The 57,671-nt window shown below is 70.9% G+C and carries 47 protein-coding genes and 4 pseudogenes (1 of these 51 running past the window's edge); 30 read left to right on the forward strand and 21 right to left on the reverse strand.

What is annotated here, in order from left to right:
* From OIB37_RS31870 to OIB37_RS31895, 6 genes are all read left to right on the forward strand, one after another.
* Window positions 1-237, forward strand: partial view of a barstar family protein gene (locus tag OIB37_RS31870; RefSeq protein WP_330461068.1) — the end only. The gene continues 945 nt to the left of window position 1, outside the view; 237 of the gene's 1,182 nt are visible here — the last part of the coding sequence; its start codon lies off the left edge, out of view; its stop codon occupies window positions 235-237.
* A gap of 356 nt (window positions 238-593) precedes the next feature.
* Window positions 594-836 (forward strand): DUF5302 domain-containing protein, encoded by a 243-nt coding sequence (locus OIB37_RS31875; protein WP_330461069.1) that lies wholly within the window; start codon window positions 594-596, stop codon window positions 834-836.
* Window positions 837-2,095: 1,259 nt separating this feature from the next.
* Window positions 2,096-2,851 carry a transposase family protein gene (locus OIB37_RS31880; protein ID WP_330461070.1) on the forward strand — a complete coding sequence of 252 codons (756 nt, stop codon included), beginning with the start codon at window positions 2,096-2,098 and terminating at the stop codon, window positions 2,849-2,851.
* A complete protein-coding gene (locus OIB37_RS31885; RefSeq protein WP_330461071.1) occupies window positions 2,848-3,801 on the forward strand; it encodes an FAD-dependent monooxygenase in 954 nt (317 codons plus the stop codon). Before OIB37_RS31880 ends, OIB37_RS31885 begins: the two co-directional genes overlap by 4 nt.
* Before the next feature lie 192 nt (window positions 3,802-3,993).
* Window positions 3,994-4,401 carry a hypothetical protein gene (locus tag OIB37_RS31890; protein ID WP_330461072.1) on the forward strand — a complete coding sequence of 136 codons (408 nt, stop codon included), beginning with the start codon at window positions 3,994-3,996 and terminating at the stop codon, window positions 4,399-4,401.
* A 100-nt stretch (window positions 4,402-4,501) separates the two neighbouring features.
* Window positions 4,502-6,670 (forward strand): MMPL family transporter, encoded by a 2,169-nt coding sequence (locus OIB37_RS31895; RefSeq protein ID WP_330461073.1) that lies wholly within the window; start codon window positions 4,502-4,504, stop codon window positions 6,668-6,670.
* Between the two features lie 474 nt (window positions 6,671-7,144).
* On the opposite strand, the gene OIB37_RS31900 is transcribed toward OIB37_RS31895, so the two are convergent.
* From OIB37_RS31900 to OIB37_RS31920, 5 genes and pseudogenes are all read right to left on the reverse strand, one after another.
* On the reverse strand, window positions 7,145-7,807 hold the full coding sequence (locus OIB37_RS31900) for a response regulator transcription factor (RefSeq protein WP_330461074.1): 663 nt from the start codon (window positions 7,805-7,807) through the stop codon (window positions 7,145-7,147).
* Window positions 7,792-9,120 (reverse strand): sensor histidine kinase, encoded by a 1,329-nt coding sequence (locus tag OIB37_RS31905; protein ID WP_330461075.1) that lies wholly within the window; start codon window positions 9,118-9,120, stop codon window positions 7,792-7,794. Before OIB37_RS31905 ends, OIB37_RS31900 begins: the two co-directional genes overlap by 16 nt.
* A 721-nt stretch (window positions 9,121-9,841) precedes the next feature.
* Window positions 9,842-9,979: pseudogene (locus OIB37_RS31910) on the reverse strand (PBSX family phage terminase large subunit); the annotation flags it as partial.
* A 567-nt stretch (window positions 9,980-10,546) separates the two neighbouring features.
* On the reverse strand, window positions 10,547-10,855 hold the full coding sequence (locus OIB37_RS31915) for a transposase (protein WP_330461076.1): 309 nt from the start codon (window positions 10,853-10,855) through the stop codon (window positions 10,547-10,549).
* A complete protein-coding gene (locus tag OIB37_RS31920; protein ID WP_330461077.1) occupies window positions 10,852-11,613 on the reverse strand; it encodes an IS110 family transposase in 762 nt (253 codons plus the stop codon). Before OIB37_RS31920 ends, OIB37_RS31915 begins: the two co-directional genes overlap by 4 nt.
* On the opposite strand from OIB37_RS31920, the gene OIB37_RS31925 reads away from it, so the two are divergent.
* On the forward strand, window positions 11,561-13,132 hold the full coding sequence (locus OIB37_RS31925) for an SIMPL domain-containing protein (protein WP_330461078.1): 1,572 nt from the start codon (window positions 11,561-11,563) through the stop codon (window positions 13,130-13,132). The two genes, OIB37_RS31920 and OIB37_RS31925, sit on opposite strands and share 53 nt — an antisense overlap.
* Before the next feature lie 54 nt (window positions 13,133-13,186).
* On the opposite strand, the gene OIB37_RS31930 is transcribed toward OIB37_RS31925, so the two are convergent.
* The 8 genes from OIB37_RS31930 to OIB37_RS31965 all read right to left on the reverse strand — a co-directional run bounded on the left by OIB37_RS31930 (window position 13,187) and on the right by OIB37_RS31965 (window position 20,689).
* Entirely contained in the window at window positions 13,187-13,975 is a 789-nt protein-coding gene (locus OIB37_RS31930; protein WP_330461079.1) for a DUF5655 domain-containing protein, read from the reverse strand.
* Window positions 13,976-14,317: 342 nt separating this feature from the next.
* The gene (locus OIB37_RS31935) at window positions 14,318-14,635 is read right to left on the reverse strand and encodes an EthD family reductase (protein WP_330461080.1); all 318 of its coding nucleotides are present in this window, start codon (window positions 14,633-14,635) and stop codon (window positions 14,318-14,320) included.
* Window positions 14,632-15,201 carry a dihydrofolate reductase family protein gene (locus tag OIB37_RS31940; protein WP_330461081.1) on the reverse strand — a complete coding sequence of 190 codons (570 nt, stop codon included), beginning with the start codon at window positions 15,199-15,201 and terminating at the stop codon, window positions 14,632-14,634. The genes OIB37_RS31935 and OIB37_RS31940 overlap by 4 nt, the downstream gene beginning before the upstream one ends.
* 55 nt (window positions 15,202-15,256) lie before the next feature.
* Window positions 15,257-16,258, reverse strand: coding sequence for a sigma-70 family RNA polymerase sigma factor (locus OIB37_RS31945; RefSeq protein WP_330462048.1), 1,002 nt, complete (start codon window positions 16,256-16,258; stop codon window positions 15,257-15,259).
* A gap of 383 nt (window positions 16,259-16,641) precedes the next feature.
* A complete protein-coding gene (locus OIB37_RS31950) occupies window positions 16,642-17,895 on the reverse strand; it encodes a hypothetical protein (RefSeq protein WP_330461082.1) in 1,254 nt (417 codons plus the stop codon).
* A gap of 260 nt (window positions 17,896-18,155) precedes the next feature.
* Window positions 18,156-18,494 carry a helix-turn-helix domain-containing protein gene (locus tag OIB37_RS31955; protein WP_330461083.1) on the reverse strand — a complete coding sequence of 113 codons (339 nt, stop codon included), beginning with the start codon at window positions 18,492-18,494 and terminating at the stop codon, window positions 18,156-18,158.
* Entirely contained in the window at window positions 18,491-19,558 is a 1,068-nt protein-coding gene (locus OIB37_RS31960; RefSeq protein WP_330461084.1) for a tyrosine-type recombinase/integrase, read from the reverse strand. Before OIB37_RS31960 ends, OIB37_RS31955 begins: the two co-directional genes overlap by 4 nt.
* 873 nt (window positions 19,559-20,431) lie before the next feature.
* On the reverse strand, window positions 20,432-20,689 hold the full coding sequence (locus tag OIB37_RS31965; protein ID WP_330461085.1) for a helix-turn-helix domain-containing protein: 258 nt from the start codon (window positions 20,687-20,689) through the stop codon (window positions 20,432-20,434).
* A 507-nt stretch (window positions 20,690-21,196) separates the two neighbouring features.
* On the opposite strand from OIB37_RS31965, the gene panD reads away from it, so the two are divergent.
* The 3 genes from panD to OIB37_RS31980 all read left to right on the forward strand — a co-directional run bounded on the left by panD (window position 21,197) and on the right by OIB37_RS31980 (window position 22,854).
* A complete protein-coding gene (panD, locus tag OIB37_RS31970; protein WP_330461086.1) occupies window positions 21,197-21,616 on the forward strand; it encodes an aspartate 1-decarboxylase in 420 nt (139 codons plus the stop codon).
* A gap of 33 nt (window positions 21,617-21,649) precedes the next feature.
* Window positions 21,650-22,003, forward strand: a complete 354-nt coding sequence (locus tag OIB37_RS31975) for a GNAT family N-acetyltransferase (RefSeq protein ID WP_330461087.1) — start codon at window positions 21,650-21,652, stop codon at window positions 22,001-22,003.
* Between the two features lie 74 nt (window positions 22,004-22,077).
* A complete protein-coding gene (locus OIB37_RS31980; RefSeq protein WP_443058230.1) occupies window positions 22,078-22,854 on the forward strand; it encodes an aspartate/glutamate racemase family protein in 777 nt (258 codons plus the stop codon).
* A 736-nt stretch (window positions 22,855-23,590) separates the two neighbouring features.
* On the opposite strand, the gene gndA is transcribed toward OIB37_RS31980, so the two are convergent.
* Complete coding sequence (gene gndA, locus OIB37_RS31985) at window positions 23,591-25,030, reverse strand: NADP-dependent phosphogluconate dehydrogenase (RefSeq protein WP_330461088.1); 1,440 nt, start codon at window positions 25,028-25,030, stop codon at window positions 23,591-23,593.
* 307 nt (window positions 25,031-25,337) lie between these two features.
* On the opposite strand from gndA, the gene OIB37_RS31990 reads away from it, so the two are divergent.
* Window positions 25,338-26,630, forward strand: coding sequence for a transglycosylase family protein (locus OIB37_RS31990; RefSeq protein ID WP_330461089.1), 1,293 nt, complete (start codon window positions 25,338-25,340; stop codon window positions 26,628-26,630).
* Here the strand turns inward: OIB37_RS31990 and OIB37_RS31995 are convergent.
* Window positions 26,620-28,101: a DMT family transporter gene (locus OIB37_RS31995; RefSeq protein WP_330461090.1), complete on the reverse strand. Its 1,482-nt coding sequence runs from the start codon at window positions 28,099-28,101 to the stop codon at window positions 26,620-26,622. The two genes, OIB37_RS31990 and OIB37_RS31995, sit on opposite strands and share 11 nt — an antisense overlap.
* Before the next feature lie 229 nt (window positions 28,102-28,330).
* Here OIB37_RS31995 and OIB37_RS32000 point away from each other — a divergent pair, with 229 nt between their 5' ends.
* The 6 genes from OIB37_RS32000 (at window position 28,331) to OIB37_RS32025 (ending at window position 37,513) form a co-directional block, all read left to right on the forward strand.
* Window positions 28,331-29,110, forward strand: coding sequence for a (2Fe-2S)-binding protein (locus OIB37_RS32000; RefSeq protein WP_330462049.1), 780 nt, complete (start codon window positions 28,331-28,333; stop codon window positions 29,108-29,110).
* Between the two features lie 39 nt (window positions 29,111-29,149).
* The gene (gene glgA / locus OIB37_RS32005; protein WP_330461091.1) at window positions 29,150-30,310 is read left to right on the forward strand and encodes a glycogen synthase; all 1,161 of its coding nucleotides are present in this window, start codon (window positions 29,150-29,152) and stop codon (window positions 30,308-30,310) included.
* A 50-nt stretch (window positions 30,311-30,360) separates the two neighbouring features.
* Window positions 30,361-31,581 (forward strand): glucose-1-phosphate adenylyltransferase, encoded by a 1,221-nt coding sequence (glgC, locus tag OIB37_RS32010; protein WP_330461092.1) that lies wholly within the window; start codon window positions 30,361-30,363, stop codon window positions 31,579-31,581.
* A 308-nt stretch (window positions 31,582-31,889) separates the two neighbouring features.
* Window positions 31,890-34,211 (forward strand): GH92 family glycosyl hydrolase, encoded by a 2,322-nt coding sequence (locus OIB37_RS32015; RefSeq protein WP_330461093.1) that lies wholly within the window; start codon window positions 31,890-31,892, stop codon window positions 34,209-34,211.
* 144 nt (window positions 34,212-34,355) lie between these two features.
* Window positions 34,356-35,687, forward strand: a complete 1,332-nt coding sequence (locus OIB37_RS32020) for a wax ester/triacylglycerol synthase family O-acyltransferase (protein WP_330461094.1) — start codon at window positions 34,356-34,358, stop codon at window positions 35,685-35,687.
* A gap of 317 nt (window positions 35,688-36,004) precedes the next feature.
* Complete coding sequence (locus OIB37_RS32025) at window positions 36,005-37,513, forward strand: SDR family NAD(P)-dependent oxidoreductase (protein ID WP_443058294.1); 1,509 nt, start codon at window positions 36,005-36,007, stop codon at window positions 37,511-37,513.
* Window positions 37,514-37,770: 257 nt separating this feature from the next.
* Here the strand turns inward: OIB37_RS32025 and OIB37_RS32030 are convergent, their stop codons facing one another.
* Both OIB37_RS32030 and OIB37_RS32035 read right to left on the reverse strand, forming a co-directional pair.
* Window positions 37,771-38,610: a maleylpyruvate isomerase family mycothiol-dependent enzyme gene (locus tag OIB37_RS32030; RefSeq protein ID WP_330461095.1), complete on the reverse strand. Its 840-nt coding sequence runs from the start codon at window positions 38,608-38,610 to the stop codon at window positions 37,771-37,773.
* A gap of 221 nt (window positions 38,611-38,831) precedes the next feature.
* Complete coding sequence (locus OIB37_RS32035) at window positions 38,832-39,227, reverse strand: hypothetical protein (protein ID WP_330461096.1); 396 nt, start codon at window positions 39,225-39,227, stop codon at window positions 38,832-38,834.
* A gap of 494 nt (window positions 39,228-39,721) precedes the next feature.
* Here OIB37_RS32035 and OIB37_RS32040 point away from each other — a divergent pair, with 494 nt between their 5' ends.
* The gene (locus OIB37_RS32040; RefSeq protein ID WP_330461097.1) at window positions 39,722-39,895 is read left to right on the forward strand and encodes a hypothetical protein; all 174 of its coding nucleotides are present in this window, start codon (window positions 39,722-39,724) and stop codon (window positions 39,893-39,895) included.
* Between the two features lie 122 nt (window positions 39,896-40,017).
* Entirely contained in the window at window positions 40,018-40,503 is a 486-nt protein-coding gene (locus tag OIB37_RS32045) for a GNAT family N-acetyltransferase (RefSeq protein WP_330461098.1), read from the forward strand.
* A gap of 50 nt (window positions 40,504-40,553) precedes the next feature.
* Here OIB37_RS32045 and OIB37_RS32050 read toward each other — a convergent pair whose 3' ends face one another.
* Complete coding sequence (locus tag OIB37_RS32050) at window positions 40,554-41,942, reverse strand: amidase (protein WP_330461099.1); 1,389 nt, start codon at window positions 41,940-41,942, stop codon at window positions 40,554-40,556.
* 327 nt (window positions 41,943-42,269) lie between these two features.
* On the opposite strand from OIB37_RS32050, the gene OIB37_RS32055 reads away from it, so the two are divergent.
* The 3 genes from OIB37_RS32055 to OIB37_RS32065 all read left to right on the forward strand — a co-directional run bounded on the left by OIB37_RS32055 (window position 42,270) and on the right by OIB37_RS32065 (window position 46,948).
* On the forward strand, window positions 42,270-42,641 hold the full coding sequence (locus OIB37_RS32055) for a peptidase inhibitor family I36 protein (protein WP_330461100.1): 372 nt from the start codon (window positions 42,270-42,272) through the stop codon (window positions 42,639-42,641).
* Window positions 42,642-42,766: 125 nt separating this feature from the next.
* Entirely contained in the window at window positions 42,767-43,651 is an 885-nt protein-coding gene (locus OIB37_RS32060) for a hypothetical protein (protein ID WP_330461101.1), read from the forward strand.
* A 282-nt stretch (window positions 43,652-43,933) separates the two neighbouring features.
* Complete coding sequence (locus OIB37_RS32065; RefSeq protein WP_330461102.1) at window positions 43,934-46,948, forward strand: alpha-mannosidase; 3,015 nt, start codon at window positions 43,934-43,936, stop codon at window positions 46,946-46,948.
* A gap of 223 nt (window positions 46,949-47,171) precedes the next feature.
* Here the strand turns inward: OIB37_RS32065 and OIB37_RS32070 are convergent.
* Window positions 47,172-47,372: pseudogene (locus OIB37_RS32070) on the reverse strand (GNAT family N-acetyltransferase); the annotation flags it as partial.
* Between OIB37_RS32070 and OIB37_RS32075 the strand changes: the two are divergent.
* The 6 genes and pseudogenes from OIB37_RS32075 to OIB37_RS32100 form a co-directional block, all read left to right on the forward strand.
* Window positions 47,360-48,358: pseudogene (locus OIB37_RS32075) on the forward strand (ATP-binding cassette domain-containing protein); the annotation flags it as partial. The pseudogenes OIB37_RS32070 and OIB37_RS32075 sit on opposite strands and share 13 nt — an antisense overlap.
* Window positions 48,351-49,049 (forward strand): annotated as a pseudogene (locus OIB37_RS32080) (ABC transporter permease); the annotation flags it as partial. The pseudogenes OIB37_RS32075 and OIB37_RS32080, both read left to right, overlap by 8 nt.
* The gene (locus tag OIB37_RS32085) at window positions 49,049-49,780 is read left to right on the forward strand and encodes an SDR family NAD(P)-dependent oxidoreductase (RefSeq protein ID WP_330462051.1); all 732 of its coding nucleotides are present in this window, start codon (window positions 49,049-49,051) and stop codon (window positions 49,778-49,780) included. The pseudogene OIB37_RS32080 and the gene OIB37_RS32085, both read left to right, overlap by 1 nt.
* On the forward strand, window positions 49,777-50,742 hold the full coding sequence (locus tag OIB37_RS32090) for an aldo/keto reductase (RefSeq protein WP_330461103.1): 966 nt from the start codon (window positions 49,777-49,779) through the stop codon (window positions 50,740-50,742). The genes OIB37_RS32085 and OIB37_RS32090 overlap by 4 nt, the downstream gene beginning before the upstream one ends.
* Window positions 50,739-51,071 (forward strand): L-rhamnose mutarotase, encoded by a 333-nt coding sequence (locus tag OIB37_RS32095; protein WP_330461104.1) that lies wholly within the window; start codon window positions 50,739-50,741, stop codon window positions 51,069-51,071. Before OIB37_RS32090 ends, OIB37_RS32095 begins: the two co-directional genes overlap by 4 nt.
* Complete coding sequence (locus OIB37_RS32100; RefSeq protein WP_330461105.1) at window positions 51,068-51,907, forward strand: amidohydrolase family protein; 840 nt, start codon at window positions 51,068-51,070, stop codon at window positions 51,905-51,907. The genes OIB37_RS32095 and OIB37_RS32100 overlap by 4 nt, the downstream gene beginning before the upstream one ends.
* 111 nt (window positions 51,908-52,018) lie before the next feature.
* Here the strand turns inward: OIB37_RS32100 and OIB37_RS32105 are convergent, their stop codons facing one another.
* Window positions 52,019-53,440 carry a lipase maturation factor family protein gene (locus OIB37_RS32105; RefSeq protein ID WP_330461106.1) on the reverse strand — a complete coding sequence of 474 codons (1,422 nt, stop codon included), beginning with the start codon at window positions 53,438-53,440 and terminating at the stop codon, window positions 52,019-52,021.
* 165 nt (window positions 53,441-53,605) lie between these two features.
* Here OIB37_RS32105 and OIB37_RS32110 point away from each other — a divergent pair, with 165 nt between their 5' ends.
* Window positions 53,606-55,720, forward strand: a complete 2,115-nt coding sequence (locus OIB37_RS32110) for a SpoIIE family protein phosphatase (protein ID WP_330461107.1) — start codon at window positions 53,606-53,608, stop codon at window positions 55,718-55,720.
* A 70-nt stretch (window positions 55,721-55,790) separates the two neighbouring features.
* Window positions 55,791-56,654, forward strand: a complete 864-nt coding sequence (locus tag OIB37_RS32115; protein ID WP_330461108.1) for an Fpg/Nei family DNA glycosylase — start codon at window positions 55,791-55,793, stop codon at window positions 56,652-56,654.
* Window positions 56,655-56,709: 55 nt separating this feature from the next.
* Here the strand turns inward: OIB37_RS32115 and OIB37_RS32120 are convergent, their stop codons facing one another.
* Window positions 56,710-57,363, reverse strand: coding sequence for a zf-HC2 domain-containing protein (locus OIB37_RS32120; protein ID WP_330461109.1), 654 nt, complete (start codon window positions 57,361-57,363; stop codon window positions 56,710-56,712).
* Between the last annotated feature and the right edge of the window lie 308 nt (window positions 57,364-57,671).

The raw sequence follows: 57,671 nt of genomic DNA on the forward strand, positions 1-57,671 counted from the left end.
GCGCTGGGCGAAGCACTCATCGGTCCCGGCCGCTGGTTCGGCCGAGGGCTCGACGATCTCCAGGACTGCCTGGGCGGCCAACGCGGCGTCATTGGGCCCTTCACCTTGATCTGGCACGACGCCGACATCGCTCGCAACGCATTGAACTTCACCCTCGACCACGGTGGAAAGCTCACCTACTTCGAGGAAGCCGTGCAACTCCTCGAGAGCCGCGGCGTCACCGTCGTTCTCCGGTGAATCCACCGACCACCTGGTGAAGCCTCGACACCCGCGTGTTACCAGGAGGCCCTTCTTTCATGCACGCGCAGCAGCCAACTCGCCCAATCCAGAACCCTGTTCGACCAAGAACGACCGCGTGACCGGGAAAGAGCACGCTTCTGAGAGCCGGTGCCCTGTCAGCGAATCTCCTGGCCACGGGATCGACAACCCTCGGCCCGGCTGGAAGCCTGTCCTGTGCCCCCGACTACGAAGCGAACACCCTCGGCCGCGAGTGGGATACCCGCCGAAACGGAGCAGCATGATGTTGTCGGCGCCTCGCACTGCGCCCGGCATGACAAGCTGTGCTGGCCCACCCCCGAACCCAGGAGGTCACCATGACCGCAGAGCCCGTAACTACGGAAGGTTCGGAGCCGACTGCCCCTGAGGCGTCCCCTCTGGCGCCGGACAGCGACGGCAACTACGACCTCAAGCGCAAGTTCCGCGAAGCCCTGGCGCGCAAGCGCGGTGCGCAGGCGAACGCGGCCGATGTTGCCGCCAACCCGGATGCGTCGAAGGTGCGTGCGGCGCACGGCCCGGCGGCGAGCCAGCGGTCGTTCAGGCGTAAGAGCGGCGGCTGAGTCGATCAGTCCCGCGGTCCGGCCGCTTCACCGGCACTCTGCACGCTGTCCACTCGCGCGCCCGGTGCCGTGGCCCGCAACGCGCGCATGTCCGTGTGCGCGTGGCGGGCGAGGCGTAGCCGGCGGTCTCGCCGGTGGGAGGGCCCAACTGCGGCTGGCGCGGGTCGGTGGCGCCGCCGCACTGGCATTCCCGGCCAGGACTTCCGGCCGCCGACGTTGCACGGTGGCCAGGACGTAGCTGACCGCCCGGTGCGACGTCGGCGCGTCTGGCCATCCCAGCCGGCGTCACCACCGGAGCTGTCCGAATCACTGATCATTCCGGGCTGAGGGCACTGCCCCGTCTGGTCAGCGGCCGGAACGTATGCGTGCGCGGGACGCAGTGAGCTCGACTCGGCGTGCCCTTGCCGTCTGTCCGTGTCTGCGCGGGCGTGGGCCAGGAGCGGGGCTGCCCTTCTTGGTCTTCGCAGCTCAGGTGGAACCGATCGCCAAGTGCGATGCGCAGTCCGCTGCTGCGCTGTCGACCAAGCCGTTTGCTGGGCGGGATCATCCGCCGAGCGTGGTTGGGCCGAGGCCGGACGGCAGTTGGCGTACTGCCACGGCCTCCTGCGCTGTGGCGAATTGGCCAAGGTCCTGGCTGATGAGGCCCCTCCTGGCGCGTGCCCTGCCATTCGGATTCCGTCAAGCGTGCGGGATCGTTGTCGGGCACCTCGAACCGGCCGGTCAGGTGCACGGAGGGTGCCGCCTGTCGGATGTCCCCCATGCTCGCCCGTCGTGCCACGCTCGGGCGGCCCTGGCGACCTCCGCCAGGTCGTCCGCCCTGCCCTCGATGAGGGGCATGTTGGAGCATCAGTCCGAGACGGCTTTCCGTAGATGCGCCTGGTCGGCCGCTTCACAGTGGCTCGATTCGCGCAGGCCTGCACGTGATGGCGCACGATGTTCTTGAAGCTCTTCGAGTCGAAGGTGTGCCGTTGTACAGTGAAGAAAGCCCCTGACCTGCAGAAAGCCGGCGGGGAGCCGTCTTCCAGGAGTCCAAGATGCTGCGCACCATGTTCAAGTCCAAGATCTAGCATCCGGGCGTTTGTGCAGGTCAGAGGCATGGTGGTGCCTGCCCAGGTCAGCAAGAGGTCAGCATGCGTCGCAGCAGTGAGCCTCTTCCAACCTGACTTTGTTGACTGCGAGTTGGACGGCTCTGCGCAACGACGAAGCTCCTGGTAGACGGGTTCTCGACCAAGATCAACCGTGTCCGCCAGGAGCTTCGCGTGCTTGTCTACCCGTCGTCGATTGATCTGTCCAGCCGTACCTTGCGGTTCCTGACCAGCCAACTCATAGCCATGCGGCAGGAGATCGGGACACGCTGGCGGCGCCTTCCCGCCGCGCGACAGGCTCTGCTCGCCCTGGCTCATCTGCGATGCGGCGACACCTACGCCCAGCTCGCGGCCGGGTTCGGCATCGGGATCGCGACCGTCTCCCGCTACATACGCGAGGCCGTCGACATCCTGTCCGCCCTCGCTCCATCCCTGGCCAAGGCGATGGAGACGATCCGCGAGAAGGCGTTCGTCATTCTCGACGGCACCCTGCTGCCCATCGACCGCATCGCCGCCGACACCCCGTACTACTCCGGGAAACACAAACGCCACGGCATGAACGTCCAGGTACTCACCGATCCGTTCGGACGGCTGCTCTGGGCCTCGCCGGCGCTGCCCGGCTCGACCCACGATCTGACCGCTGCCAGGCAGCACGGCATCATCGACGCCCTCACCGACGCGGGACTCGGATGCTGGGCCGACAAGGCGTATCAAGGAGCTGGCGGACCCGTCCGGGTCCCGTTTCGAGGCCGCCGCCTCAAGAAGTGGAAGCGTCGCCACAACACCACCCACGCCAAGATCCGCTGCCTCGGCGAGCAGGCCATGGCCACGCTGAAAGGCTGGCGGCTCCTGCGGAAGCTCCGCTGCAGCACCAACCGCATCACCGACGTGGTGAAGGCCGTTCTCGTTCTTCACCACGCATCAGCGTGAGGTTGGAAAAGGCTCAGTGGCTCTACGTCGGCGACGTCGAGGTCGACGGGCTGCCCGACGACGCCTGGCACCAGTGGTACGACCTGGAGCGCGGCCTGCTCCTGATGTGCCCGCTGCCGGGCTCCCGCTCCTGGCAGGTCCAGGGCTCGGCACCGGCCGCCCCCGACGGCACGATCCCGCCCCCCACGCTCGAAGCGCTCCAGGACGCGGTCGACCGCATCAGCGGAATGCCCATCAAACTGAGCAACCCGACCTGGCTGTCCGTCAACAAGAAGAACGTCCGGATGGTCGACACGCTGCGCTCCGGCCGGGTCCTCCTCGCCGGCGACGCGGCCCACATCCACCCCGTGTCGGGCGCGCTCGGAGCCAACACCGGTGTGCAGGACGCCTACAACCTCGGCTGGAAACTGGCCGGGGTCGTCAAGGGCGCAGGCCAGAGCCTCCTGGACACCTACCAGGAAGAGCGCCTGCCCATCGCCGAGTGGACCCTGCGCACGTCCCTCTCCTCGGGCGACCGCATCGCCGAAGCCGTCGTCGGCGGCACGGGCGGCGCCGAAGCGGGCCTCACCGAGGAGACGATGCAACTCGGCCTGAACTACCGCGACAGCTCCCTCAGCTGGCACCTCACCGCACCCGGCGAGGGCGTCCAGGCGGGCGACCGCGCCCCGGACTCACCGTGCCCGGACGGCACCCACCTGTTCGACGCCTTCCGAGGCCCCCACTCGACACTGCTGGGCCTGGGCGCCACCTCCCGCGAAGCGCTCGACCGAGTCCGCTCCGCCGGCCTCCCCGACCTCCGCACCCTGCACCTCCCCGAATGCCCCCCGGCCTACGGATACACCGAGGACACCCTGGTCCTGGTCCGCCCGGACGGCCACGTCGGCCTGGTCACCACGGCCGACGGCACCGCCGACGTCCTCCGGTACCTGGACTTCCTCCAGGCCCGCTGACCTCGCAAAACCCTTGCGTTGACGAGCCGTCCGGCGATCCGCCGGACGGCTCACGGCGTCGCGGGACAGTCGCGGGACAAAGGGGTGGGTCTGGCCCCACCCACCCGTACGCCCAGACCCATACCGGGCCCCGCCCGTGATCCGTAGCGTCTACATCACAACGAGAACTCACAACGAGAAGGCGAGAAAGACATGACGAACCACACCGGCACCACGGAAGAGGCTTTCGAGACGGTCAAGAAGTGCGTGAACCTCTTCGGCGCGGTCTCCGGCATCGTCCTCGCGACGACGGCCGTCGTGGCGGCCCTCGGCCACGACGTGACCGCGTTCATGTGGATCCGCGGCGGCGTCCTGCTCGCCATGGCCCCCGTGATCCTGCGGCTGGTCGCCGCCGCGGCCCAGGGTTCGCGGTCGAGCTTCAAGCGCGTCCGCATCCTCACCACCGTCCTGCCGGTCGCGATCATCGTCGTCGACCTGATCCCCGGCCTCTGCCCCGGCTGGTACGCCGCCATGCAGGCCATCGGCGCCCTGGGCCTGCTCGGAGCCGCCGTCATCACCCGCCGGGCCCCGCTGAGCGGCGCCTTCACCAAGAGCGCCTGAGACCGACCGGACTTCGGCGCGCCCCCCACCGCGCCTTCGCTCAGGCCGAGTTCACTCCGACAAGACGCGTGCTTTCCAGACAGTCACCAGGAGGACCCCCATGTTCCAACGCGTCGGGAAAGCCGTCGTGCGGCACCCCGTCTGGACGATCGTGGCATGGCTGATCGCGGCGGTGGCCATCGTGGCCACCGCGCCCAGCCTCCCCTCGAACAGCGACGAGAGCAGCTTCCTGCCCAAGAGCTACGAGTCCATCAGGGCATCGGACATCCAGCACAAGGCGTTCCCCAGCGCCTTCACCCCGTCGGCGATCGCCCTCTACCAGCGTGCCGACGGCGGCAAGCTGACCGCCGACGACGAGCGGGACGTCGCCCGCATCACCACCGAGCTGGGCCAGAAGCACATCGACCAGGTGCAGAAGGTCGTACCCGGTCCGCCGTCCAAGGACGGCAAATACACCATGACCCTGGTCCAGATGGACAAGAAGACCGCAGGCCAGCCGGTGCAGGCCGACGCGGCCAAGGTGCTGCGCGACGACGTCGGCCAACTGACCAAGGGCACGCACCTCCAGGTCAAGCTGGGCGGCCCCGCCGCGCAGGCCCTCGACGCGCAGGACGCGTCCAAGGCCGGTAACGCCCTGATCGGGCTCGGCACCTTCGCGATCATCCTGGTGAGCCTGCTGGTCATCTTCCGGGCGCCGATCCTCGCCGTACTGCCCCTCATCCTGATCGCCCTGGTGTCCGCCGTCGCCAAGGGCCTGATCGCCTACGCCACCAAGCTGTTCGGCCTCCAGGCCAACGACTCGGTCTCCTCGATCCTGATCGTCGTCCTCTTCGGCGTCGGCACCGACTACTTCCTGTTCCTGATGTTCCGCTACCGCGAACGCCTGCGCGCCGGTGACGAACCCAAGCAGGCCGTGATCAACGCGGTCGCCCGGGTCGGCGAGGCCGTCGCCTCGGCCGCCGGAGCGGTCGGCGTCGCCTTCCTCGCGCTGAGCCTGTCCACGCTCGGCTCCCTCAAGCAGATGGGCCCGGCGCTGGCCATCGCGGTCACCGCCACCCTCGTCGCGGCGCTGACCCTGATCCCCGCCGTGGTCTCGCTCATCGGCCCGAAGGTCTTCTGGCCCTCCAAGTCCTGGCAGCACGAGCCGCGAGGCGCGAGCTTCGCGGCGCTCGGCCGAGGCGTACAACGCCGCCCGGCGCTGACCGCCGCCGCCTCCGGCCTGGTCCTGGTCGTGCTGGCGATCGGCGCGCTCGGCTTCAAGGCCAACTTCGACCTGGCGTCCGGCTCGATGCCGAAGACCAAGGAGTCCATGGTCGTCCAGGACGAGCTGAAGACGGCGTACTCGGCGGGCGCCGCCGCCCCCACCGACGTCTACCTCTCCAGCACCGACGGCAAGCCGCTCGACAAGTCCGCCTTCGCCGCGTACGCCGACAAGCTCGGCGCCGTCGACGGGGTCGCCAGCGCCCGCGTGTCCCAGCTGAACAAGGACGGCACCACCGCCGACTTCACCGTCACCCTCAAGTACGAGGCGGCGACCGACAAGGCCATCGCCGCCGTGGACCGGGTGCGGGACGTCGCGCACTCCGACGCACCCGCCGGCACGGAAGCCGTCGTCGGCGGTCTCTCCTCGATCTACAAGGACATCGACACCGCCGTCGACCACGACTACCGCACGGTCTTCCCCGTCGCCGCCGTCCTGATCATGATCATCCTGGGGCTCCTGCTGCGCAGTGTCGTCGCCCCCTGGTACCTGATCGCCTCGGTGGGCCTCGGCTTCGGCGCCACCCTCGGCGCCACCGTGTGGGTCTTCCAGGGGCTGCGCGGCCACTCGGGCCTGATGTTCCTGATCCCGGTGATCGTGTACCTCTTCGTCGTCGCCATCGGCACCGACTACAACATCCTCATGATCGCCCGGCTCCGCGAGGAGGCCCGCGAGGGCCGCACCCCGCGCGAGGCCGCAGGCGTCGCGCTGCGCCACACCGGCCCGACGGTGGCCGCAGCGGGCTTCATCCTCGCCGCGACCTTCGCCACGATGATGCTCGCGGGCAACGCCCTCCTCAAGGAAATGGGCTTCGCCGTCTCCTTCGGCATCGCGATCGCCGCCTTCGTCATGGCGATGTTCTTCACCCCCAGCCTGACGGCCCTCATCGGCCACGCGGCGTGGTGGCCGGGCCACGCGGACCGCGCGCTCCCCGAAGCCGGCTCCGAGGCCCCCGCCGACGAGACACCGGACGGACCTGTACGCACCCCGTCGAAACTCCACAACTGAGCCCCACCCACACCCACCAGGACCGCCACCTCTCCGGAGGTGGCGGTCCTCTGCGTGTGGGCTGCCTCGACCCAGGGTCCGTCGAACTCCGCTGCCACCGCGCCGAGTTCGACGCCGTCGCGGTGATCAGGACGGGCCCGAACACGGACGCCGACTCGTTCGCCGGCGCGAGCGTCCCGGCGTCCACCGGTGCGGTCGTGCTCTCACCGAGGTGCCCGAACCCCGTACCCCACGGAACCGGCCCGCCCGCGTGGTGTTCTGGGTGCGGTGTCGGCCCCGCTGCGCCCGCCGTCCTCACCGCAACCCCTCGGACACTCCTCGCCCGTGACGACACCGCCCCCACCACACCCCGAACCCCACCGTCGACACGCCGGAGACCCTCACCCGCAGAGCCACGATGCCACCGCCCGACAGCAAAGTGCCGCACCGGGCGCCATAGGTGTCCTACAGCGCCCGGTGCGGCATCTCCGGGTCTTACTCGGCCCCCCGCGCATTGGCACCGAGGTAGGCGAGCACCGCCCGCACCCGGCGATTGGTGTCGTCGTCGGTGGCCAGGTCCAGCTTGGCGAAGATGGTGGTGGTGTACTTGCTGATCGCGCCCTCACTGAGGAACAGCCGGCCGGCGATCGCGGAGTTGGACAGCCCTTCGGCCATCAGCGCGAGCACTGAGCGTTCCCGCTCGGTGAGGGTGGCGAGCGGATCGGCCCGCTCGGGCCGGCCCAGCAGTTTGGCGACGACCGTGGGGTCGAGGGCCGTCCCCCCGTCAGCGACGCGCTGAAGCGCGTCCATGAACTGCCCGGCGTCCAGAACCCGGTCCTTGAGCTGGTAGCCGATGCCGCCCTGCCCGTCAGCGAGAAGTTCACGCGCGTACAACTGCTCCACGTGCTGCGAGAGGATGAGGACGGGCAGCCCGGGCACGGCCCGGCGGGCGGCGAGCGCGGCTTGGAGCCCCTCGTCGGAGAATGTCGGCGGCAGCCGGACGTCCACGATCGCGACGTCCGGCCGATGCGCGAGCAGCGCCTCAAGCGTGCCGGGCCCTGACTCGGTGGCGGCGACGACGGTGTGCCCGAACGCCTCGACCAGACGCACCAGCCCGTCACGGAGCAGGAAAAGATCTTCGGCTACGACAATTCGCACGGTACCGCCACGGTGATATGAGTGGGTCCGCCGACGGGGCTGTCGATGTCCACGCGCCCGCCGAACGCTGCCATCCGGCGCTCGATGCCGCTCAGTCCGGAGCTTGCGGAGGCGCCGGCCCCGCCGACTCCGTCGTCGCTGACGGTAGCCGTCAACGTGCGTTCCGCGTAACCGAGTTCGACCGTCACCTGCTCGGCGCGGGAGTGCTTGGCCACGTTCGCCAGGAGTTCCGCGACGGCGAAATAGACGGCCGACTCGACGGGCCGCTCAGGCCGAGAGGGCACCTGGCTGCGCACCTCGACGTTCACGGAGGAGTCGAGCGCGAGGGCCCGGACGGCGTCCACCAGCCCGCGTTCGGCGAGCACCGGGGGGTTGATGCCACGGACGAGCGAGCGCAGTTCGGCGAGTGCGGTGGCCGAGGTGGCCCGGACTTGCGCGAGGAGCGCCTTCGCGGCGTCGGGGTTGGTGTCGATGAGTTGCTCGGCCGCGCCCATGGACATGCCCATGGCGACCAGCCTGGCCTGGGCCCCGTCGTGCAGACCCCGCTCGATGCGCTCCAGCTCCGCCGCCTGAGTGTGCGTCAGATCCGCGCGGATGGCCTCCAGTTCCGCCACCCGCCGGCCCAGCCGGGTGCTCGGCACCGGCCCGAGGAACCGCTCCGCCACGGGCCGCAGAATCCGCCACGCGAAGGGGGCGCCGGCCAGGCCCGCCACGATCACGGCGACGCCGTATCCGACGAGACCGGGCGTCAGCGCCATGCGGACGCCGTAAGCGAGCACGAGCGGCGGCAGGACCGCGACCGGCAGCACGGTGACCCCGGCGACCAGCGCCCACACCCCGTCCCAGTGCAGTTGCGGATCGTGGAACCGCGCCTCGACCTTGGCGCGACGGCGGGCCTCCCGCTCGGACCGGTGGTACTCGTGGCCGTCCCACCAGTACCCCGTGGCGACCCGGGTGACCTGCGGGACGGGACGGTAGGACACCTCGATGCGCTGACCGAGCCAGCTCGCCGCGCACCGGCGTGCGGCCTTGGCGAGCGTGCGGCTCATCAGCGAGTGGGTGATCCACAGAGCCAAGGAGATCCAGAGCATCACCACCAGGGTTTCCCCGACGGCCGCCAGCGCGCGCACGACCAGCGGTGCTCCCGCGATCCCCGTGGACCAGGAGTAGGCCACGTGGGAGCCGGCCACTCCGACCGGCACGGCGACGAGGGGGAACACGCAGGTGAGAACGGCCACTACCACAGACCGGTAGAGGCCGAGCCCGATCTCGGCGCACCAACGAAGGGGACCGCCTCCCGGAGGTATCGTCATGCGCCTCATCCTTTCACCACGGTGATCATCGTGTCAGCCGGAGACCGACCGGCCGATACCGGAGAAGGTACGCAGGCCGCCCCGCGCTCGGTATCCCGCTACGCCCCGTCGGGAGTGGGCCTAGCCACACCCCCGCTCGCCCGGCCGGCCGCGCCGCGCTCCGCGGGGGCACGCGAACGCGGGATGGCATCGGACGGTGGAGCATCGGCACCGGGGGAGCCGAGACCGACGGCGCCCGACCGAAGCGGCGGCTCGTAGCCGTCGCAGTGGGCCGGGCTTCGCCCGCCTGCCCTGCTCCCGGTGGGTCTAGGCCCACCCGTCCGTGGGTGTAGCGGGATACCGGGCACAGCTCGGCCTGCGTACCTTTTCAGTGTCAGCCGGGTGTCCCCCGCACCCGGCTGACCGGCGGGCCCCACCCCGGTGAAGACGGTCCTGGCGGCTGATTCGGGGCGAAGCGTTGTGAAGTGGCGGGTGCGGGTGAGGTGGGCGCCGGCGCGGGCGGGCAGGTCGCCGTCCGGCGGTCCCGGCCGACGGGGAACGCGTCGATGGGGTAGCTGTCCCCGGAGGCTCGGGCCCGGTTCGAGAGCGGCGTGGACAGCCGGGACCAGGTCTTCCGGGTTCGGGCTCTACTCGATCTGGAGGTCAGCGGTCCCGTTGCTGGCCGCCACCAGGTGAAGCCGATGGCCGCCGAACCTGAGGTCCAGATTCCTGCCCACCTTCACGCTGAAATGAACGCCAGTAGTGAGGCGATCGTCTTCCCAGACCGGACTGACCCGTGCCACAGGTTGATACGCGCCGTGGCCTGGCCGATGCTGCGGAGTTGCTTACGTGACAGGGGCAACCGGTCGAGGTCGAGCAACGCGGCTCAGCCCCCGGCGGCGCCCCCGTCGTCGTGGGCCTGGTCGTCGTTGACCGCCTGCGTCAGTGCCTCGCCGAGCGTGCCCAACATGCTGCGCACCTGCTCGGCCTTCTCCGCCCTCGTTCCGGCGCGAGGCGCAGCGAGATACCTACGGCGGTCTGTACCGACACGACGATCTTGCGTTGATCGACGAACCGCGGCTGTTCGAGGTCGACGTGTTGCCAGTGATTCCTGATATGTAGCAGGTTCTTGTCAAGGGGCATGGGTATGCGGCCCCTCCTCGCTGAGAGGGGTGTGGGGCTGGCGGGGGCGGACCAGGGTGTGCGTCGGGAACGGGCCGCTCATCTAATGCCGGGCGTGGCCAACAAGGAGCGGGCTGCTCATAGGAATTCCGCGGATCGTTCCTCGCGCTGCACGGTCCCCGGGCTGATGCCCCCGCGAGCGGTTTTCGCGGAGGAGTTGATGGGTGTCAGTCCTCCATGATTGCCAGACTCCAGCACCAGCCGGACAGTTCCCGGGCGACGGCCACGACGCTGATGGTGGAGCGTTTGCGGCAAGCGTCCAGGTTCACCCAGCGCTGGTGCAGGCGCCGGTTGCCCCGTTCGGCGCGTTGCCGGACAGGGGTGGCGACGTGGTCGAGGCGGGCCTGGAGACCGGCGCCGGGGCGTCGATAGGGACGGCGGTGGTGCCAGGCGGCCTCCACCAGGAGCCGTCGGGCATGGTGTTGCCCGTCTTGGTGATACTTCCCTGGCGGCGCTGGCAGCCGGAAGAGTCCTCGCTGGGGACAAGCCCCAGGTAGGAACCGATCGTCGAGCCGGTGAAGCGGTGCCAGTCACCGATCTCGACGGCGAGGCCGAACGCGGTGAAGGTGCTCACCCCGCGCATGCAGGCCAGCCGGCGGGGGCCGGGGCCCAGGCAGGTTGGGCGGCGAGTTCGGTAATGGCAGCATCCAGGCGGGTCCGGCGTGCTTCGAGGGCCAATACCGTCTCCAGGGCCTCGTCGTAGGCGACCCGCAGACCGAACTCGTCGAAGCGGTGGCCGGTCAGCCACTGGTGATGGGCAGCGGTCCAGGCCCTGCCGTCGATGTGGACGATGCCGCGGCGCAGCAGCAGCTTGGCCACGCGGTGGCGGGCGCGCATCAGGTCGGCGCGGACATCGTCGCGGGCCCGGGTGAGGTCCCGGGCAGCCTCCTGTTCCAGATCAGGCACCCGCACCGCGGGCAGCTCGTCCAGGCGCAGCAGTTTCGCGAGCCGCTGGGCATCGCGCTTGTCGGTTTTGATCCGGTCTCCGGTCGGCCGCTCCATTTTCGACGGCGCCGCCACCACGCAGCGGATCCCAGCCTGCTGCAGCGCGCGTGCCAGGACGAAGCCGGTCGGTCCGGCCTCGTAGGCAACCGCGGCCGGCTGCGGCAGACGGCGCACCCAGGCAACCACGTCCGCCGTGTTGACGACGAGCGGGTCGGTGAAGATTTCACCGGTCGTACCGTCCAGTGCCCAGGCCGTGGTGGAGCGGGCATGGACATCCAGGCCGACCGAAGTACGCCGCGGAACAAGGCGCGGGGTTCCATGCCTGCAGGCGCGTGTGATCGGAAAGCAACTCGAACTGACCGCCTCGTTCGGCGATAAGACCGGCATCCGATGGAACGTCGCAGATCCAAAGGTGCACATCCATCTTCAAGGGGACGAGCCCCCGGCTTCCCTGCTTCAGAAACGCCACGAACGCGCGATCCAGGAACGCTGCACCCCGCATTGGGTACCCGGCGAGACAGTCGCGCCGCTGCGCCGCCGCCCGCCTCTGTCCCGTGATGTGATTGCCCAGCATCGGGCGAGCGCGCAGTTGGCAAGCGCGCTACTACGGCGTCCCCGGATGTGGACAGCGCTTGTCGGGCACGACGGGCTCACCGTGAGCAACGCGGTCTCCGAGCACGGGCTGGACTGGACGCTCGAGCGAACTGTGGCAGGCGGGGCGGAACTTCACGATGAACGGCTCGCCGAGCTTCTTCAGGACGCAATCACAGGACCTGACCTGCAAATCCTCGATCACGTCTGCGAGTCGAAGATCTGCACCCTGCGCTTCGTCAGGAAGGGCGCACACGGCGAGGGCTGGAGAGGCATTCTCACCATCCGTACCGAGCACGGGAATTCGGCCACTGGTCGTCCAGGGCGGGCTCTGACCGCCCTGGGTGAGGCGCGAGCCCCCAGCCGCCCGGCACATCGAACCGGCGCCGTGAGCCGACCTGAGCCACAGCGATGTTTCGTTCTGACATCGGGCCCCTCGGCCACGGAAGCCAGGCAGGGGCTGACCGCTACCACCGCCGTTCGGCTGGTGAGTACATGGGCTGCTGAAGGTCACGTAGCCGCCGTGCTGACCATCAACGACGGCGACATAGACTTCAGTTCATACAGCACTTACGGCAGAGCCTGGCCGAAAGTCAATGTGCCGCAGCCTGAGGGCCACGTTATGCGCTGGAATCGCCTGCGCTTGACGCCGGGTAACGATCAAGCCTGGAGAGCGAGCCTGAATCCGGGCGGCGGCCTTTTCTCCGTCGTAGAAGAAGAAGCCATCGATGCCGCTCTCGACGCTGCACGCGAGCGCTGCAGTCGCATCCTCGTCTTGGATGAGCGACCGTCCGCCTGGGAAGGCGGACTCGCGAACAAGGGGATTGACGGCGTGATCTTTGCCTTCGGCGCCAGCGAGTATCCGAGGAGGACGACGACCCCGGCATGGCGCCGCGCGGTTGACGGAGACCGTGCCGTGGCTCTCGACCCGGAGGACTCCGCAGCCCTTTGGCGAGAACGTCACCTCGGCCAACATGACCTGTCACGACTGCCTCTGGCAGGGCTCGTGCTTCTCCACAATCGTAAGGAACAAACGCCTTCGGATGCCTTCACGGAGCAAGTGGAAGATCATCTCAGCCGCTACGGAACACCCGTGCTCGGATGGCTCCCTCCTGAGCCCGGAGAAGAGCGTCTTCTGCCCAGCGACGCGACGAAGACTGCCCTCGACCACATGAGCCTAGAGGACCGAGCACGCGAGATTGCGGCAGCTTCAGCTATCGGCAGCAAACTGTGGTGGACTCACATCGAACGCCGCTCTGAGCCGCCGGTGGGGTCAGGACACCCCCGTTACTGGCCACATTCAAGGGGCGTCTGAGCGGATGCCGGATGGCGTGGCAAGTCGCATTGACGCGCCACGCCCTCCGAGGGTTCAGGCCGCCTCGAACGCCCGCCGGATCAACGGTGCCGCCTTCTCCAGGTCGGCGGCCGAGGCGAGGCGTACCTCCAGGTCCCCGGTCCCGAGGTGCCCGATGCCGCGCATATCCCTGGTGAATCCCTCCTCCAGCACGACAGTGTCCGGGTCGAGTCTGAGGTAGACCAAGATCACCTCATGCTTCGGACGGAAGATCACCGACGCGACGTTCACCAGCCGTCGGTAAGCGATGTAGTGCCGCAGAGGCGCCACCTCGACCTCGCCCCACGCCGTGAGCGCGTCGTCCAGCTCCGCGAACAGGTCCCGCAGGCACTCCGGGACGAGACCAGCGCCCGCCGCCGCGGAAGCCCCCGGAGCCGCTGGCACGCTGGTGGCCGCGACATCCCGCTCCCTGGGCCGCCGAGACGAAGCAGCGATCCCCGAACCGGGCGAGGAGTCCACGAGCAGCAGGCTCAACAGGCCGCCCTCGAAGACGCGGTAGCGCACCAGATCGATCCGCTCGGGCAGCCGCTGCACAGCCACACGATCGTGGTGAGAGAAGCTGGCCGCGATGCAGACCATCCGCGGCCGACGCCAGTCGATGGACTCGGCAGCCTCCGCACCGAGCACCTTTCGAACGAGCGCCTCGACCTCGTGATGTGCGGAGTCCAGCCAGGACAGGTACGAGACAGCCTGCGACAGAACCCCGCTGTCGGACCCCTTCTTGTACTCGATCACCACCAGGCTGCCGTTCTCGTCCAGCCCCAGGGTGTCGATCCGGCCCCGATGCAATCCCCGCGAGTTCACGTTTTCTGAAGGTGTCGAAGTCTGAACTGTAGGTGCTGTTTGGGGATTCGGAGGCTCTCTGACCGTGGGTTACAGCGGGCCAGCTCTGCAATTCCCCATGGACGGCCGGTCGCCAGTTCACGCGGGGTAGTCGCGATGGTGCATGGAGCGGCTGCGGTCGATGGGCCACGCGCTGCGCATACGACTCTTCTGCGGCGGTCCGCTCCCCGCTGACGGTTTGCTGTCACTCGCCCGAGGTCGCCAGCCGCTTGTTTTGCGATGCTCGGGCGAGCAGACGTCTTCGAAGGCTCCAGCGGGAACGAACCAGTGAACCTCGTTCACCTTCGTCGCGCGGAGATGCGCCTACAGCAGGTTCTCGTCGGCCCTGTAGATCATGCTGCGGACCGGGGCGAGTTCTTGGAGGTGGGCCGCATCGGCTGCGGTGGCGTGCCCTTCGGGAGAGGCGAAGGCCGCGCGTAGTTCCTCCGGCGTGTCCCATTCCAATTCGGCGACCAGGTAGTACGGTTCGCCGCCGCGTACGGCGGCCACGTCGCGGCCGAGCGTATAGCGGCGCAGTCCTGGGAGCTGGCGTGCGAGCGGGATGTGGACGTCGTGGTAGTGCCGGTCGAATGCGGTGGGGTTGGCGGGCGTGTCGTACAGGGCCATGAAGCGGGCGGTCATCGGGCGGCCTTCCGGTGGCGGGTGAGGACGGCGGCGCCGACCTGTTCCGCGGACAGGCATTCCAACTCCGCGTGAGGGCCGGCGGCTGGGAAGAGCCGGCCGCCCGTGCCCAGGACGGTGGGGAAGGTCAGCAGGCGGTACTCGTCGATCAGGTCCTCGGCCATGAGCTGGTGCACGAGGCTGAGGCTGCCGGTGATGACCACGTCGCGTGGTTCGCTCTTGACGGCATCGACGACGTCATCTGTCAGGACCCGCGAGTTCGCCCACGCTGCGGTGTCGACGTCGGCGTCGGTGAGCATGCGGGAGGCGACCAGTTTCGGGACGGCGTTCATGCGTACGGCGAACGGGTCGTCGCGTCCGGGCCACAGCCGCGAGAAGAGCTGCCAGGTCGCGCGCCCGAGCAGCAGGACCCCGTCGTCCAGAGTGCGGCCGAGCCGGAACTTGTCTCCGGCGACGGCTTCACGGCCGTGCCGGAACGCCCAGCCGCCCAGCGGCGTGCCCGCAGAGCCGTCGGGGTCGGACACGATCCCGTCCAGGGTGATGAACTCGATGACGATGACGCTCACAGTGAATCCTTTCGGCCAGATGCTCACCGGTACATACCGGCGGCATCTGCTGGACTCATCGCTCCTGCGGGAAATCGTCGACGAAAATCTGCAGCGGCAACTTGAAGGCGTCGAAGACGCGCGGGTCGGCGAAGACGACGTTGTGCGTGACCTGGCCGCCGGTGATGGTGAGCACCTGGAGGGTGTGCAGCCGGTGCCCGCCGCCGGGCTCCGGCGCGTACGCTGCGAGCATCGGCTGCCCGTTCGCCGTGAGCTGCCGCATGACCCAGCCGGTTCCGCGCGTCCGGAAGACTCGGGCCAGGAACAGGCCGTAGTCGCTTCTGCGCCGGTACCACAGCGGGACCGGCGGCATCTCCAGGACCGCGTCGTCGGCCAGCAGCCGCACCAGTGCGGGCACGTCGGCTGCCTCGAACGCCCGCACGTACCGCTGGACCACCGCCCGCACCTCGGGATCGTCCGGTTCGCACACCGCATCGAGATCACCCACACCCGCGAGGGTGGCACGTGCGCGTTGCAGCGTGCTGTTGACCGCCGTGACCGTGGTTCCCAGCTGTTCGGCGACCTCGGCCGCGGTGAACTCCAGCACTTCCCGCAGCACCAGCACGGCGCGCTGCCGCGCCGGAACGGCCTGCACCGCCGCCACCCACGCCAGGCGCAGGTCGGCCCGCGCCTGCACGTCGAACCGCGCGTCGGGAAACGGCTCCATCCAGGGGACGTCGAGCGCCGGCGCCAGCGGCGCCTCCGGATCGTCGCTCGGCGCGCCCAGCCCGGAGGGCAGCGGGCGCCGACCGCGTCCTTCCAGCGCGGTCAGGCACGCGTTGGTTGCGATCCGATACAGCCACGTCCGCACCGACGCGCGCGCCGGGTCGTACCGCTCCCGGGCCTTCCAGGCACGCAGCAACGTCTCCTGAACCACGTCCTCGGCCTCGTGAAACGAACCCAGCATCCGGTAGCAGAACGCCAGCAGCTCACCCCGGTACGGCTCGAAATCCACGAGCTCATCATGCCGTACGCCGGTCTCGGCCTGCCCAAGAACACACTTCGGCGGAACTGACAGGCTGCGTACGGCCACTCAGCCACTCTCAACGTCCTCCTGGGCCGTTCCGGCTGTTCCCCGGAACTGGTAGAGCGGCGAGAGGCAGCCACGATCGGCCCCACGAGACAGGCCCCCGTGCTCTCGGCTCTCAAGAACAAGCCCAAACTCACGTTCCGCTTTGGAACACCGACTCGGCGACTTTATGCAGTCCCTCGCGGCCACTTGACTTCCCGTCAAGTGGCCGCGAGCGGGGAACTGGAACTGGCCACCGACACGTGGGTTCGCAGGCTACCCGGTTGTCGTTTCGATGCCTGCTGGGCTGGCCGCGCGGGTGTAACGCAAGCTGGCCTGGGCGCTGAGGTTGAACATGGTGGCGATGCGGAGGGGATCGGGTCCGGCGGCGATCACTTCTTCGAGGACCCGGTCCTGGCGGAGGCTGTCGGCCGTGGCGGGCAGCCCCTTGAAAGGCGCTTGAGCCAGAAGTCGCTTACTGGACTCTCCCTCTTGGCTGTCTGCTGGGTGAGGAGGAGATGAGGGTTTGCCGAGTCCGGCCAGCGGGCGTCACGGTAGCGCCCGTACTTGCGGATGGCTTCGGCGGCGAAGTCGTCAAGGGGCCGGCTGACCTCGCCCCGCCGGAGGCGCCCGGTGCTCAGCTCGATGTCGGAGTCGTGGAGCATTCTGATCTCGTGCGGGAAGAGGGCGTGGATGCCGGCAAGGGCGACGACGGCCAGGAGGGCCGGGCTCTCAGCCGCGGCTCTGGCCACTTGTTGGAGCTGGTCTTGCGCGACCGGTGTGGGCGGGTTGACGAGGGTGTTGCCGGGCCCGATGCGTCGGGCTGGGTCGGCGAAGATCAGCCGCTGTGACTTGAGCGTCTTGAACATGTCCCGGAGCGCGACGATTTCGCGCTGGACGTTGTTCCGTTTGGACAGCCAGTCAGTGATGTCCTCGGGGGTGACCTGCCTCAATGTCGAGTATCGGGGGGCACAGTACTGGGCGGTGAACGGGACGATCAGCCGCAGGTGGATGTCGACTGTGTGAGGTGACCTGGGGCGGCGGCGGAGGGCTCCGTTGCGGAGGATGTCGAAGTAGGCGGTCACCTCGACGCGTATCTGCTCGGGAAGCACTGCGAGGTGAGCTCTGACCAGTTGTTCGAGGGGGTCGGGTGCGTCGTCGAGCAGGATGTCGAGATCGTCGAGCATGTCGATGAGATGGACCGCGGGAACATCGATGTCCCGAGACAGTGCGTGCACCGTGGTGGCCTTGATCCTTTCGGAAGGCTGGTGCAGGGCCGAGAGGATCATCAAGCCGCACTTCACGCGCTTGATGGTGCAGTGGTTCCAGCCCCGTACCGCCGCGACGTGCCTGGCCCGATCGACGAGGAAGTCCGCATATCCGGGATCTGCCGGGGTGAATCCTGTCCAGGAGCGCCCCTTCGAGCCGTTCGGGTTCCGATAGCGCCGGAAGTCCCGGACCGGCTCGAAGAGCGTGAGTTGGATGCTCTCGGGCGGCTTCAGCAGCAGGGGGTGTCTGTCCGGCGTCTCGCTCGGCAACTCAGGCATCTCCGCTGTTCTTGCGGTGAGGTGGTGGCGCCGCTTCCATTTGATCAGGTCAGCGAGAAACGTCTGATGCCCGGTTACGGCCGCGACCGTGAGATCCAACCGAGCCCCGCGGCCGGCTGACGGGACCTTGATACGGCCGACGACGAATGCGGCCTGGTGACGGCAGGCCCGGCAGACTCCGTCACGCAGGGGGACGGTCGCGCTGCACGTGCCGCACGAGTCGGCAGGGTACTTGTACCACCATGCCCTGCACGCATAGCAGAGGATCTTCGAGCCGCCCCGGTTGGGGTGAAGGCCCCAGGCCATGCAGACCTCGCAACTCTCGGGCGCCCCAAGCCCCTTGGCCTTCGCTTCCTTCGTCACAGCGGCGGCATCAAGTTGCGGGAGGCCGGGCCTCCGCCGCTCCGACGACGGTTCTCGCCAACAGCGGGACGGATGGCCGCCGTGCTTTCAGCCTGCTCCGGTCGTTTCGCGCGGGCCTTCTCAGGCTCACGGACAAGCAGATCGCTGGGCTCACATTGCAGCACCTCGCAGATCACGTCGAGATCGTCCAGGCGGATGGTCACCGGCTGTCCGGCCCACAGGTTGGACATCTTGCCGGCGCTGATCACCAAGCCCGCGTCGGCCAGCATGCGCTGGAGTTCGGAGGACTTCCAGATGTCCCGCTTCGCCGCGGTCATCCGTAGGTTCCACTTCATGACGCTCCTCCGAATCGCGCCCGTCCACGCTCACCGGCACGGACCCACGCGTCTTCGACGTGGGTCTGGTTGACGTGTACGTAGATCATGGTGGTGTTGATCCACTTATGGCCAAGCAGCTCTTGGATCGCCACCACATCCATGCCCTGACGGTAGAGCTCCGAGGCAGCGAAGTGCCGAAGCGTATGCGGCGTCAGCTTGCCTGCCTGGGAAGGGAGGTGCTGGGCGACCATCCTCTTCAGATGCAGGCGGAGCGTATCTGTATCCACCCGCAGGCTCGAGCCGTCTGCGGCCCGCCGCTCCGAGGGGAACAACGGCGCCTGTGGCTCATCCACCCGATCGTCGTACTGCCAGCGGGGGCCGTCGACCCACCACTCCAACAGCGAACGGCTCCCGTTGATCAGCGGAACGAGCCGTTCCTTCTTCTTGCCGCGCCTCCCCTTGCCCCGCAGAAGGATCTTCCCGAACTGGCCGAGCTCCCAGTGGATATCGTCGACGTTCGCCAGGCACAGCTCCGAGACCCGGGGACCTATCAGACTCGCCAGCCTCATCGCGGTGTAACTCCGGACGATCGACAACGGTTTACGCGCCTGCGGCACCTCGTCACGCCAAGCCGAGAACAGATGGTCGACCTCCCTGAGCGGCGGCGGAATCCGCAACCGGGACAGGGCCGATCCACGGGGCCGGTTGATCTCATCCAACGGCGACTCGACGACATAGCCGGTTGCCCTGTGGATGGCGGGCTTGTGCCGTAGTTCAAGGAACTCGAAGTACACGCTGAGAGAGTGCGCCTTGTGAACCTTCGTGGCATGAGCCAGGCCCTGTTGATGTCGACCGAAGAACCGGTCCAGATCGCGAGGTTCCATCTCCCACAGCGGGCGCGTGAACCATGAACGTACTTCGACGATCACGCTGACATCGCCGGCGACCGTCCCGTCGCTGGTGCCGGCCGAAGCGCGGGCGAGCACGAACTCAGACAACAGATCCTGCTCGAAGGCCGCGACCTCCTCCGGCGTCGTCAAGCGCAGTTCCGGATGCATGTCTCGCACGATCGCCAGGGACACGGAACCTCCAGCTCGACCATTTGACCAACTGATCGGACTGAAGGATAACATCTCGGGAATCATGAGATTTCATCGGGGTGGACAACCTCCCGCGTGGGACGGATAGACCTCCAGGTCAGGCACACGCTGCGGCGAGACCACGCTCCGGTGCACTTGGGGAACCCTCAGGAGGAGAGTCACATGGCCCGGTTGGGTACTCCGACGCCAGGAAGCGGATGCCAAGCATCGCCTCCAAGCCGGCCTCTACCCGCCGCTGCAGCTCCACCTCCAGCGCCACCGTCGAACCGGACAGCTCGACGTCACGCCCGTCCGCATCTCGCCGGAACAACATCAACTCGGCCACCAGCGCCCCTCCCTGCTACCTGCAAGAGGACCAATCGACGGGAGGCTCCAGGTATTCCGCGTCCGGGCGACCGAGACGGCTGCATGCCCAGCTCTTTCGCCTGTCGCGCACGCGTGCCACCCCTGGGGGCAGGTGCGGGCTGCGGTCGCGGAGTTCCCGCAGCGTACACAGGCTGGCGGTCATCGGCCTACGCGTACCTCCCCATCAGAGGGGCCCTGCAACGGTGTCCGCGCCGTCGCGGACACCTCGTGCTGGGGCCGCCATCCGGGGACAGGCTGGGGACTTTCAAGTCTTTCCCGGGGACTTTCCGCCGCGTAAGCAGGGAAGGCCCTGACAGCACTGAAAGATACGCACGCGCTGGTCAGGGTCTGTTTCCCTAGCACTCGATGATGTTCACCGCGAGCCCGCCCCGCGCCGTCTCCTTGTGCTTGACGTACAAGTGACAGAATCGCTTGGGAGTAGCCAGGGTGCAAGCGTCTCGGCAGCGGGCATGGATGCATGCATCGGTAGGCAGTCACGAGAGATCGTGACTAATGGACCTTCTGCTGCTCCAGCCATTTGAAGACCTGACTCCTCCTGTAAAGAACCTTGGCATTTTTTCCACGGCCGAGTTTGTAGCCTTTCAGGCCCAACTTCGAGGCTTCCCTGTAGACCCAGCTCGTCGACATATTGAGCATCGTTGCCACTTCGGACGTGTCCATGAGGATGGGCTCACCCGTGTGGTGGCTCGGCGGTGATTTGAGGGCGGCGCAAGTTTTGGTGGCGGATATTTGCGGTTCCGCATCCATGGTTGCTCCATTAGATAGGGTCGGGTCTGGTGTCGTATGAGAATTGAACTCAGTTTGGCTGTATACCCAGGCTCAGGCAGCGCTCGCCAAGGGTTAGCGTCAAACTTTCCCGCGGGCACCAATGATGGTTGTGGGAAATCCCGGTTTTGCTAGGCCGGAAACTTCTGTTATGTGACCGGCGCGAACCGATCGGGGTTGGGGAGCTGGCGGGCCCGGATTGTTGAGTCGGTCTCCCCCAGTGCAGACGTGATCGACCACCTGCGTGACGCTGTCTGGCTGCGTACGCTGCTGTGTGCCGATCGCGGGGTGGGGGCGCAGGGGTGAGCAACAACCCTGGGTGCCTCCCGATAGTGAACTGACGGATCGTCAGGAAAGTCAGCAAGTGGTCAGCATGAGTCCTGACAAACCTAGGGACTACTACCCGAACATGCGACTCGCTGTAGAGTGGGAAAACAGCCCTTGACCTGCGAAAACGCAGGCAGGGAGCCTACTTGCAGGAGTGCACCCATGTTCCGTACTATGTTCAAGTCCAAGATCCACCGCGCCACCGTCACCCAGGCCGACCTGCACTACGTGGGGTCCGTCACCATCGACGCCGATCTGTTGGACGGCGCCGATCTGCTGCCCGGTGAGCTGGTGCACATCGTGGACATCACCAATGGGTCCCGCCTGGAGACGTACGTCATCGAGGGGGAGCGCGGGTCCGGAGTGATCGGGATCAACGGGGCGGCCGCCCATCTCGTACAGCCCGGGGACCTGGTGATCATCATCAGCTACGCTCAGGTCAGCGATGCCGAGGCGCGGGAGATGCGGCCGAAGGTCGTGCACGTCGACGGCGACAACAGGATCGTCGCCCTCGGTGCCGACCCGTCCGAGCCGGTGCCCGGTTCGGACCAGGAGCGCAGCCCGCAGGCCGTCTCGGCCTGAGCGGGGGACGACGGACCAGGAGCGTGCGTGCCGATGACCGGGAACGACATCGAGATCCGTGACGACCGGGCGGCAGGCCGCCTGGAGGCCGTCGGTGACGGCGGCGACGTCTTCGGGCACATCGAGTACTTCGTCCTCGAGTCACCCGCGCGCGCCCTGGTCCCCGTGCACACGATCGTGGAGCCGGCCCATGAGGGCCAGGGCATCGCCGGTGCCCTGGCGCGGGAGCTGTACGCCATCGCGGCACGCGAGGGTGTCCCCGTCGCCCCGCTCTGCCCGTACGTCGTCAAGTGGGCCGAGCGCCACCCCGAGGTGGCCCCGCCCGCCGACCCGGAACTGCTCGAAGCCGCGAAGGACTGGCTGCGGGCGCATCCCGGCCGGTTCTGAGCGGTCCGGCCGGAACAGGTACGACGCGCTGTTCGGCGCGCCGTTCGACATGCCTTCGGGAAGGGACGCCGAAGTTGCTTGCTCTCCTGCACACCTCACCCGTCCACGTCCCGGTCTTCGACGCACTGCGCCGAGCGGACCACCCGGGCCTGGAGCTACGGCACTTCGTCGACGAGGAGTTGCTGGCGCGCGCCCGGCGGGACGGCCCCGACGCGGTGACGGCCGACGTACGGGACGCGCTGCTGCGTGCCGCGGACGCCGGAGCCGCGGCCGTGCTCTGCACCTGCTCCACCATCGGCGCCGTCGCGGAGGCCCAGGCCGGCACGGCCGGTCTGCCGGTGCTGCGCGTCGACCGGCCCATGGCGGCCGCCGCCGTCGCGGCGGGCTCGCGCGTGGTCGTCCTCGCTACCGTCGAGAGCACGGTCGCCCCGACCGTCGCCCTGATCGAAGAGGAGGCGCGGGCCGTCGGGCGGGCCGTGTCCGTCCGTCCCCTCCTGGTCGAGGGGGCCTGGGAACGGTTCGCGGCCGGTGACACCGACGGGTGCGCACAGCGCGTCGCGGCCGTCGCCGACAGCGTCACCGAGGCCGACGCGATCGTCCTGGCCCAGGCCTCGATGACCCCGGCCCAGGACCTGACGACGACCACGATTCCCATACTCTCCAGCCCCCGTCCCGGACTGGCCGCGGCCGCCTCGGCGGCCACTAGGGGGTGTCGTTTGGATCAGCTCGGGTCCGCGGCGTCCGGCACGGCACCTCGCCGCGTTGTCGGGTCAGCCGAGTACGTCCGGTACGCGGCAGATCCTCCGCTTAGCGAGGCACCGCACCGGACGCCGCGGCCTGATCCGACCTGATCCAAACGACACCCCCTAACGCTCGCGAGGCCGCTGAGTACGTACGGGGGACCCATCGGCCGGCTCCGGCAGTCCTCCCGGGTCCGGTCAGCCCTACCGGGTCCGGCAGCTCCACCGGCTCCTACGGGCCCTGAGAGCAGCCCCGAGGAGCCCTGAGGGCAGCCCTGAGGAGTCCCGAGGGGCCCTGGGGGTCTTCCCCGACCTGGCTCATCGGGGTGCGTGGTCGTCCGGCCTCCGGGTAGTCGGGAAGTAGTCCCGCGGCGGCGGCGACGCCCAGTGACTGCCCGGAGGACCCTCATGACGAACCCCTTCCCCGACCCCGTATCCCCGGGACCGCCCCCGGATCCGGGACTCCCGGCCCCGGACCCCTACCCGACCCCGGTACCGCTCCCCGATCCGGGCCCGGAGCCCGCACCGCCTCCGCCGGGCCCCGACCCGACCCCGGCCCCGGCCCCGCCGGCCCCGGGGCCACCGATGCCGGAACCCTCACCGTCCCCGATCCCACCCGGCCCGGAACCCGTACCGAACCCCGAACCCGGCCCGCCCCTCACCTGACACCCAGGTGAGGGGCGGACGTCCCACAAAAGAGCGCGGGGGAGGCGCGGGGAAGGCGCGGGGGGCGTGAGGGGAACGCTGTGACCAGGGCCTCGCCCAGGACCGCGCTCGCGCGACGTCCCCGCCGCCCCGCATCACCCTCTGACGCGCGCGAGCACCGGCGGGCGTCTCGGGCAGGCGGTTAGGCCGAGACCTCCGTACGGTCTCCGCCCCACAGGGTGTGGAACGAGCCGTCCCGGTCCACCCGCCGGTACGTGTGGGCGCCGAAGAAGTCCCGCTGGCCCTGAGTGAGCGCCGCGGGCAACCGCTCCGCGCGCAGCGCGTCGTAGTACGCGAGCGCCGCCGAGAAGCCCGGCGTCGGCACGCCCTCGCGGGTGGCCGCGATCACCACGTCGCGCCAGTCGTCCTGCGCGCCCGCGATCTCCTGCGCGAACGTCTCGTCGGACAGCAGGCTCGGCAGGTCCGGACGGGCGTCGTAGGCGGCGCGGATGCGGTCCAGGAAGGCCGCGCGGATGATGCAGCCGCCGCGCCAGATGGAGGCGACCTCGCCGAGGTCGATGTCCCAGTCGTACTCCTCGCTGCCCGCGGCGATCTCGTGGAAGCCCTGGGTGTAGGAGACGATCTTGGAGGCGTACAGCGCCTGCTCCACCTTGTCGGCGAAGGCGGCCGCCTCCTCCTTGCTCATCGGGGTCGGCGTGGGGCCGGCCAGGCCGCGCGAGGCCTCGCGCAGGGCCGCGTGGCCGGAGAGGGAGCGGGCGAAGACGGCCTCGGCGATGCCGGACACCGGGACGCCCAGGTCGAGGGCGATCTGGACCGTCCAGCGGCCGGTGCCCTTCTGCTCGGCCTGGTCGACCACCACGTCCACGAACGGCTTGCCGGTCGCCTCGTCCACGTGGGACAGCACCTCGGCCGTGATCTCGATCAGGTAGGAGTCGAGGCGGCCGCGGTTCCAGGTGCGGAAGATGTCCGCGATCTCGGCGGGGGAGTACCCGGCGACGTCGCGCAGCAGCTGGTACGCCTCACCGATCAGCTGCATGTCGGCGTACTCGATGCCGTTGTGGACCATCTTCACGAAGTGACCCGCGCCGTCGGGGCCGACATGCGTCACGCAGGGCGCGCCGTCCGACGCCTTCGCGGAGATCTTCTCCAGCATCGGGCCGAGGGAGGCGTACGACTCCGTCGAGCCGCCCGGCATGATGCTCGGTCCGTGCAGCGCGCCCTCCTCGCCGCCGGAGATGCCCGTGCCGACGAAGTGGATGCCCTTCTCGCGCAGCTCCTTCTCCCGGCGCCGGGTGTCCGCGAAGTGCGCGTTGCCACCGTCGATGATCATGTCGCCGGGCTCCAGCAGCGGCGCGAACTCCTGGATCACCGCGTCCGTCGGCTCACCGGCCTTGACCATGATGACCAGACGGCGCGGGCGCTCCAGGGCCGCCACGAACTCCTTGGCGGTCTCCGCCGGGACGAAGTCGCCCTCGTCCCCGAACTCCTCCACCAGCGCGTGCGTCCGCGACGCCGTACGGTTGTGCAGGGCCACGGAGTAGCCGTTGCGCGCGAAGTTCCGGGCGAGATTTCGGCCCATGACCGCGAGGCCCGTGACGCCGATCTGCGCTGAAGTGCTCATACCGCCTGCTCCCTAGCTGCCTTGTGATGACGGTTCCGTCCGCATGGGCCCATGTCCCAGGTCCATCCTGACGTGCCGCCACGACGAGCGCACATGCGACTCGCCACGCTGGTTTACGGATGGAAGGTGCCGCTCGCCTCAGTGCGGAGCGTGATGCGGGCCGAGCGGCCGTGATGCGGGCCGAGCGGTCAACCACGGTGCGTTCCCGGCCACTTGTCCGCGGCATAGGCCGGTTTCCCATCTTGTCATGGCCTGTTCCCAGCCCTTACTTTTGCCCCTCCTGACGCATGTCGAGGGGATTTGGGTCATGGCCGCACGCGGCCGGCATCGCCGGTACCAGCCGAACAGGATCAACCGCGCCTCACTCACCGTCACGGCGGGCGGCGCCGGACTCGCGATCCCGCTGGTCGCCGCGGGCAGCGCCGACGCGGCCGACGTGTCCACCTGGAACAAGGTCGCCGCCTGCGAGTCCAGCGGCGACTGGAGCATCAACACCGGCAACGGCTACTACGGCGGCCTCCAGTTCACCCGGTCCACCTGGGAGGCCTACGGCGGCACCCGGTACGCGCCACGCGCCGACCTCGCCACCCCGGACCAGCAGATCGCCGTCGCCGAGAAGGTCCTGGACGGGCAGGGACCGGGCGCCTGGCCGCTGTGCTCGGTGCGGGCCGGCCTGACCCGGGGCGGCGCCAGCCCCGAGTTCCACACCGGCACCCCGCACCCGCACGCGCACCGCCCCGGAACCCGTACCGACACCGCCGCCACCCGGCCCGCGACGACCGCCTCGGTACGGGACGTAAAGCCGCAGACGACCCCGCAGTCCCGTGCGGGCAGAGCCGAGATGTACACCGTGGTGCACGGGGACACCCTCTCCGGAATCGCCGGCGACCAGCATGTCCACGGCGGCTGGCAGGAGCTGTACACGGCCAACCGGTCGACCATCGGGTCCGACCCCGACCTGATCCTGCCCGGCCAGCGGCTCAGCCTGCGGCCCGGCGTCGCCCCGGCGCCGCACACCGACACCCGCGCCACCCCCAAGTCCCCGGCGAAGAAGGACCCTTCACGGAAGAAGGCCTCGGCGCAGAAGAAGGCGCCCGCGGAGCGGAAGGCGCCCGCCGAGAAGAAGTCGCGTCCCGCGAAGAAGGCGCCCGCGGAGCACCGGACCTCCTCGCACCCCGCGTCCTCCACCCACGGCCACGCCCTCGTCGCCCCGGTGCACGCCGCGATCGGAACCGGCTACCACACGTCCGGCTCGCACTGGTCGAAGGGCTACCACACCGGAGTCGACTTCCTCGTGGGGACCGGCACCTCCGTCCATGCCGTGGCGCCCGGTCACGTGGTGACCGCCGGCTGGGGCGGTTCCTACGGCTACCAGGTGGTCATCCGGCACGCCGACGGCCGCTACACGCAGTACGGCCACCTGTCCGCCATCTCCGTGCGCGCAGGCCAGAGCGTGTCCGAGGGACAGCGCATCGGACGGTCGGGCGCGACGGGGAACGTCACCGGCCCGCACCTGCACTTCGAGGTGCGGACGGGGCCCGGTTTCGGCTCCGACATCGACCCGGTCGCCTACCTCCGGGCCGGCGGCGTCACGATCTGACCTGCGCCCGGTGCCGGTCCAGGAGGGCCAGCGGCACCGGGATGCTCGCGGACAGCGGCTTCTCGGGACCCGGAAGGGTGTCCGGGACGAGATCCGGGACAAAGTCCGGGTCGAGGTCCGGGTCGAGGTTCAGGTCGAGGTCCGGGTCGAGGTTCAGGGCGAGGTCCGGGATCAGGTCCGGCGCAGGATCAGGGGTCACGTCCGGGATCATGTCCGGGACCCCTTCCGGGATCACACCCAGCAGGGCACGCGCGTCGTCGGGGGCGACACCGTCGCCTTCCCCCGCACGCTCGCGACCGCCCTCCGGCGCGTACGCCACGAGCGCACCGTCCAGCGGCACCCGTACGCCGTCCGTGCCGCCCCCGTCCGCCAAGGGCCCCTCTCCCGGCACGGGCCCGTCCGGGTCCCGTTCGGCCTCTCCCACGGCTGCCGCCGCCGACTCCGTCGTCCCCCGTACCGGCTCGCCCTCCGGCGCGACCCGCTGCCGGGGCACGCCCGCGGCCCGTCCGTCCGCACGCGGTGCCGTTGCCGGGATCACTGCCGTACCGACCGTCGTACCCGTGGCCGTACCCAGGTCGGCACCCGCACCGGTATCCGCGCCCGTACCCAGGTCGGCATCCGCGCCCGCACCCGCCCCCGCAGCCCCCTCCAGCCGCTCCGTCGTCAGCAGGATCAGCCCCCCGCCGGCCACCACCCCGCACGCCAGCGCGAGCAACGTGCCCGTGCTGCCGTGGCGGAACGTCTCGCCGAACATCAGGATGCCGACCGCGGCGGCCAGCACCGGGTTGACGACGGTCAGCGTGGCCAGGGGCGAGGCGAGGCCGCCGCCCCGGTAGGAGGCCTGGGAGAGCATGACGCCGGCGACCGAGAACAGGGCGATCACCGCGAGGGAGGGCAGGTCGGAGAGGGCGACTCCGTCGGTCCAGTCCACGGCGACGGTCTTGGTGAACACCGACGACATGCCGAAGGCCGCGCCGGCGCCGGTGGCGAGCAGCGCGCTGCGCACCGCGGGGTGCCGGTGCGCGGCGCGGCCGGCGGCCATCAGCGCCACCACCACCGCGCCCGTGGCCACGGCGACGGCGATCCGCTGGGCGGTGTCGAGGGAGTGCGAGTCTCCGGAGCCGACCAGGGACAGCAGGCCCGCGAGGCCGGCCGTGGCCATGATGGCGCCGCGCCAGGCGGCGGCGCCGGCCCTGCGGCCGACGCACAGCGCCGCCATGGGCAGGGCGAAGACTATGGTCAGCGCGCCCAACGGCTGCACGAGGCTGAGCGGGCCGTAGGCGAGCGCCACGACATGGAGCACGCCGCCGAGCCCGTTCAGCGCCAGCGCCGCCCACCAGCCCGGCCGGCGCAGCGGCACGTACTGCCCGTCGGGGCAGGACAGCGCGACCTGCTCCTGCACGATCGCTCCACCGGCGTAGGCGACGGCGGACACGAACGACAGCAGCACGGACAGCGCGAGGGCGCTCATCGGCGTCTCCTCAGCGGGAGGCGGGCCCGCCGGGCCCGGCGCGGCGTACGGTCGGCTTCCATGGTCGACACTGTGCCCGCTCGAACCCCGTCAAGTCGTCGTACCTGAGCACGCAATGGGTCCTACTGCCGATGGAGTACAACAGCCACCCGATCATCCCCAAGAGGGGTGACTCGGGGTGGAGACCCCGAGTCCGGCCCTGCTGTCGGGCCTGGTAGTAGTGCTGTTCGTGGACCTCGACCCCGAACTCGCCGCCCTCCGCCCGCTCGGCGGCTTCTTCGTCCTGCGTACGACGGCGGCGACAACGGCGACGGGGCCGGCAACGGCAACCGGGGCGGGGGCCGCCCGCACGGGACTGGCCACCCTCGCGGAGGCATACGGGCCGCCGCGGCCGGACGTCCCCCGCGGCGCGCTCACTTCGCGCGTCGAACTGGTCGCGGACCGCCTGCGCGTCGCCGAACCGCGGGTTTCCGCCTCCATCGCGCACCAGGCGCTCGCCGCGCGCCTGTGGTCGGCCGCCCTGGCCTGTGCCGCTGTGTACGGCAGCGTGCCCGACCTGGATCCGCGCCTGCTGCGCTGGGACGCCCCGGCGGCCGCTCCGGACGACCTGTGGCTGACCGAGGTGCGTCCGCTGCCCGCGGACACGGCCACGCTCGTGGACACCGTGCTGCACGGTCATCTCCAGCCCCTGGGGGAAGCCCTGAGATCCCGGTACGGCGTGGCGGCCGGCCTGCTGTGGGGCAACGCCGGTTCCGCGCTGGCCGGCGCGGCCCGGGAGCTGGACCGCTGGGCGCGCGCGAACGGCCGTACCGACGTGGCGGACCGGGCCCGCGCTCTCACCGCCGGCCTCTTCGCCCATCCCCTGCTCAGCGCCACCGGCACCCGAAGCGGCACGGCGTTCCGCCGGCGCAGCTGCTGCCTGTACTACCGCGTCCCCGGCGGCGGTGTGTGCGGCGATTGCTGCTTCACCCGGCCACCGGACTCTTCCCCACGCGCCGTATCTGGGTGACCATGAGGGAACTGCCGTCGATCGCGGGGGAGTTGCCGGGTGCGAGTGGGACTGCTGACGCGGGAGTACCCCCCGGACGTGTACGGCGGGGCCGGCGTCCACGTCGAGTTCCTGGCCCGGGAGCTGGCCGATCTGGTCGACCTGGAGGTGCACACCTGGGGTGAGGGGCGCGGCGTCGGCGTCGTACGCCACCGTCCCTGGTCCGCCCTCGACGGCTCCAACGACGCGCTGCGCACCTTCTCCGTGGACCTCGCCATCGCCGCCGGCCTGAAAGGCCGCGAACTCGTCCACTCCCACACCTGGTACGCCAATCTCGCGGGCCACTTCGCCAAGCTCCTGTACGGCGTCCCGCACGTGATGACCGCCCATTCGCTGGAGCCGCTGCGCCCCTGGAAGGCCGAGCAGCTCGGCGGTGGGTACGCCCTGTCGGGCTGGGCCGAACGGACCGCGGTCGAGACGGCGGACGCCGTGATCGCCGTGTCGGGGGCCATGCGCGAGGACGTCCTCGCCTGCTACCCGGCGCTCGACCCGGCGCGGGTCCACGTCGTGCACAACGGCATCGACACCGCGCTCTACCGGCCCGACCGCGGCACCGACGCCCTCGAACGGCACGGCATCGACCCGGCGCGGCCGTACGTGCTCTTCGTCGGCCGGATCACCCGGCAGAAGGGCGTGCCCCATCTGCTGCGCGCCGTCCGGGAGATCGACCCGGACACCCAGGTCGTGCTGTGCGCGGGAGCGCCCGACACCCCTGAGATCGACGGGGAGTTCAGGGCGCTGTACCGCGAGCTGAGCCGGGGCCGGGCGGGCGTGTTCTGGATCCCGCAGATGCTGCCGCGCGCGGAGGTCATCCAACTCCTCACGCGGGCGGCCGTGTTCGTGTGCCCGTCGGTGTACGAACCCCTCGGGATCGTCAACCTGGAGGCCATGGCCTGCGGCACACCGGTCGTGGCCTCCCGGGTCGGCGGGATACCCGAGGTCGTCGACGACGGCCGGACGGGCCTCCTGGTCGACCTGGACGAGGACTCCGGGGTCTTCGAGGCGAACCTGGCGCGGGCACTGGACACCGTCCTCGCAGATCCGGCGGCGGCCCGGCGGATGGGGGAGGCCGGACGGGAGCGCGCGGTCGGCGAGTTCGGCTGGGACGCGGTCGCCCGGCGCACCGCGGGGCTGTACGAGGAGGTGCTCAAGCGGGCCTAGCACGGCCGGCTGAGGGAATCCGTGGGGCAACCAGGGTGGAGGGAGCGGCCATGAGTCGTGGGGGACCTTCGGTTCTCGGGATCGTACTGGCGGGCGGCGAGGGCAAGCGCCTGATGCCGCTGACCACGGACCGCGCCAAACCCGCGGTCACCTTCGGCGGCACCTACCGGCTCGTCGACTTCGTCCTGTCCAACCTCGTCAACGCCGACGTCCTGCGCATCTGCGTGCTGACCCAGTACAAGTCGCACTCGCTGGACCGGCACGTCACCACCACCTGGCGGATGTCCAGCCTGCTCGGCAACTACGTCACCCCGGTCCCGGCCCAGCAGCGCCTCGGCCCCCGCTGGTACCTGGGCAGCGCCGACGCGATCCTGCAGTCCCTGAACCTCGTGCACGACGAACAGCCCGAGTACGTCGCCGTGTTCGGAGCCGACCACGTCTACCGCATGGACCCGCGGCAGATGCTCCGGCAGCACGTCGAGAGCGGTGCCGGGGTCACCGTGGCCGCCATCCGCGCGCCGCGCGCGGAGTCGTCGTCGTTCGGGGTGATCACGCCCGGTCCGGACGGCCGTACCATACGGCGTTTCCTGGAGAAGCCGGCCGATCCGCCCGGGCTGCCCGACGATCCGGGCAGCGTGTTCGCCTCGATGGGCAACTACGTCTTCACCACCAAGGTCCTGGTCGAGGCGCTGCACCGGGACGCCGAGGACGACTCGTCCGCGCACGACATGGGCGGCTCGATCCTGCCCCAGCTGACCGGCCGCGGCGAGGCGCAGCTGTACGACTTCAGCGGCAACCACGTGCCCGGCGAGACCAGCCGCGACCGGGGCTACTGGCGCGACGTCGGCACCCTGGACGCCTACTACGACGCCCACATGGACCTGATCGCCGAGCGGCCCGCCTTCAACCTCTACAACCGCCAGTGGCCGATCTACACCCACTCGGGCCAGCTCTCCCCGGCCCGGTTCAACGCGGGCGGCATCGCGAGCGAGTCCATCATCAGCGCCGGCTGCCTGATCCGCGGCCAGGTCACCCGCTCGGTGCTGTCGCCCGGGGTGCGGGTCGACCCGGGCGCGGTGGTCCAGGGCTCGGTGCTGCACGACAACGTCCGTATCGGGCGCGGCGCGGTCGTCCGCGGTGCCGTGCTCGACAAGAACGTCGAGGTGCCGCCCGGCGCGACGATCGGCGTCAACCCGGAGCGGGACGCCGAGCTGTACACCGTCTCGCAGGGCGGGGTGATCGCCCTGGGGAAGGGCCAGCGGGTCCCCTGACCGACGGGCCACCGCCCGCCTCCCGACCGGTGCGGTGCCCGGCTGTGCCGCCGTCCGTTTCGTGTCCGGTGACCGGCCGTGCCGCCGTGCAGTCATGACGGCCATACCGCCGCGCCGCCGTGCAGTCCTGACCTCCGTGCCGGCGCGCTCTTCCGGGCGGGCGGCGGACCCGGCGGACCCGGCGTTCCCGCTGCGACCGGGCCCCCGCGCCGCGACGCGCCGACACATTCAGCCCAGGATGCCCGAGTTCACGTCGTTCGCCCCGCACGATGCAGGCAACGATGTCGAACCTTCGGAGGTCATCCGACATGAGAGGGACCCGGCGCACACGGCTGTGCCTGGCCGGGGTGATGGCAGCGTCCGCGCTGATCGCCACCCCCGCCGCACGGGCCGCCGAGCGGACCGACGGCCACCTCACCGACCTGGTCAACCCCTTCATCGGGAGCCAGGACGAGGGCAACACCTTCCCCGGCGCCGCCGTGCCCTTCGGCATGGTGCAGCTCTCCCCGGACACCGGGCACAACACCGGCTACGACTACACGCAGAACCGTATCCGCGGCTTCTCCCTGGTCCATCTCTCGGGCGTCGGCTGCCGGATCGGCGGTGACCTGCCCGTCCTGCCCACCACCGGCGACGTCACCCGTACGGACTACACCAAGTACGCCGCCGGGTTCCGCCACGCCGACGAGGAGGCGAGCCCCGGCTACTACCGCGTCGGCCTCGACTCCGGCATCCGCGCCGAGCTGACCGCGACCGAGCGCACCGGCGTCCAGCGCTTCACCTTCCCGGCCACCGACAAGGCCAACGTGCTGCTGAACGCGGGCCAGTCGCTGCACAAGCCGGTCGCCAGTTCGGTCGAGATCCTCGACGACCACACCGTGCGCACCGGGATCACCGGCCACGGCTTCTGCCGCGACACCGGCCCCTACACGGTCTACACGACCACCCGCTTCAGCCGGCCCTTCACCGCCTACGGCACCTGGGACGGCTCCACGATCAGCCCGGGCGCCCGCACCGGACGCGGCGGCGCCTACGTCCGCTTCGACACGACCGGGGACCGTGCGGTCGAGGCGACCACCGCGCTGTCGTACGTCGACGCGGCCGGCGCCGACGCCAACCTGCGCGCCGAGGGCGGCCGGTCCTTCGACTCCGTACGCGACCGGGCGCGCGCGCAGTGGGAGCGGCGGCTGGCCGGCGTCCGCGTCCAGGGCGGGGAGCCGGCCCTGCGGCGGACGTTCTACTCCTCGCTGTACCGCTCGTTCCTCGCGCCCAACATCGGCAGCGACGCCGACGGCCGCTACACCGGCTGGGACCGCCGTGTCCATCACGCGGACGGGTTCACGTACTACCAGAACTGGTCGCTGTGGGACACCTACCGCACCCAGGCCCAGCTGCTCGCCCTGCTCGCGCCGCAGGAGGCCCGCGACATGGCGCTGTCGGTGGTCAAGGTCGACGAGGACGGAGGCTGGCTCCCCAAGTGGGGCTACGGTCCGGTCGAGACGAACATCATGAGCGGCGACCCCGTCACCCCGTTCCTGACCACCGCCTACCAGATGGGTCTCCTCAAGGGCTTCGAGGAGCGGGCCTACCGCGCGCTGCGCAAGAACGCCGACGGCGTCCCGCCCGCCGACTATCCGGGCATCGGCCGCGAGGTCAACGCCGAGTACCTCGCGCACGGCTTCGCGCCCTACGACAAGGACCGCCCGTACGCCAAGATGGGCGACAGCGAGTACCACCACGGCGCCTCCGTGACCCTGGAGTACGCCCTCGCCGACGCCATGCTCGCCCAGATGGCCCGCGGCCTCGGGCACGACGCCGACGCGGCCCGCTACGCCGCCCGCGCCCAGAACTACCGCCGGATCTTCGACCCCGCCACCGGCTTCTTCCGCGCCCGCGACGCCTCCGGCGCCTTCACCGGTCCCGCCGACCCCGCCCAGAGCGTCGGCTTCCACGAGGGCACCGCCTGGCAGTACCAGTGGCTGGTGCCGCAGGACCTGCCCGGCATGGTCGGTCTGATCGGCGGCGAGCGCGCGGCCAACGACCGCCTGGACGCCTTCTTCGCCTACGACCGGCTGCTCGCGGACCCGGCGAAGACCGCGCGCGAGGTGTGGGTGCACGGCAACGCCTACAACTACTACAACGCCGACAAGTACAACCCGATGAACGAGCCCGACCTCATCGCGCCGTACACCTACCTGGCCACCGGCCAGCCCTGGAAGACCACGGACGTCGTGCACGCCGCGCTGACCCTGTTCACCGACGGACCCACCGGCATGACCGGCAACGACGACCTCGGCACCATGTCCGCCTGGAACGTGCTGTCCTCCATCGGCCTCTTCCCGATCCAGCCCGGCTACGACACCTGGGGCCTGTCCACCCCGGTCTTCGACCGCGTCGACCTCGCCCTGGACCGCCGCTTCTGGCCGGGTGGCCGGCTCACCGTCACCGCGCCCGGCACCTCGGCGGGCGACCGCTACGTCCAGGCCGTCCGCGCGGACGGGACACCGCACACCCGGACCTACCTGACGACACGTGCGCTGCGCTCCACGCGCACCGTCGCCTTCACGGTCGGCCCGCGCCCGTCCGAGTGGGGTACGTCGGCCCAGGCGGCGCCCCCTGTGCTGAGGTGACCTCAGAAGTCGTCCGAGTCCCGCCGCTTTCTTGGGGCGGGACTTAATCTTTCGTTAACTGAGCGTAGGTCGATCGCACTTGACCGTAATCGCCTGCCGGAGTTTGACTTCAGACCCACCCCGTCACCGACGCGAGGGACGCCCGTGACCTCCGACCTGCTCGCTCCCCTCGATCTGGCCTTCTGGAACATGGAGTCCGACCGGTACCCGATGCACCTCGGCGCGCTCGGTGTCTTCGCCACGCACTCGCCCACCGCGGGCGCCCACGCGGCCGACCTGCTCGCCGCCCGTGCCGCCGCCGTGCCCGGCCTGCGGATGCGCATCCGCGACGTCTGGCAGCCGATCGGCTTCGGCGGGGCCACCCGGGAGCCCGTCCCGGACTTCGATCCGCTCGACCACGTACGGCTGCACGCTCCGACCGCCGACTTCCAGGCCGACGCCGGGCGGCTGATGCAGCGGCCGCTGAACCGGGACCGGCCGCCGTGGGAGGCGCACGTCCTGCCCGGCGAGGACGGTGTCTCCTTCGCCGTCCTGTTCAAGTTCCACCACGCCCTCGCCGACGGCCTGCGCGCGCTGAAGCTGGCGGCCGGGATCCTCGATCCCGTCGACCTGCCCGAGCGCGGCCCCCGTGCCGTCGAACCGCCGCGCGGCGTGCTGTCCGACCTGCGCGGACTGCCCGGCCGCGTCCCCGAGCTGGTCAGGGGCACACTGTCCGACGTGGGCCGGGCCCTGGACATCGGTACCTCGCTCGCCCGCTCCACCTTCGGCATGCGGCCCTCCTCGGCGCTGACCTCCGCGCCCAGCGGAACCCGCCGTACCGGGGGCGTCGTGATCGACATCGACGACGTGCACCGTGTCCGCAAGAGCGCCGGCGGCACCGTCAACGACGTCCTCATCGCGGTCGTCGCCGGCGCGCTGCGCCGCTGGCTCGACGAACGGGGCGACGGCAGTGAGGGGGTGGCGCCCCGCGCCCTCATCCCCGTCTCCCGGCGCCGTCCGCGGGCCGCCCAGCCACAGGGAAACCGGCTCTCCGGGTACCTGATACGGCTTCCGGTCGACGACCCCGACCCGCTCGGCCGGCTGGACACCGTCCGCACCGCGATGGTCCGCAACAAGGACGCCGGGCCGAACCGGGGGGCAGGCGCGGTCGCACTGCTCGCGGACCACGTGCCGGCCCTCGGGCACCGGCTCGGCGGACCGCTGGTCGGGCAGGCCGCACGGCTCTGGTTCGACATCCTGGTCACCAGCGTGCCGCTGCCGGGGATCGGACTGCGGCTGGGCGGGCACCAGCTGACCGAGGTGTATCCGTTCGCGCCGCTCGCGCCCGGTCAGGCGCTGGCGGTCGCGATCTCCACGTACCGGGGGCGTGTCCACTACGGGCTGGTCGCCGACGCGGAGGCGGTACCGGACCTCGACGTGTTCGGGAGGGCGGTGTCGGAGGAGGTGGCGGCGCTGATCGCCGCCTGCGACGCGTGAGGGCGGGGGCTCCGGCCCCCGCACCACCCGTCCGGCCGGTCCGTCCGGCACAGGAGCCCGGCAGCGGGGCGGTGCCGGACCCGTAGCCGTTCGTGCACCCAGGGGCACGGCCCGGTCACCTGCGGTTGTCCCGGGTTGACCGTGATTGCCCGAAGTTGTCCAGAGTCACATGAAGGGTTTGGCGGTCGGGGTCGCGGCTCCCGTAAAATTCCCTGTTCGAAGGCGGGCGCGAGTCGGAGCGCTGCGCGGGTGACCAGGGAAGCGGCAGCGCGATGACAGTGACAGAGGACGGCGCGACGTCCATGGGTTCTGTGTCCATGGAGGCCGAGTCCGTGGACTCCATGGCCGTGGACGCCACGTCCGTGGACGAGATGGTCTATGGGCCGGGCATCGACCCGGAGCGGCTGGCCCTCTGCCTGAGCGTGCTGGAGGAGCTCGACCAGCTCGACGTCGACCACCCCGACGCGATCAAGGTGCGCCGGGCCACCGCGCACATCTACCGCACGGTCAAGCAGCGCCGCCGCCAGGAACGCCGGGCTGCCAAGACCGCGCACGACCGCGCGGTGACCGAGGCCACGGCCACCGGCTCCGCGGAGCGCATCGACGACGAGACCGAGGGCATCCTGCCCTCCTCCAAGATCGAGGAAGGCCGGATCGCGGGCATACTCCAGCGCCCGCGCTCCTGCTACACCTGCAAGCAGCGCTACGTCGAGGTCGACTACTTCTACCACCAGCTCTGCCAGGCCTGCGCCGCCGAGAACCGCTCCCGCCGCGACGCCCGCACCGATCTCACCGGCAAGCGCGCCCTGCTCACCGGAGGCCGCGCCAAGATCGGTATGTACATCGCGCTGCGGCTGCTGCGGGACGGCGCCCACACGACGATCACCACGCGTTTCCCGAAGGACGCCATCCGCCGCTTCAAGGCCATGGACGACTCGGCGGACTGGATGCACCGGCTGGAGGTCGTCGGCATCGACCTGCGCGACCCCGCGCAGGCCGTGTCTCTCGCGGATCAGCTCACCGAGGCGGGCCCGCTCGACATCCTGATCAACAACGCGACGCAGACCGTACGCCGCCTGCCCTCCGCCTATGCCGCCCTGGTCGAGGGGGAGAGCGCTCCGCTGCCCGCCGGGGAGCTTCCCGCCCACCACGTCATCGGCGCCTTCAACTCCGGCGCCGTCGACGGCCTGGCCGCGCTGCCCCTCGGCACCAGCGGCATCGAGGCCCAGAAGGTCACCGACCTCGCCCTGGTCGCGGGCAACGCCAGTGTCGCCCGGCACCTCGACGGCACCGCCATCGACGCGGGCGGCCTGCTCCCCGACGTCGTCGACAGCAACACCTGGGTGCAGACCATCGAGCAGATCTCCCCGGTGGAGCTGCTCGAGACCCAGCTGTGCAATTACACGGCGCCCTTCATCCTGATCAGCAAGCTCCGCCCGGTCATGGCCGAGGCCGCCAGGAAGGCGGCGAGCGGACGCGCGTACGTCGTGAACGTCTCGGCGATGGAAGGCGTCTTCGGCCGCGGCTACAAGGGTGCGGGCCACCCGAACACGAACGCCGCGAAGGCCGCGATGAACATGGTGACGCGGACCAGCGCCCAGGAGATGTTCGAGGCCGACAGCATCCTCATGACCTCGGTCGACACCGGCTGGATCACCGACGAGCGTCCCCACTTCGACAAGCTTCGCCTCGCCGACGAGGGCTTCCACGCCCCGCTCGACCTGATCGACGGCGCGGCCCGCGTCTACGACCCGATCGTGCGCGGCGAGGAGGGCGAGGACCTGTACGGCGTCTTCATGAAGGACTACGCGCCGGGCCAGTGGTGAGCGGACGGGCGTCGCGCCGGTGAGCGGTGGCGGGTTGTGCCGGTGAGCCGGTGAGCCGGTGAGCGGTGGCGGGTCGGGCCGGAGAGCCGTCGGCGACGGCCGTCCCGCCTCGCACCCGCCCGCCCCAGGGGCATCGCGGATGCATGCCCCGGGGGCGGGACAGGCCGTGTTCAGGGCACGGTGAACGGTCCCGGATGTGTCAGGGCACGGTGAACGGTCCCGGATGTGTCAGGACACGGTGAACGGTCCCGGATGCTTCAGGGCGCGGTGAACAGTCCGGGGAAGCGCGGCGCGAGCCACGGCCTGCGGCCCCGCACCAGGATGCGGCCTCGGGCGAGCGCGCCCCACTGTCCGCTTCGGCCGAGTGCCATGAGCAGGAAAGTCACCGGCTCGATGAAAATCGTGCAGTCCGCCCGCGCCGGCACTCGCGCGTCCACGCGCACCGCACCCGCTTCCACCTGGACGCCGAATCCGCCCCCGCGCCACAGCCTGACGGCGTAGGAAGCGGTCAGACCGGCCGTGCGGGCCGGGTCGGTCACCCGTTCCATCACCGCCGTCATGAACGGCAGCGTCAGCTCCACCCGCCCGGCGGTGAGCATGTGCCGCTGCCCGAGCGCGCGGGCGAGATCGTAGCCGTGACCCAGCATGTGGGTGAGCAGGTACGACCCCAGCGCCTCCCCGCTCATCTCCCCCAGCGGGGTGACCACCGTGGTGGCCGCGCCGCCCTCTCCCAGCGCGCGGACGCACGCCTCGGCCTGCTCCTCGATCATCGCCGCCAGCGGTCCGGCCTCCCGCTGCCCGAAATCGGCCAGCGCGCTTTCGTTGGCCCCGGCCAGACTCTGCGGGGTGCCGTCCCCGTACGGCCGCTCGCGCCCCGCCGCGAGATCCGCCATCAGCTCGTTCGCCAGCGCCAGATGGGCCGCCGCCTCACCGGCGCTCCACTGCGCCCCGGGTATCCGCGCCCCCATACCGTCCGCGCCCCGGCGCAACAGCGCCGCGATCTCCGCGGCGGTCTCCCGTACGGCCGCCTCCAGCCCCTCGGGCAGCTCCGCCCGTACGCCCCGCCCCGCCGCCGACCCCACGTCCAGCCCCTTCACGCCTGTGCCACCGCCCGAACTCGTATGCGTCCCGCGTCGCGGCAGCTCGCTGGCGCCGTCCACGGGGCGTACAGAACACCAGGGAACCAATGCCGCGGCAAGTCCCGGAACGTGGAGGACGGCCGAAGGTTCAGGTGCCCACCGCCCACGTGCCCTCCGCTCGCGCTCCCACCGGCCACGGTCCCGCTGCCGGAAGGCCGCGGCGCTGTTCTTCCGGGGCCTCAGTCCATCGCGCCGAGGCGCGCGTGGCGGGCCGCGACCAGTTCCAGGACGGTGCGCCAGTCCTCCAGCACACCGGCGTCGAAGGCCGCCGTGCGGCTGTCCTCGGCGGCCTGGTGCAGTCGCAGCAGATCGTCGTCCGCCGGTTCGCCGTCCCCGCGCACCAGCCGGAACACCCGTTCGCCGAGCAGGGCCCTCACCGCCTCCGCGCGACTTCGGGCCCGGCCCGGCCCGTCGCCGGGGTGCGCCGGCGCCGCGATGCCGTGGACCAGCCCAGCCACCTGGAGCTCCTTGTCCGCCGGACGGCCGCGGCGCAGCAGCGCGGCGGTCCGCAGCGCGTGCTGGTGCCGGCCGGCGTACAGCAGTTCCATCAGCTCCTCGACGCTGCGCGGCTCCATGCGTCAGTCCTTCCGCGAGAAAGCCGTTGCCGCATGACACCCGATCACGGCGAGCTTGCGATCCGGCCAACGGCACCTGAACTGCGCCGGGTCGGTGGCGAAGGCCCGTCCCAAGATCGAAGGCGCGTTCGCGACAGTAGGCCAAGTGGGTGATTCACTTCGCTGGGCGAGTGATGCGCTTTATGGCAAATAGCAGCATATTAGGGACCATTGAGGCGGTGAATGACGCGCGATAGTTACACCTTGTTTTCGCTCCCTATCGAGCGGGTGTCCGCTCATTTGGTTAATCTGGTGGGGACGGACAGCAGTACGGGTCCCACCCACACCCATCGTCCGTCCCGGGGTGAGCCGGTCGACAACGGCCTGCTCCGACACGAGGTACCGGCGCCACCGCGACCGAACTGGCCGTCCAACCAGACCCGAGCGGGTGTTGAGAGCCGGAGCGTGGACCGCCCGGCAGGCCCCAGGGTGACCCGACGTATAAGGAGTGCGCGGTGACACCGGAGAAGACGAATCGAGAAAAGGGCCCCGAGGAACCCACGGAGGGCAGGCGCCGCCGCCCCGGGGAGCTCGGCAGCCTCGAAGTGTGGGCCCGTTCCGCCCCCATCCGCCTGGCGGGCTACGAGGAAGACCTCGCCGAGCCGCACATCCTGCCGAGCGTGGACTGAACGTCCCGGCCGGGCGTGGGCCGGCCCCGCCCGGGCCGTGACGGGTCGTGCCCGGCCACGCAGGACCAGCGGTGATCCCTCGCCGTCGTCGTCGCACACATGGGCGTGACAGACTCGCGCCCATGCTCATCAGAGAAGCCGCGGCCGAGGACTGGCCGCGGATCTGGCCTTTCTGGCACCGGATCGTCGCCGCCGCCGAGACCTACGCCTGGGACCCCGACACCTCGCAGGAGGAGGCCCGCGCCCTGTGGATGGGCCCGGCCAAGCGGGTCTACGTGGCCGAGGACGCCACCGGGACCGTCGTCGGCTCGGCCTACCTCACGCCGAACCACGGCGGCCCGGCCGCCGGCGTCGCCAACGCCGGCTTCATGGTCGACCCCGACCACGGGGGCCAGGGCATCGGCCGCGCCCTCGCCGGGCACCTCCTCACCGAGGCCAAGGCCCACGGCTACCACGCGATGGTCTTCAACGCCGTCGTGGAGACCAATCCCGCCGTCCACCTCTGGACGTCCCTCGGCTTCACGATCGTCGGCACGATCCCGGAGGCGTTCGACCATCCCCGGCACGGCAGGGTGGGCCTGCACGTCATGTACAAGGCACTGGACTAGCTGTACTGCCCCGGGGAGGCCGGGGCGGCCCGGGAGGCGGGGCCGGGGAGTCAGTCCAGGCCCGCCTGCGGTGCCGTCCGCTGCCACGGGTGCAGCCGCTCAAGCTCCTCCGCCAGCTCCAGCAGGTCCGCCTCCGTGCCGGGACGGCCCACCAGCTGTACGGCACAGGGGGCGCCCGAGGGCAGCGTGCCGAACGGGACCGCCATCGCGGGCCAGCCGGTCAGGTTCCACGGTGGGGTGAACGGCGAATAGGCCGTGTTCGCAAGGACGTTGCGCAGCCAGCCCCGCTCGTGCCAGGGCGCGGACTCGGGGGACCGGCGGGCCAGGGCCGGGGTGAGCAGGATGTCGTGCTCGGCGAAGAACGGGGTCAGGCGGGCGCGCAGCCGCTCGCGGTGGTCGCCGGCGCGCACCCCCCGCACGAAGCGGCGGCCCACGGCGGCGTGCACCCGGGTCCGCCGGGCCAGCCGCGCCGGGTCGAGGCCCTCCGCGTCCACCGCCGTACCCGCCGTCCAGTGCCGCAGCGAGGTCAGGCCCAGCGAGAGGGGATAGGGCGGATCAGCCTTGCGGACCCGGTGCCCGGCCCCCGCCAGCAAGCCAGCCGCCTGCCGCACCGCGGCCGTGTACGGCTTGCTCACGCTCACCCCGGCGAGCGGGCTGCGCAGCGAGACGGCGATCCGTCGCGCCGCACGCCGCTCCGTCTGCTCCGCTTGCTCTGTCTGCTCCGGCACCTCCCGCCGTACGAACTCGGTGTCCGCGATCACCGAGAGCATCAGGCGCAGATCCTCGACGGTGGTGGCCAGCGGGCCGTTCTCCGACATGCCGAACCAGTCGCCGTTGCCGATCCCGGCCGGAACCACCCCGTGTCCCGCTTTCAGCGTGACCAGACCACAGTTGGCCGCCGGGATGCGCAGCGAGCCCATGCCGTCGTTACCGAGCGCGAGAGGCACCATGCCCGCGGCCACCGCCGCCGCGCTGCCGCCCGAGGACCCGCCCGCCGTACGGGAGGTGTCCCACGGGTTGCGGGCGGTGCCGTGGACGCCCTCCGTGGTGCCGAAGACACACAGTTCGGGCACGTTCGTCAGACCGATGACCACCGCACCGGCCGCGCGCAGCCGGGCCACCGTCACATGGTCCTCGGCGGCCGGCGTGTCCGGGGTCGCCGCGGAGCCGTTGCGCAGGGACTCCCCGCGCACGGACAGGTTGTCCTTCACCGCCACCGGCACGCCGGCGAGGGGGAGTGAGGCCAGATCGGCGCGGGCGGTCAGCTCGTCCGCCTCGGCGAGCGCGGCCTCGGCGCGGACGACGCGGAAGGCGCCCACCCGCCCGTCGAGCCGCTCGATCCGGGCCAGGTGCTCCGCCACCACCTCACGGGGCGTGACGCGCTTCTCGCGCACGGCGGCGGCGATCTCGGCGGCGGTCCGGCCGGCCCAGCTGCTCACGGGAACTCCTTGTCGAGGCGAATCGATGGATCGAGGTGCGCGGTCGTGCGGGGGAGTGGATCGGATCGAGCGGACGTGCAGGAGAACTGTGCACGGTCGGACGCGGTACGTCGAGGGGCGGGGATTCGCAGGGCCCGGAGAAGTGCGCGGCCGCCGTCTCATGAATCGTGTTTTGAAGCGGTAGCCAAGCATTTGCGCCCTTTGTGGAAACAGGATTTTTGACGCTCTTGTCAAACGAGTCGGCGACCTGCATCCTTGTTGATCAAGAGGCGGGTGGAAATGTCATCCGCAGATCAGGCAACCGTACATCGGTCGAGGAGAGAATAAATGAGAAAGCGCATTGCGGCCGCTTCCGTCGTGCTGGCTGTCGCCGCCGGATGCTTCACCGCGCCGGCGGCATTTGCGTCCACCTGCTCCGAAAACTATGGGTTCGAGCTGTACTACAACTCCAATGAGGGCGGGTCCAGCGCCTGCTTCTACGTCAAGCAGAACTTCGCCGGTGAGGTCTTCACGGAGGCGGGAGCGGGCCAGGGTCAGCCCGTGAAGAACAATGCCGCCTCGGCCGACAACTGGGGAGGGCACACCGCTCGGGTGTTCTACAACTCCAACTATGTCGGTCTCTACGATGACGTGCAGGGGGATTCCTGGCGCAACCTCGCGGACACCTACAACAACAACGCTTCCTGGGAGCGGCTCTAGGTTCGGACCGGTGCCGGTCCCGGCCCTCACCGTGAGGTGCGGAGCCGGGGCCGGCGCCTTTGGCGTGCTGTTGAACAGGGGTTGGTGTGGTCGGTAGAAGGTATCGGTTCGGTCTGGCCGGAGTCGTGGTCTCCTGCCTTTCTTTGATGGTGTCCGGTTGTCAGGCGGGCGGAAAGGTGTCGTCTCCCGGTGCGTCCGGCACGGTTCCGCACCTGCTGGCCGGCGTGGACCTGACTCTCCCTGTCGAGAAGTACCTTTTCTCGACAGCGGAGTCGAAAGAGCTGCAAAGTGCTCAGGATGTGCTCGCCGCTCGTTGCATGAAGGGGTTCGGCCTGCATTACGAGGTGCCGGCACCCGGCCCTGATGCCGGACCGCGCAGCCTGATGGACCGCAGGTACGGATTGACGGACGAGAAGATGGCCGCGGCCTTCGGATATCATCTCGGAGATAGTGATCCGCGCAAGGTGAAGACGGTGAATCCCGCCCTTCCCAAGGGGGACGCTCTGGTCGCACTGACCGGGAGATCGGGCAAGGCGGGGAAGTCCGGTGTCCTGGTCAACGGGAAGAAAGTCGCGCCGGGCGGCTGCTTCCGCACGGCCCGGGAGGCGATCTTCGGGAAGAGCAAGAGAAACACTTCGATCGACGACTTCCCTCAGGATCTGAACAGGCAGAGTTTCTTCGCCACGAAATCAAGCCCCGATGTGGTGCGGGTTTTCGAAGCGTGGTCCACCTGCATGAAAAAGCACGGATTCTCGTACCCGGACCCGCTCACCGTCGCCGACGACAAGCGTTTCCTGGGCGCCGATCCGAGCCCTGCCGAAGTCGACGTGGCACGCGCGGACGTCGGGTGCAAGAAGAAGACCAACCTGGTCGGGGTCTGGTTCTCCGTGGAGACCCGATTCGAGGAAGGAGCCATTCGCCAGAACGCCTCCCGCCTGAACCGTGAGCTGGACAGGAAGAAAGAAGCACTCGAAGCGGCTTCGGACGTGGTCCGGAAGGCGGACGGCTGAGCCCGGGACCACCGGTCGCCGACGCTTACCGGGGAGCTCTCTCCGTCCCCGGGCCCGAGCTCGGTCAGGGGAGCCGGAGGCACGATTCGAACGGTGCGCGGTGGGGGAGCTGTACAACGCGTCGACTCCCGTGACCGTCGTCCACCCCTGGCGGCCCGACGGCCGCCGCCCGGTCCCGGCAGCCCGACGCCCCGGCAGCCCGGCGACCGCGGCCCGCCCGCGGCGCACCACCGACCCGCCCCACCTGGCAGACCACTTCCGGACCCAGCAGGGAGCACCCGCATGCATGACGACCGCAAGCTCGTCGAAGACCGGCTCCGTCGCGTCCTCGACGAACGCATCCGTCCCGCCGTGTACCCCGAGTCCGTTCCGCTGGAGGTCGCCGTCTGGCACGCGCCGGGCGAGCCGGTCCCGGTCGAGGAGGGGCTGGCGGCCGAGCCCGCGCCGATCGAGGTGGGCACCCGGTGGGGTGCTCCCTGGGGCACCAGCTGGTTCCGGGTGACCGGGACCGTGCCCGAGGCCTGGGCGGGCCGGACCGTCGAGGCCCTGCTCGACCTCGGCTTCGACGAGAACATGCCCGGATTCCAGTGCGAGGGCCTGGTCTACCGGCCCGACGGCACCCCGGTGAAGGGCCTCAACCCGCGCAACCAGTGGGTGCGCGTCGGCGCGCCGGCCGAGGGCGGCGAGGAGGTGCGCCTGCACATCGAGGCCGCCTCCAACCCGGTCGTCCTCGGCTACCAGCCGTTCCGGCCCACCCCGCTCGGCGACAAGGACACCGCGGGAGACGAGCCGCAGTACACCCTCACCCGCATGGACCTCGCCGTCCTCGACGAGACCGTGTGGCACCTCGTGCTGGACCTGGAGGTCCTGGGCGAGCTGATGGCCGAGCTGCCCGTCGACTCCGCGCGCCGCTACGACATCCTGCGCGCCGTCGACCGCGCCCTGGACGCGCTCGACCTCCAGGACGTGAACGGCACCGCGCAACTGGCCCGCGCCGAACTCGCCGACGCGCTGGCCGCACCGGCCGCGCCCTCCGCCCACCGGATCAGCGCCGTCGGCCACGCGCACATCGACTCGGCGTGGCTGTGGCCGCTGCGCGAGACCGTGCGCAAGGTGGCCCGCACCACCGCCAACATGACCGCGCTCATCGAGGACGAGCCGGAGTTCGTCTTCGCCATGTCCCAGGCACAGCAGTGGGCGTGGGTGAAGGAGCACCGGCCCGAGGTGTGGGCGCGGGTGAAGAAGGCGGTGGCCGAGGGGCGGTTCGTGCCGGCCGGCGGGATGTGGGTGGAGTCGGACACCAACATGCCGGGCTCGGAGGCGATGGCGCGGCAGTTCGTGCACGGAAAGCGGTTCTTCCTCGACGAGTTCGGCATCGAGAACGAGGAGGCGTGGCTCCCCGACACCTTCGGGTTCGCCGCCGGCCTGCCGCAGATCATCAAGGCGGCCGGGTCCAAGTGGCTGCTGACGCAGAAGATCTCCTGGTCACAGACGAACCGGTTCCCGCACCACACCTTCCGCTGGGAGGGCATCGACGGCACCCGGATCTTCACCCACTTCCCTCCCGCCGACACCTACAACTGCTCCATGAGCGGCAGCCAACTCGCCCACGCGGCACGCAACTTCCGGGACAAGGGCAATGCCCGGCACTCGCTGGCGCCCACCGGCTGGGGCGACGGCGGTGGCGGTACCACCCGCGAGATGGTCGCCAAGGCGGCCCGGGTGCGCGACCTCGAGGGCTCCCCGACCGTCGCGTGGGAGACACCCCGCGCGTTCTTCACGAAGGCCGAGGCCGAGTACCCCGAACCGCCCGTCTGGGTGGGCGAGCTGTACCTCGAACTGCACCGCGCCACCCTCACCAGCCAGGCGAAGACCAAGCAGGGCAACCGCCGCAGCGAACACCTGCTGCGCGAGGCCGAGCTGTGGGCGGCCACCGCCGCCGTACGCGCCGGATTCCCCTACCCCTACGCGGAGTTGGACCGCATCTGGAAGACGGTCCTGCTGCACCAGTTCCACGACATCCTGCCCGGCTCGTCCATCGCCTGGGTGCACCGGGAGGCCCGCGCGACCTACGAGCGCGTCGCCGCCGAGCTCACCGCGATCATCGAGGACGCCCAGCGAGCCCTGGCCGGCGAGGGCACCCGGCCGCTCGTCTTCAACGCCGCCCCGCACCCCCTCGCCGGCGTGCCCGCGGGCGGCGCCGGCCGTCCGGTGACCGAGGGCCGCACCACCCTCGCGCCGCGCCCGGACGGGGGACACGTCCTGGACAACGGGCTGCTGCGGATCGAGGTCGACGCCCGCGGCCTCGTCGTCTCCGCGTACGACCACGCCGCCGACCGTGAGACCGTCGCCCCCGGCAAGGCCGCGGGCCTGCTCCAGCTCCACCCGGACTTCCCGAACATGTGGGACGCCTGGGACGTCGACGCCTTCTACCGCAACACCGTCACCGACCTGACCGGTGTCGACGAACTGAGCGCCGGTGCGGACGGCAACTCGGTGCGGATCGTCCGATCCTTCGGTGACTCGCGCGTCACCCAGGTGCTGTCGCTGCCGCCGGGGGAGCGCCGGCTGCTCATCGACACCGAGGTCGACTGGCACGAGACGGAGAAGTTCCTCAAACTGGCCTTCCCGCTCGACCTGCACGCCGAACGGTACGCCTCGGAGACCCAGTTCGGGCATGTCCACCGTCCCACCCACACCAACACCTCATGGGAGACGGCCAAGTTCGAGGCCTGCAACCACCGCTTCGTCCACCTGGAGGAACCGGGCTGGGGCGTCGCGGTCGTCAACGACTCCACGTACGGCCACGACGTGACCCGTACGGTCCGCACCGACGGCGGTACGACGACCACGGTCCGCGCCTCCCTCCTGCGCGCGCCCCGCTTCCCCGACCCCGAGACCGACCAGGGCGTCCACCGCTTCCGGCACGCCCTGATCCCCGGCGCCGGCATCGCCGACGCCGTCCGCGAAGGCTGGCGGATCAACCTGCCCGAACGGCACACGACAGGTGCCGGTGCGGTCGCCCCGCTGGTGACGGCCGACAACGAGGCGGTCGTGATCACGGCCGTGAAGCTCGCCGACGACGGCAGCGGTGACGTGATCGTCCGCTTCCACGAGGCACACGGCGGCCGCGCCCGGGCGACGCTCACGGCCGGCTTCGCCGTCGACGACGTCACCGTCACGGACCTGCTGGAACGCCCGGACGCCGACGGGGAGCCGCCGCTGCGGGACGGCGAGCGGATCACCGTACGCCTGCGGCCCTTCCAGCTGATGACACTGCGGCTGCGGCGGGCCTGAGCCCGTCACCCGCCGCCGGGTGCGAGTTCGGTGAGACGGTCGAGGACGTGGCGGGTGCCGGGGTTCCGGGTGCCCGCCCGTCCTGATCCGGCACCCGGCGTGCACCCTCAGGTGCCGACCTCAGGGCGGCCTTCACCCACCGCAGGCAGGCCGGGCAGGCCAGGCAGGCGGGGCCGGCGGATGTGCGCGCGGAGTCGTCGTACGCGCCCGGCTCACGCCCGCGTCACTCGACGGTCAGCCGGTAGACCTGCCGTGAACCGCCTTCCGGGCCCGGCTCGGCGGCCTCCGCCGGGGTGAAGCCGAGCCGCTCGTAGAAGACGCGCGCGCCACTGGCCGACGCGCCCGGGTGATCGGCCCCGAAGGTGACGACCTCGATGGCGCCCGGCCCCCGGACGAACCGGCGCGTCGCCTCCTCCAGCAGCGCAAGACAACCGGGAGATCGAGCGGCTGTTCACCCGGATGCGTGCCCTCCAGGACGCCGGAGTCACCTTCCTGTTCATCTCCCACCACCTCCAGGAGGTGTACGAGGTCTGCCAGACCGTCACCGTGCTGCGCGACGCCCGCTGGATCACCACGGCCCCGGTCGTCGAACTGCCCCGGGCCGCGCTGGTCGAGGCCATGGCCGGGGAGACCGCCGCCACCATCGCCGCCGCCGGCCGGGCCGGGGCGGGTGTTCCCGCCGACGCCCCGGTCGTCCTCGACGCGCACGGCCTCACCTCCGGGGCGTACCGGGCCGTCGACCTCACCGTCCGCCGGGGTGAGGTCGTCGGACTGGCGGGCGGCAGCGGCAGCGGCAAGACCGAACTGGCCGAGACGTTCGCGGGACTGCACACCCCGGTCACGGGCACCGCCCGACTGGCGGGAAAACGGCTGCCTTTCGGGAACGTACGGGCCGCCCAGGAGGCCGGGGTCGGCTGTGTTCCCCGCGACCGCCACGAGCAGGTACTCGTCCCCGGCATGACCGTCGGCGACAACATCACCCTGACGGTCCTGGACCGGCTCGGCCGGTACGGCTTCGTCGCCACCCGTCGTAAGCGGGCCTTCGCCGCCGAGCTGATCCAGCGTCTCGACATCCACGCCGAGGGACCCGCACAGCCCGTCTCGGACCTGTCGGGCGGCAACGCGCAGAAGGTCGTCATGGCCCGCGCCCTCGCCTCCGAGCCCGGTCTGCTCGTGCTGATCCACCCCACCGCCGGCGTCGACGTGAAGTCCAAGGAGTCCCTGCTGGCCCGCATGGACAGCGCCCGCCAGGACGGCACCGCGGTACTTGTTGTCTCCGACGAACTCGACGACCTGCGCCGCTGCGACCGCGTCCTGGTCCTCTTCCACGGGCGCGTCGTCGCCGAGCACACCGCGGGCTGGCGCGACCACGAGCTGATCGCCTCCATCGAAGGAGTGGACCATGGCTGACCTCAAGGCCGCGCCGCTCACCCCGCCGCGCGTCCCCGACCGGCGTGCCGCCCGCGCGGTCCTGCTCCGCCGCGCCCGCGAACTCGCCCTCGTCCCGGCCCTGTTGATGCTCCTTCTCCTGGGCTCGCTGGTCAACGACTCCTTCCTCACCGAGCGCAACCTGATCTCCGTGCTGGGGGCCTCCGCCGCCCTCGCCATGGTCGTGCTCGCCGAGTCGCTGGTGCTGATCACCGGCAAGTTCGACCTGTCCCTGGAGTCGGTCGTCGGCGTCGCGCCCGCCGTCGGGGCGCTCCTCGTGCTCCCCGCCGACCGGTCCGGCTGGGGCACCGGGCTGCCGGCGCCGCTCGCCCTGACGGCGATCCTGGTCGTCGGCGCGGCGGTCGGCGCCTTCAACGGTGTCCTCGTGGTGAGATTCCGGCTCAACGCCTTCATCGTCACCCTCGCCATGCTGATCGTGCTGCGCGGCCTGCTGGTCGGTGCCACCAAGGGCAAGACCCTCTTCGGGATGCCGGACAGCTTCTCCTCCCTGGCCACCACCACCTTCCTGGCCGTCCCGCTGTCGGTGTGGCTCGCCGCCGTCGCCTTCGCCGGCGCCGGACTCGTGCTGCGCTACCACCGTGTCGGCCGTGCCCTGTACGCCGTCGGCGGCAACGCGGACGCGGCCCGCGCGGCCGGCATCCGTGTCGAGCGCTGGTCACCGGCGGCGCGTCCGGGATCGGCCGGGCCACCGCCGACCTCCTCGCCGCCCGCGGCGCACGGGTCGCCGTCCTCGACCTGGACCCGTCCCGGGTGCCCGCGCCCCTCCTCGGCCTGCCCGCCGACGTCACCGACGACGCCTCGGTCCGCGCGGCCGTCGACCGGGCCACCGACGCCCTCGGCGGGCTCGACATCCTCGTCAACAACGCCGGCGTCGGCGCCCGAGGAAGCGTCGAGGACAACGACGACGAGGAGTGGCGGCACGTCTTCGACGCCAACGTCCTCGGCATGGTCCGCACCGCGCGCGCCGCCCTCCCGCACCTGCGCCGCTCCCGGCACGCGGCGATCGTCAACACCTGCTCCGTCGCCGCGACCGCCGGCCTGCCACAGCGTGCCCTGTACAGCGCCACCAAGGGTGCCGTGTACTCGCTGACCCTGGCGATGGCGGCCGACCACGTGCGCGAGGGCATCCGCGTCAACTGCGTCAACCCCGGTACGGTGGACACGCCCTGGGTCGGCAGACTGCTCGACGCGGCCCCCGATCCGACGGCCGAACGCGGGGCCCTCGCGGCCCGCCAGCCCACCGGGCGCCTGGTCACCCCCGCCGAAGTGGCCGCCGCCATCGCGTATTTGGCCGGCCCCCACTCCGGCGCCACCACCGGCACCGCCCTCGCCGTCGACGGAGGCATGCAGGGCCTCCGGCTCCGTCCGGCGGCGGACCGGTGACCGTCCTCGGCCGCGGCGGCGTCCTGACGGGCCCGCTGGGCTTCGGCGCCGCGGGCATCGGCAACCTCTACACGCCGTTGTCCGACGAGCAGGCGTACGAGGCGGTACACATCGCCTGGGAGCAGGGCATCCGCTACTTCGACACCGCCCCGCACTACGGCCTCGGCCTCTCCGAACGCCGCCTCGGCGCCGCCCTGCGGGCCTACGACCGCGCCGACTACACCGTCTCCACGAAGGTCGGCCGCCGCCTGGAGCCCGCCGACGGCACCGGCGACGACCTGGCCCACGGCTTCGCCGTCCCCGCGAGCCTGCGTCGCGTCTGGGACTTCAGCGCCGACGGCATCCGCCGCACCCTGGACGCGAGCCTGGAACGCCTCGGCCTCGACCGTGTCGACATCGTCTACCTGCACGACCCCGACGACCACGCCGAGCAGGCCTTCCGCGAGGGCTACCCGGCCCTGGAGAAGCTCCGCTCGCAGGGTGTGGTCCGGGCGATCGGCGCCGGCATGAACCAGTCCGTGATGCTCACGCGGTTCGTCCGGGACACCGACGTGGACGTGGTGCTGTGCGCCGGCCGCCACACCCTCCTCGACCAGAGCGCCCTCGCCGACCTGCTCCCGGCCGCGCTGGAACGCGGCACCCCGGTGGTCATCGGCGGCGCCTTCAACTCGGGTCTGCTGGCGAACCCCGGACCGGACGCCACGTACGACTACGCGCCGGGCGTCCGGTCGCTGGAGCGGGCCCTGCGGATGCGAGGGGTTGCCGAGCGGCACGGCATCACCCTGCGCGCCGCCGCACTGGCCTTCTGCTCCGCGCACCCCGCCGTGGCGAGCGTCCTCGTGGGCGCCCGCTCGGCAGCCGAAGTCCGCGACTGTGCAGAGCAGTTCGACGTCCCGGTCCCCGCCGCGTTCTGGCACGAGCTGCGCGAAACGGGGCTGCTGCCGCCCGAGGAGCCGTCATGAGGACCGCCCCGCACCCCAAGGCCCGCGCCGACCGTGCCGCCGCCCGCACCGTCGACCGTGAGGCGGCCCACCACGAGGCGGCCCACCGCGAAGTCCCCGAGGAACTCGCCGACGCCTTCCGCGCGGCCGGGTTCACCTCGTGGACCGTCCGGCGATGGCGGTCCCCCCTGCCCGCGTGCGAGGACCACGCCCGCCTCCTGGCCGAGCCGGAACGGCTCCCGGCCGGCGTCGCCCGGCGGGCTCACACGGCGGAACTGCCCGACGTCGTGCACGACCACTCCCGGGGCGGCGCGGACGCAGGGCTGCCCGCCGCACGGGAGCTGCCGTGACCGTCGACGCCCACCACCACGTCTGGGACCTGTCGGTCCGCGACCAGGACTGGATCCGCAGCCCCGAACTACGGTCGCTGCGGCGGAACTTCACCCTCGTCGAGCTGCGGCCCCAGGCGCGGGCGGCCGGTGTGGACCGTACCGTGCTGGTGCAGACCGTCACCGCGGCCGAGGAGACTCCCGAACTGCTTGCCTTGGCGGACGCGCACGATCTCGTCGCCGGCGTGGTCGGCTGGACGGACCTGACCTCCCCCCGCATCGCCGAGGAACTGGCCCGCCTGCGCGAACTGCCCGGCGGTACCCGCCTGAAGGGCATCCGCCACCAGGTGCAGAGCGAACCCGACCCGCGGTGGCTGTTCCGGGCCGACGTGCGGCGCGGCCTCACCGCCGTGGCCGAGACGGGCCTGGTCTACGACCTCGTCGTCCTGCCCCACCAGCTGCCGGCCTGCGTCGAGGCGGCCGCGGCTCTGCCCCAGCTCGTTTTCGTGCTCGACCACCTGGGCAAGCCGCCCATCGCCTCCGACGCGCGGGAACCCTGGGCGGCGGCCCTGCACGCCCTCGCGGCGCTGCCCAACACCGTCGCGAAGCTCTCAGGCCTGGTCACCGAGGCCGACCACGCCTCCTGGACGCAGGACGGCCTGCGCCCCTTCACCGAGACCGCGCTGGACGCCTTCGGACCCGACCGCCTGATGTTCGGCTCCGACTGGCCGGTGTGCACCCTGGCGGCCACGTACGCGGACGTCCACTCCGTCGCACGGGAACTGACCGCGGGCCTCGACGAGACGGAGCGGCAGGCCCTCTTCGAGGAGACCGCGACCCGCGTCTACGGCCTCTGACCGCGGCGGCGGCCCGGCGGCGAGCTCCGGAACCAGCGGGCGACCCGTACGGCCGACCCTGTACGGGCGACCCCGTACGGGCGACCCCGTACGGGAGGTCCGTACGGCCGTTCACCACCGTCGCGCCGTCTCCGACAGCCGCGTCGGCGGCAGGTACTCCCGTACGTACGTCCGCTGCCAGCACGCCCCCGTCTCCCGCAGCTCCTGCCAGGTGGAGTACCGGTAGTGGAAGAGGCGGGCACGGACGTAGCGGGGCGGGGTGTCCGGGGGGAAGGGGGAGCGGCGCAGGAGCCTCAGGGTGTCGCGGTCGTTGTCCAGCAACCGTTCCACCAGGCCGCCGAACCACTCCCCGGCGTAGGCCGGAGACAGCGCCGCGAACCACATCAGCCAGTCCAGGCGCAGATGGAAGGGCGCGAACTGGCGCGGCCAGTACCGCAGGTCGCCCGGCTTGCCCCGGAACTCGTACTCCCGCCAGTCCGCGTCCTCCCGCGGCGCGTCGTCCAGCGTGCCCTCGACCACCACCTCGTAGCGGATCCGGCTGACGCTGCCGAACGCGCCGTAGGTGTTCACCAGGTGCAGCGGATCGAAGGAGCGGTTCATCACCTGGCGGCGGGAGATCATGTTCGTCACCGGGTGGTAGCTCAGGAAGACCAGCAGCGCGGCCACCGCGAGCACCACGATCTCGTACCAGAGCGGCGCCGCGGGCACCGACGGGGCATCGCCGGGGAGCCGGAGCGCCGACAGGGCCAGCACGATGGTGATCCAGTTCAGCCAGGAGAAGTTCCCGGACAGCACCAGCCACAGCTGCGTCACGATCATCAGCGCGGCGGCGGCCGAGGCGATGGGCTGCGGGGTGAACAGCAGCACCGGGACGACCAGCTGGGTGAAGTGGTTGGCGGCCACCTCCACCCGGTGCAGGGGCCGGGGCAGATGGTGGAAGAACCAGCTCAGCGGGCCGGGCATCGGCTGCGTCTCGTGGTGGTAGTACAGGCAGGTCAGCTTCCGCCAGCAGGCGTCGCCCCGGAGTTTGATCAGCCCGGCGCCGAACTCGACCCGGAACAGGATCCAGCGCAGCAGGAACAGGACGACGACCGGGGGCGCGACCTCGTCGTTGCCGAGGAACGCCGCCAGGAAGCCGGTCTCCAGCAGCAGCGACTCCCAGCCGAAGGCGTACCACGTCTGGCCCACGTTGACGATCGAGAGGTACAGCGCCCACGGCACCAGCCACAGCAGGATGCCGCCCCACAGCGGCAGCAGCGAGTCCGCGCCGGCCAGCAGCGCCGCCGACACCACGCACCCGGCCCAGGCGCACCCGGCGAAGAAACGGTCCGAGTAGTGCAGGTGGAACAGACTCGGCGCCCGCTTGAAGGAGACCCGCGCGGTGTAGCGGGGGACCGGCAGCATGCCGCGCTCGCCCAGCAGGGCCCGGAACTGCGTCACCGCGACCAGGAACGCGACGAGGTACACGGCGGCCAGAGCCCGCTGGAAGACCAGCCGGCTCAGCCAGTAGTCGGGTGCGGTGAACCAGTCCACGGCCGTGCGCTCCTGCCTCCATTGTGACCACTCCAGGCCCGTCACTGCCTGTACCGCGTCTCGCCGCCCGCGTAACCCCGGAGACCGGACCGCCCCCGGTCCCGCCGTCGTCCGCACCGCCCCGGCCCACTCGAAGAATCGGACAAATACTGGCAAGGTGGCCCCATGGTCGAACGGGGAGCGAGCGCCCCGTCACTGCCGGAGGACTGGCCCGCCCACCCGGATCCCATCCTGGCGCTCAACCGCATGGGCAGCTTCGACTGGGACCTGGACGCGGGCCTGTTCCACATGGACGCCCAGGCCCACGAGGTCTTCGACCTGCTCCCCGGCGAATTCGACGGCCGGCCCGAGTCCCTGGCGATGCGCGTGCCGCAGCCCGAGGGCGCCCGGCTGGACGCGGTGGTGGCGCGGGCCATCAAGGAGGGCCGGGAGAACTACGGCGCCTACTTCCGCATCCGCCGCCGCGACGGCACCTGGCGCTGGACCCACACCCAGGGCTACATCCGGCGCGACGAGACCGGCCGGCCGCGCCGGATCGTCGGCATCGTCCGCGACGCCACCCAGGAGCTCGCCGACAGTGGCGCGCGCAGCGCACGGACCGCGCAGGACGACGCCTTCCGCAGGCAGACCAACGTCGTCCAGGTCGTCTCCGCCGCCCTCGCCCACGCGCGCAGCGTCCAGGACGTCATCGACGTCCTCAAGGACACCCACGGCATCCGCCACGTGGGCGCGGCCAGCCTGGTCATGGGCCTGGTGGAGGCCGGACGGATCCGGCTCGTGGCGGAGGGCCCCGCCGGCAGCTTCGTGCCCGGCACCGGCGTCACCCGGATCGACGAGCCGTACCCGATGAGCGAGGTCGTCCGCACGCTCGCCCCGCGCTTCATCGAGTCCCCCGAGGAGTTCGCCGACTGCTACCCCGACCTCTGGCGGGAGATCACCGACCTGCACATCACCTCCGCCGCCTACCTGCCGCTGATCGCCCAAGCCCGCCCCATCGGCGCCATCGGGCTGCTCTATAACGACCGGCGCGGCTTCTCGGCCGAGGAGCGGGCCGTGCTGGTCGCGCTCGGCGGCAGCATCGCGCAGAGCCTGCAGCGGGCCATGCTGTACGAGCAGGAGAAGGACCTCGCCCAGGGTCTCCAGCAGGCGATGCTGCCCCGCACCATCCCCAGCGTCCCCGGCGCCGAGGTGGCCGTACGCTACCGTTCGGCGGCCCTCGGCCGGGACATCGGCGGCGACTGGTACGACCTGATCCCGCTGCCCGGAGGCCAGGTCGGCGCGGTCATCGGGGACGTCCAGGGCCACGACACGCACGCGGCGGCCGTGATGGGCCAGCTGCGGATCGTGCTGCGCGCCTACGCCGCCGAGGGGCACCCTCCGGCCACCGTGATGGTCCGCGCCTCCGTCTTCCTGCGCGATCTCGACACCGACCGCTTCGCCACCTGCCTGTACGCGCAGGCCGACCTGTCCACCGGCATCGTCCAGGTGGTCCGCGCCGGGCACCTCGACCCGCTCGTCCGCGACTCCGACGGCAGCTGCCGTCGGGTGCCGGTCGAGGGCGGGCTGCCGCTCGGCCTGTCCGCGGAGTTCGGCCGGCTGGAGTACCCCGTCACCACCCTGGAGCTCGAGACCGGCGACACCCTGCTGCTGTGCACCGACGGGCTCGTCGAGGAGCCCGGCGCCGACCTCGACGACGGCATGCGCGACCTGGCCGCGCTCGTGGTCGGCAGCCCGCGGGACGACGTGCAGGGCCTCGCCGACCGGCTGATCGAGGCGGCCGAGCAGCGCGGTGGCGACGACGACGTCGCCCTGCTCCTGCTGCGCCGCGGCGGTCCCGAGTCGCCGCGGGCCGGCGGCCGGCTGCGCAGTCACGTGGCCCCCGGCGATCCAGAGGCGCTCTCCCGGACCCGCCACCTCATCCGGGCCGCGGTGCGCGCGTGGCACGCCGGGAGCCGGGCCGACGACATCGAACTGGTCACCGACGAACTGGTCACCAACGTGCTGATGCACACCGAAAGCGCCGCCGCCGTCACCCTGCGGCTCCTGGAGGGCGGCGACCGCCGCGTGCGCATCGAGGTGGAGGACTCCTCCAGTGCCCTGCCGCGCCGCCGTGAGGCGAGGGCGGACGGGGTCTCGGGACGCGGGCTGCTCCTCGTCGACCGGCTCGCCGACGCGTGGGGCGTCGAGGCGCGCGGCGGCGGCAAGGCCGTGTGGTGCGAGTTCCGGGTGCCACCGGACTCGGAGCGCGCCGCCGGGGACGTCGCCGGGGACCACACCTGAGGCGGGTTCCCGGGAGCGTGGGGACGGCGGCTCGTGTGGCCCTGTCGGTGGCGGATGGCACTCTGGACGTATGCCGGAACTGCCCGAGGTGGAAGCGCTGAAGGACTTCCTCGCCGAGCACCTGGTCGGACGCCGGGTGGCGCGGGTGCTGCCGGTCGCCGTCAGCGTCCTGAAGACCTACGACCCTCCCCTCACCGCCTTGGAGGGCGGCGAGGTCGCCGCCGTGCACCGGTACGGCAAGTTCCTCGGTCTGGAGACGGACGGCGGCCCGCATCTGGTGACCCACCTGGCCCGCGCCGGCTGGCTCCAGTGGCGGGACCGCCTCCCGGACGGCCCGCCGCATCCCGGCAAGGGCCCGCTGGCGCTGCGCGTGGCCCTGGAGACCGGCGAGGGCTTCGACCTCACCGAGGCGGGCACGCAGAAGCGCCTCGCGGTGTACGTCGTCCACGACCCGGGGGAGGTTCCCGGCATCGCCCGCCTCGGGCCCGACCCGCTGGCACCCGCGTTCGACGAGGCCCGCTTCGCCGCCCTGCTCAAGGAGGAGAGACGTCGGCTGAAGGGCGCGCTGCGCGACCAGTCCCTGATCGCGGGGGTCGGCAACGCCTACAGCGACGAGATCCTGCACGCCGCGAAGATGTCCCCGTACAAGCTCGCCGCGTCCCTGACCCCCGAGGAGACCGCGTCGCTCTACGCGGCGCTGCGCTCCACCCTCACCGAGGCGGTCGAGCGCTCCCGGGGCCTCGCGGCGGGCCGCCTGAAGGCGGAGAAGAAGAGCGGCCTGCGCGTCCACGGCCGTACGGGTGAACCGTGCCCGGTGTGCGGCGACACCGTCCGCGAGGTCTCCTTCAGCGACTCCTCGCTCCAGTACTGCCCCACCTGCCAGACCGGCGGCAAGCCGCTCGCTGACCGCCGGATGTCCCGGCTGCTGAAGTGAGCCCTGCCCCGGCCTGGGCGGTCCCGGGGGCTCCGCCGCCGTTGTCCCGGTGTGGCTACCGCGCCCGCAGCGTCACCAGCCGCTGTCCGTCCGAGGTGCGCACCTCGTAGCGGGCGATCTCGTCCGGGTGCAGCCACGAACCGGCCGTGGCCGTGGTCGTGCCGGTGTCGTGCGTGCCGATGTCCCAGCCGCCGACGACCTGTTCCGAGCCGTCCTGCCCGACGACCACCAGCCGGCAGGAGTGCGGTCCGGAGGCGTCCTTCACGCTGAGGCCCAGTGCGCTGCCCCACTCCTCGTCCTCGGCGGTGACCTGTGCCCACACCCCGGTCCGCGCGTCCGTCGCCGCGGTGATCCCCGGGGCGGTCCGGCTCTGCCCGGCGTAGAACAGCACCCCGGGACCGGCCACGGCCAGCACCACGGAGGCGGCCAGGCCGTACAGGAAGCGGCGGCGGCGCGCCCGGTCGCGGTGGGCGATCCCGTCGAGCAGCCGGTCCAGCAGCCGGGGGCCGGGCTGGGTCAGGGCCGGCACGAAACGCGGCGTGGCCTGCCGGTACAGCATCAACTGCCGTGCCGTGGGGCCGAATCCGGTCACGTGTGCCGTGCACTGCGGGCACTCCATGAGGTGGTCCTCGAAGCGGAAGGCCTCCGCCTCGTCCAGCACGCCGAGCGCGTACGCGCCGACGTCGCGATGCCTTTCCAGGGACCTCATGCCGAATCCTCGTGCCTATGGGTGCGGGTGGGGTTACTCGTTGCACCCACCGGTACGCAGGGGACGGCCGAATCACTCAAGCCACGCACGGAAATCACGGCCAAGGGATTCGGAGCGGTCCGGGCCGCGGATTGGTGCGATTTCCAGAAAGTTTCGGGGGCTCTCGCCGGGGGTCCGGGGCCGGGTCCAGGGCTGCGTCCGGGGCGGTGTTCGGCGCCGTGCCCGGTGTCGTGTCAGGTGCCGTGTCCGACGCCGGGTCAGAGGCCGGAACGGGCGACGGCGAGGCGTCGGAACGGTGGACGGCGAGG

This window comes from Streptomyces sp. NBC_00820 (assembly GCF_036347055.1).
Classification (GTDB): Bacteria; Actinomycetota; Actinomycetes; order Streptomycetales; family Streptomycetaceae; genus Streptomyces.

Coding starts and splice junctions, on each gene's coding strand:
- OIB37_RS31875 (WP_330461069.1), top strand. CDS start 594: ATGACCGCAGAGCCCGTAACTACGGAAGGTTCGGAGCCGACTGCCCCT.
- OIB37_RS31890 (WP_330461072.1), top strand. CDS start 3,994: ATGACGAACCACACCGGCACCACGGAAGAGGCTTTCGAGACGGTCAAG.
- OIB37_RS31895 (WP_330461073.1), top strand. CDS start 4,502: ATGTTCCAACGCGTCGGGAAAGCCGTCGTGCGGCACCCCGTCTGGACG.
- OIB37_RS31905 (WP_330461075.1), bottom strand. CDS start 9,120: ATGACGATACCTCCGGGAGGCGGTCCCCTTCGTTGGTGCGCCGAGATC.
- OIB37_RS31920 (WP_330461077.1), bottom strand. CDS start 11,613: ATGCCGGTCTTATCGCCGAACGAGGCGGTCAGTTCGAGTTGCTTTCCG.
- OIB37_RS31935 (WP_330461080.1), bottom strand. CDS start 14,635: ATGACCGCCCGCTTCATGGCCCTGTACGACACGCCCGCCAACCCCACC.
- OIB37_RS31955 (WP_330461083.1), bottom strand. CDS start 18,494: ATGAAGTGGAACCTACGGATGACCGCGGCGAAGCGGGACATCTGGAAG.
- OIB37_RS31965 (WP_330461085.1), bottom strand. CDS start 20,689: ATGGATGCGGAACCGCAAATATCCGCCACCAAAACTTGCGCCGCCCTC.
- panD (WP_330461086.1), top strand. CDS start 21,197: ATGTTCCGTACTATGTTCAAGTCCAAGATCCACCGCGCCACCGTCACC.
- OIB37_RS31975 (WP_330461087.1), top strand. CDS start 21,650: ATGACCGGGAACGACATCGAGATCCGTGACGACCGGGCGGCAGGCCGC.
- gndA (WP_330461088.1), bottom strand. CDS start 25,030: ATGAGCACTTCAGCGCAGATCGGCGTCACGGGCCTCGCGGTCATGGGC.
- OIB37_RS31990 (WP_330461089.1), top strand. CDS start 25,338: ATGGCCGCACGCGGCCGGCATCGCCGGTACCAGCCGAACAGGATCAAC.
- OIB37_RS31995 (WP_330461090.1), bottom strand. CDS start 28,101: ATGAGCGCCCTCGCGCTGTCCGTGCTGCTGTCGTTCGTGTCCGCCGTC.
- glgC (WP_330461092.1), top strand. CDS start 30,361: ATGAGTCGTGGGGGACCTTCGGTTCTCGGGATCGTACTGGCGGGCGGC.
- OIB37_RS32015 (WP_330461093.1), top strand. CDS start 31,890: ATGAGAGGGACCCGGCGCACACGGCTGTGCCTGGCCGGGGTGATGGCA.
- OIB37_RS32025 (WP_443058294.1), top strand. CDS start 36,005: ATGGAGGCCGAGTCCGTGGACTCCATGGCCGTGGACGCCACGTCCGTG.
- OIB37_RS32035 (WP_330461096.1), bottom strand. CDS start 39,227: ATGGAGCCGCGCAGCGTCGAGGAGCTGATGGAACTGCTGTACGCCGGC.
- OIB37_RS32045 (WP_330461098.1), top strand. CDS start 40,018: ATGCTCATCAGAGAAGCCGCGGCCGAGGACTGGCCGCGGATCTGGCCT.
- OIB37_RS32055 (WP_330461100.1), top strand. CDS start 42,270: ATGAGAAAGCGCATTGCGGCCGCTTCCGTCGTGCTGGCTGTCGCCGCC.
- OIB37_RS32065 (WP_330461102.1), top strand. CDS start 43,934: ATGCATGACGACCGCAAGCTCGTCGAAGACCGGCTCCGTCGCGTCCTC.
- OIB37_RS32095 (WP_330461104.1), top strand. CDS start 50,739: ATGAGGACCGCCCCGCACCCCAAGGCCCGCGCCGACCGTGCCGCCGCC.
- OIB37_RS32110 (WP_330461107.1), top strand. CDS start 53,606: ATGGTCGAACGGGGAGCGAGCGCCCCGTCACTGCCGGAGGACTGGCCC.
- OIB37_RS32115 (WP_330461108.1), top strand. CDS start 55,791: ATGCCGGAACTGCCCGAGGTGGAAGCGCTGAAGGACTTCCTCGCCGAG.
- OIB37_RS32120 (WP_330461109.1), bottom strand. CDS start 57,363: ATGAGGTCCCTGGAAAGGCATCGCGACGTCGGCGCGTACGCGCTCGGC.